The organism is Emticicia aquatica, assembly GCF_923079645.1.
Lineage (GTDB): Bacteria > Bacteroidota > Bacteroidia > Cytophagales > Spirosomataceae > Emticicia > Emticicia aquatica.
In genome coordinates, this window is record NZ_CAKLPY010000001.1 from 461,374 (window position 1) to 519,044 (window position 57,671).

Genomic DNA, 57,671 nt, shown 5'->3' on the forward strand with positions numbered 1-57,671 from the left:
ATTTTGTGATTTTTTTACTCGTAGCGTTGATTAGTTTTGCGGGTTCTTTACAAATAGGAGCAGTAAATTTAGCCGTTGTTCAAACAACACTCAATCGGAATTTATCCGCAGGAATTTTGGTAGCTATTGGTGGTAGTATTCCCGAATTTATTTATTCTTTTTTGGCTTTAAAAGGGCTATTCTTTTTACAAAATAATCAACTAATTATTAATGTACTAAATTGGCTAATTATTCCTGTTTTTTTGTTGATGGGTTTAATGAATTTATTCCAAAATGAAACTAAAATAGTTGATACAAATAAGGCTTCTGTTATTAAAAATATTGACTTTATTAAAGGATTATCCCTTGGAATGCTTAATCCACAATTGTTGCCTTTTTGGTTTTTTATTTTGGTCTATTTAAGTAAATACTTTGTTATCAATAGTTTATCCGAAAAATACGCATTTATTCTAGGTACAGGAATAGGAGCTTTTGCCCTCTTGTTCTTATTTGCTTATTTATCTCATTACTACAACGAACGAATAAAAAAACTTTTGCGATGTTACTCCGTTAACCGTATTATGGGATATTTTTTTATTTCATTGGCAGTTATTCAAGCGATAAAAGTTTTTGTTTAAATTGGTCATTTTACCGACATTTCATTTTTGCTTCAACCATTACTTTTGTGACATAAAACAAATATAATCAATGAAAAAAGTAATGTTATTTTTGATGCTGATAGCTTTTGCTACGCAAGCACAAGATGGGGCAAATACTGCCCTCCGTCAGAAAAATTTTCTATTAGAAAAAGGAATCGCACTAAGTGGTTATGACCCAGTAAGTTATTTTTCTTCGGGGCAGAAAATGGCAAAACCACAGAAGGGGAAAATAGCTTTCAATTATGGTGGTGTGACGTATAAATTTATTTCTGAAGCAAATCTAGAAACTTTCAAAAAAATGCCTGTTAAATATGAACCTGCTTATGGTGGTTGGTGTGCTTATGCAATGGGAGCGAAAGGTGAAAAAGTAGAAGTTGACCCAGAAAACTTCAAAATAGTGAATGGTACTTTGAATTTATTTTATAGAAATTTCTTCTCAAATACTTTGGATGATTGGAACAAAGAAGAAACAAAACTGAAAAAACAAGCAGATATTAACTGGACAAAGTTTTTTAAATAAGCCCCAAAAAATTAATCATTGACCGAATAACTCTTTTCAAAATGAAAAACTTACAATCAATAGCTCGAATCGTGGCAGCATTAATTATGCTACAAACATTATATTTCAAGTTTACAGCCCAACCAGAAAGTGTTTATATTTTTTCAACACTCGGAATTGAACCTTTCGGACGCATTGGTTCGGGTATTGCCGAATTAATCGCATCCATTTTATTGCTGATTCCTTCAACTGCTTGGTTGGGGGCAATAATGGGTTTGGGTGTGATGTCAGGTGCAATTGTATCGCACTTGACAATTTTAGGAATTGAAGTCGAAAATGACGGTGGACAGCTTTTTATTATGGCTTTGATTACGTTCTTTTGCTGCTTAATTGTAGTGATTTTCAACCGAGCAAAAGTGCTAAAAATAGTTTCAGAAATGTTGCCAAAGAAATAAGTTTGTATATTATAATTTTAAAGAAAATCATGCGAATACCTTTGTTTTGGGTAAAAGTTTTCAATTACGAATATTGGCCTTGGTGGTTATTTTATTTACCAATGACTCCTTATTGGCTTTTGCAGGCTGTTCGAGCTAAATCATTGACTTTTTTTACGGCGGTTAATCCAGGAATTGAAGCAGGAGGCTTTTATGGTGAACATAAAACTGAAATTTTGAAAAACATTTCTCCTGATTATTTAGCAAAAACTATTTTTATTCGCTTCGATATACCATTTGATGAAGTATGTAAATTGTTGATTATCAATAATTTGACTTATCCAATAATTGCTAAACCCAATGTTGGTGAAAGAGGAAATGCAGTGGCAAAAATTCATTCTGAAGAAGAATTAAGACAGTACCATTTATTGACTAAAGCTGATTATTTAATTCAAGAATTTGTTACGTATTCGATAGAATTTGGCGTACTTTTTAGTCGTATGCCCAATGAAAAATTAGGAAAAGTGTCATCAATAACACGAAAAGAATTTTTGACTGTTACTGGTGATGGAAAATCGACCATTGAAGAACTTATTTTGCAAAATACTCGTGCTAGATTTCAACTGGAATCTTTGAAACAAAAATTAGGTATTGGCATACAAGAAATTTTAGCAGTTGATGAAAATCGTTTGCTCGAACCAATTGGTAATCATTGTCGAGGAACCAAGTTTGTAAACGCTAATTACTTGCTCAATAGTGAGTTAGATGCAGTTTTTGCAAAAATTTCTGAAAGTTTTGATGGGTTTTTCTACGGTCGTTTTGATTTGAAAGTTTCGAGTATTGAAGATTTGTATTTAGGGAAAAATATTAAAATAATGGAATTGAATGGTGTTAGTTCCGACCCAGGTCATATTTATGACCCCAAATATTATCTTTGGAATGCTTATCGGGATTTGATGTGGCACTGGAAACGGGCTGCAAATATTAGCATTGTCAATCAGAAATCTGGAGTCAATCCATTACCAATAAAAGATATTTTTGCTATTATAAAAGAACATTTTGCGTGAAAAACTTTAAAACTGTGGCATTTTCTTATTAATTGGATGTGCCACAGTTTTGCTAAAATTTATTGATAAATTCTCGCAAAGACATCTTTATTAATTTTACCCAACACTAAATCTGGATGAATAAAATATTTATAAACTTCATCTTCATATTCATCCAAAATTGTTCCGAAAACATCTTTTGTTTTAATCGATTCTCTACCAATTATTTCATTACCAATTACAAGTCTAATTTTCTCCCAATCGTTATTGAAATATTCTTGTAATAACGGAATGATTTTGGAAGAAAACATACTACATAAGCTTATAATTGATTGACAATCAAATAAATATGCATGACCAATACAATGTTCACGGTCAATCAAAAATTCGATTCGTTGGTTAATTTTTGTCAGAAGTTTCTCTAAACTCAGGTCTTCTATATCTTGAAGTAAGTGTAATTGTGGTATCATTTCTTTGAACTCAAATCTTCGCCTCAATGCCAAATCTAACAGTGCAATTGAGCGGTCGGTCGTGTTCATTGTGCCGACGATATGTAAATTAGCAGGTATGCCAAAACATTCTTTTGAGTAGGGGAGTGTGAGCCAAAGCTCATTTTTTGCTCCTAATCTTTTGTTATCTTCAATTAATGTAATGAGTTCACCAAAAACTTTTGAAATATTAGCCCGATTTATTTCGTCGATTACTAATAATTGGCTTCCCGCAGTATTAAAATTTTGTTCTCTATTTTCAACGGTATCTTCCAAACAATCTTCAAATGAATTGTAGCCTGCTTTTTGTAAAGCAGCCAAACAAGATTGATAAAATAAGCCTTTTGCTATTTCATAATTTACTTGACCATTTTTTATTGTCGGACGAATTCCCTCGATAAACTCCTCATAACTATACGATTGATGAAATGTGATAAAATGATAATCGACTAAATGAGAGAGTTTTTGAACCTCAAAAGTTTTTCCCGTTCCAGGCGGTCCAAAGTAGATTAAATTTAAAGGAATATTGAGTTTAGGTTCATAATTCGTTTCTTGTTCAGCAAAATGATTTGATTGATTTTCGAAACTATATTCTTTATTTGGATTAGCAATTTCCCAAAATAATTCATTTCGGAGACCTTCATTTTCTGCGATTTGATACATATAATGATTATGATGCTCTTTTTTCATACTCGAAGCAGCCGTTGCTTTCAGTTCTTCTAGGCAATGCTGCCACGCACTCATTATTTTAGTGTCATCGAGGATACGTTTATATTCAAAAGGGATTTTCACAGAAACAAAATCAGAGCTATCGGCAAGGGTCATTAATTTGATTTCCTTATATTTATTAAATAGTTGTTGGTCTCTTTTTGAAAACATGAGTTCTATCCAAATACCATTTTGGCGGTATAGTTTTAAAGCAGCATAAAAGTTGATATTTGCAGTAATCCCCTTGTCCTTTCTAACCGAGAAAGCAATTCTGGGGTCATCAATGTCAATGTTTGTGACTTCTATGAGTTCTTGTAAAAGTACAAAAAACTTTAAGCAAGCCTCTCTGCTATTAATTTCTTGAAGTTTTTTTATGAGTACTTTTTTTTGCTCAGAAATATTATTCATGTTTTGTCGATACTTTTTAAAATGATATAGATGATAGTTGCTTTTTTATCTAGTTTAATTACAAAAATAGTAGTCGTGCATACTAAAAATCGCCTACTTATAATTGGATTTTTTCAAGAATTTTTGTTTTTTTTAGCTTATAGTTAAAATTACTTAATTATACGCTTCTTGCATGATTAATAATTAGGTATATTGATGTAAATGCAATAGTATATTTGGTGTATAGTATTATATGTAGAACATCCTATAAGTATTGTATTTATTTTATATAAAAAATAACTATATTATGAATATTGCAAAAAAAGGTAATTTTATTTCGTCAATTATAAAAAATGTTATATGTTTAATTCAAGAAAGTACAGAAGTACTGTTTTATTGTTTATGTAAAATAAGTATTTTTGTATCAATTAATTATAATTTAATAACCTAAACTAAAATGTACATGAAGAAGAATCTACTTCTTAGTTTGCTGGGTGTCATCATGTCCTTCGCTATAATGGCTCAAGGCAAGAAGATTACTGGTAAAGTTACGTCATCAGACGATGGCTCAGGATTACCGGGTGTTTCGGTACAAGTAAAAGGTACTTCAAAAGGTTCTCAGACTGATGTAGAGGGTAACTACTCCATTGAAGCACCTGCTGGCAGTACTTTAGTATTCAGTTTTGTAGGTATGAATACCCAAGAGTACAAATTGGGTAGCCAATCGGTTCTTAACGTATCATTAGGAGCAGACACAAAACAACTTTCTGAAGTTGTTGTTACTGCAATTGGTATCCAACGTGAGAAAAAAGCATTAGCTTATGCCGTTTCAAATGTAAACGCTGAATCACTTCAACAACGTTCGGAGCCAGATGCTTTGCGTGCATTGAATGGTAAAGTACCAGGTGTAAACATTATTTCGGGTGGTGGAGCTCCAGGACAAGCAACTCGTATCACAATTCGTGGTGCAAACTCTTTCTCTGGAAATAACCAACCTTTGTTCGTTGTTGATGGTATTCCTTTTGATAACTCAGTGAATGCTACTGATGGTTTCAATACGAATACTGTAACTTCAAACCGTGCTTATGATATTGACCCTAACAACGTAGAGTCAATGACAATTTTGAAAGGTGCTGCTGCTTCTGCTCTTTATGGTTCACGTGCAGCTAACGGTGTGGTTGTTATTACAACTAAAGCTGGTAGTAAAAATGCCAAAAAAGGATTAGAAGTAACTTACAACTCATCTTATTCTACTGAAAAAATCTCAACAATTCCAGATTATCAAGATTCTTATACGCAAGGTTCAAACCAAACGTATAACGGTGGATTTATCGGTAACTGGGGTTCCGCATTCCCTGCGGCAGTTGATAGAATCAACCAAGCTTTAGGGTTTGAACGTTATTCAAAAACTATTGATGGAGCATATCCAGCAGGACAAGTTCCTCATCCATTAGTTGGTGTTGCTTATGGTGCTGCTCGTTATAAAGCTGCGTTCCCTGAATTATTAGATGCCAATGGTAAAGCAATTGGAGTTGAACTTGTACCACACGATATCATTGGTGGATTTTTCCGTCGTGGTAATGTGATTGAAAATAGTTTCAATATTAGTTCTACTGGTAATACAACAACTATCAGTGCAGGTGCTTCACGCATGACAAACCAAGGTATTATTCCTGGTTCAAACTCAGATCGTACTACTTTAAACTTTGGTGGTAATGCTACCTTAGCTAACAAGCTTAACTTGAGCGGTAATGTTAACTATGTAAGTACAAATCAAGCTTCTCCACAATCAGGTGCTGGATATTATGCTGATTACGGTGGTTTGGCTGCTGGTGGTTCAATTTATAGTCGTTTGTTCTATTTACCACGTAACTATGATTTGAATGGGTATCCATTTGAAAACCCTGTTACTGGTGATAACGTTTTCTATCGTGCCTTGGACAATCCACTTTGGACAGCTAAATACAATACTTACACAAGTAAAGTAAACCGTGTATTTGGAAATATGGCGTTGACTTATGACGTAGCTCCTTGGTTAAACTTGACTGCTAAAGGTGGTATTAACACTTATTCAGAAACTCGTAGAGACGTGTTCCGTCCGGGTGGTAACACTGTTCCATTAGGTCAAGTAAAACGTAGAGATATTACAAATACTGAATTAGATTTTACTTTCTTAGCTTCTGCTCAAAAAGATATCACAGAAAAAATAAACATGCGTTTATTGGCTGGTTTCAATGCTAACCAAAGATATAAAAACTTTAGCAGTGTACTTGGGCAAACAGTTATCGACCCTAACTTATTAATTGTTGGCGGTACTAACTCTCAGTTTGCAAGTGAATACCAAAGTAGAAGACGTTTGTATGGTTTCTTTGCTGAATATGGTGCATCGTATAACAATTACGCATTCTTAACTGCTACTATACGTAATGACCACTCTTCAACATTACCTAAAGCAAACAACAGTTATATGTATCCTTCAGTAAGTGGTTCATTTATCTTTACTGAAGCGTTTAAATTACCAACTAATATCTTGAGCTTTGGTAAAATTCGTGCTAACATCGCTAAAGTTGGTAAAGATGCTGACCCATATCAAGTATTTACTTCTTATAACTTTGCTGTTCAGTATTTTAATGCTTCTCCAATCTCAGCAACTGCATTGCCAACAACTTTGAGTAATGCTACATTAAAACCTGAGTTTACAACTGAATATGAATTAGGAACTGAATTACAATTCTTCAAAAACAGAATTGGTGTTGACCTTGCATACTTCAATCGTGTTTCAACTGATTTGATTGTAACTGCACGTATCCCAACATCTTCAGGTTTTGATTATAAAGCAACAAATGCTGGTAAAATTATCAATAAAGGTATTGAGTTAGGTTTGAACTTAGTTCCAATCAAATTGAATAATGGTTTTACTTGGAATTCATTTATTGCTTATACTCGTCTTCGTTCAGAAGTAGTTGATGCTGGTCCAAGTGGTGAGTTATTCTTAGGTGGTACAGGTCTATCATCAACAGGTACAATGCACCGTAATGGTTTTCCTTTCGGTATGATTTATGGTTCTAAAAATGCCCGTGATGACCAAGGAAATATATTGATTAGCCCAACAACTGGCTTACCATTGCAAAGTCCAAATTCAGAAATTTTGGCTAATCCTGCTCCTAAATATACAGTTGGTTGGACAAATACATTTACTTTCAAAGGATTTACACTTTCTGCTTTGATGGACTACCGTGCTGGTGGAAGTATGTTCTCTGCTACTGCAGCTTCATTATTATTGAGAGGTCAATTAAAATTCTCTGAAGATCGTGAAGGTATGCGTGTAATCCCAGGTGTATTGGGTGACCCTCAAACATACAAGCCATTACTTGACGAATCAGGTAAAGAAATCAAAAATACAATTCCAATGACTGCGTTCCAATCTCATTTCTCAAATGGATTTGGTGCTTACGGTGCTGACGAAACAAATATTTATGATATTACTACTATTCGTTTACGTGAAGTTTCATTAGGATACAATGTTCCTAAAGCTTTCTTGAAAAAAACATTACCATTTATTGGTGGTTTAAGAATTTCAGGTTCGGGTAGAAACTTATGGTTTAAATCACCTAATATGTTAACAGGCTTAAACTTTGACCCAGAAGTTTTATCAAACTTTGCTGATTCAAACGTTCAAGGTTTTGACTTAGGTGCAGCACCATCAACTCGTCGTTATGGTATTAACTTATCTGTGTCGTTCTAATTTTTATTAATTTTTAGCAGAAAGATTCCAAATTTACTAAATATTGAATCAAAGGTTGAAAAGTATCTTTATTTAACCTTTACGCTAAGAGATTAGTATCAAACCAAAAATCGTAAATAGAAATGAAATTAAAATATATATCAAAGGTAGTAATTACTACGGGGCTTATCAGCTTGCTAAGTGCTTGTGACCTGACTGAGTTGGAAATTAACAAAGATCCAAATAGCCCGACAGTTGCTTCTGCAAAATTATTATTGCCAACTGCTGAACTTGCCGTAATTAATGCGGTAACAGCGGTTAATGATAATGCAATGGGATTTTCAGGTTTATTAAGTAGTGCTGATAATTTTGATTTGAACAATCAATCTTATAATGGTACTTGGAATGGCTTCTATCGTAACATGAATAACGTTGAAGCAATTATCAATGCAAGTGCAAATAGCCCTAAATACTTAGGGGTTGCTCAAGCATTGAAAGCATTTGCAATGGGTAATTTTGTGGATACATTTGGTGACTGCCCTTACAGCGAAGCTTGGAAAGGAAATGCTGAAACTGCAATAACTACTCCAAAATTTGACAAAGATTCGGATATTTATGAAGCTTTAATTAAGCTTTGTGACGAAGCGGTTGCCAATTTAGCTAAACCATCTGCTGAAGCATTATCTGCTTCTGCTGATTTTATGTATGGTGGAAATTTAACTAAATGGACGAAATTTGCTAAATCTGTAAAGATTCGTTTGTTATTGAATTCTCGTAAAGGTCGTTCAACAGGAAATGCTGATTTAACTGCAGCTATTGCAGCGGGTGGTTATATTACTTCGTCTGCTGATGATTTTACTTATAATTTCAGCACTGCATCTTCTCCTGAAGGTCGTCATCCTTGGTTCCAATCTGCATATTTGGCAGACAACGGATTTTCTTACCCAGCTCATCAATTGATGGAAGAAATGATTTTCAATAAAGACCCACGTTTGGATTTCTATTTCTACCGTCAAACAAGTACTGTGTTAGACCCTAGTAACCCAACAGATAGAGGTACAATCCCTTACGGTGGAACATACTTAGTATTAAAACCAGCGTTCTTGGCTAAATGGGAAGCAACATTTGGTGCTGCTCCATCTGCTGCTGATAAAGCATATATTGCTGGATTCTTTGGACGTGATAGAGGAGATAATACTGGTGTACCTCAAGATGGTGCGTTACGTACAGCTCCTGGTTGTTACCCTGCTGGTGGATTATATGGCGGTAGAAGTGTAGCTGCAAGAGCATTGACTGGTGGTAGAGGTTCTGGAAATGGTATCTGGCCTTTAATTACCAGCAATAATATGAAATATTACCAAATTGAAGCGATATTAGATGCTGGTGCAACAGGTGATGCAAAAGCACTTTTTGAAGCAGCAATAAGAGAACATATCTCACGTGTGAGTGCTTTAGGTTTGAAAGTTGATGCTGCAAATGCAGTTGCTCCTTCTACTGCTGCTATTGATGCGTATGTTGCTGCTCAATTAAGTTTATATGATGCTGCTCCTTCAAATACAGCTAAATTAAATGTAGTATTGAAACAACTTTGGTACTCTTCATGGGGTCAAGGTATGGAAATCTGGAATGCGATGCGTCGTACTGGTTTCCCATCTACAGTTAATAATCCAATCATTAAACCACCAAGACAATATGCTTTGCGTTTACCTTATCCTTCACAAGAGGGTAGCTTGAACCCAAATGCTACTTCAAAATTGACTGAAGTGATTTTTGATAGAGACCCAGTATTCTGGGATAAAGTTAAAACTAAATGGGAATTCTAAAATAATAGAAGTGAGACATAAGATACGAGATGTGAGCAACTGCAAGTATCTCGTACCTCAAAATCCAAAATCTCATTAAAACTTAAAACAGTAACTGAAAATGAAAAAAATATTAAGCTTAACATTAGTTGCTTCTCTATTGCTTGCATTTAGTGCTTGTAGAGATGAATCATTGAACCCCTTACCAACATTTTTACCAGGTGTTCATGCTTTTACTATATTTGATGGTATTGCATTTAACGGAAACTTGCTTGCTAGACCTCAACCATATGAAGTTAACAACGCAAAAAACTTCCCTAAAGCAGCTCAAGGTTCTGCCAAAGTAGATTTTAAAACTCGTTGGGTTTCATTAGATAATAAACTTACAGTTAATAAAATTGAAATTTATGTAAGAATGTTAGAGTCATATAATGACCCTGATGGCAACCCTAAAGTTGCAGATTTAAGTGGCGATGGTAAAGGTAAATTGATTGCTACAATTGGTACTCCCGCGGCTAATCGTCAATGGAATACTTTCAGCATCACACCTCAACAGATTTATAATGCTTACAAATCTGCTACCGTAGCTTACGACAAAGTAAATAAAGTTAGCGTATTCAACAATCCTGGCAGACCACGTCCAGAAGGCGAATGGTTAAGACCAGCAGAAACGGCTTCTTATGGTGCTGTTGCTGCTGATACATTTGTAGTTACTTGGATTCTTTATACTTCTGATGGTCAAGTATTTAATACTTGGAATCCAGATTCAATTTGTGCAGACCCAACTTCTGTTTCTGAAGCAAATTCTAACTGCCAATTATCATTTGTTGTAAAATAATTGAAAGTTGCTTACAAATTGTATATTTTTGAAAGAGCAGATTACAAACGTAATCTGCTCTTTCATTTAATGACTATGAACAAATATAAGTTTATCTCTACATTCGTTCTACTATTCTTTATTCTTGGAAATAGGTATTCGGTTTTTGCTCAAAAAACTACCGAAATTGCATTCCACGAAAATGTTGCTCCCATTATTCATAAAAATTGCACGCCTTGTCATCAACCAAATAAATCTGGGCCATTCAACTTGATAACTTATGAGGATGTTGTCAAAAGAGCTAAATTTATTGGACGCGTAACACAGACCCGTTATATGCCGCCATTTCCAGCCGACCGAAAATTTCAGTCTTATCTCAATGACAGAGGCTTAACTATTGGTGAAATTGCAACAATAAAACTTTGGATTGATGCTGGAATGAAAGAAGGATTTCAGCAGACCAAAAAAATCAATAATGAAGATGTAAATACCGCCACTCAACCAGATTTGATTTTAAAAATGAATAAACCTTATCAGATTTCGGGTAATAATAACGAAGATTTTAGGTTTTTTAGTCTTCCAAGTAATTGGACAAAAGAAGAATATATTGAAGCCATTGGATTTATTCCTGGCAATAAAAAAGTAGTACATCATAGCCGATTAATGGTAGATACAACCAATAAAATTCGCGAAATAGATGGATTATCAGAGACAGACCCTCGTGTATATGATTTTCAGAAAACGGCCTTGAAAGAAGAGTTTTTGTACGGATGGGTGCCAGGAAATGATAAAATTAGTTTTCCGAAAGGTACGGGAGTAAAATTAAATGCCAATTCAGATTTTTTGCTCAATATGCATTATGCACCCTCGCCAGTTGTTGAAACTGACCAATCTGAAATTCTTCTTTTCTTTGCAAAGGAAAAAGTTGACCGTGAAGTGAAAAATATTACGTTGCGTGAAAACGATATTTCAAATAAACCATTTTTAATCAAGGCAGGTGAAAAAGCGACTTTTTTTATCTCAAAAAAAATTGATAAATCTGTATCATTGATTTCTGTTTTGCCCCACATGCACTTGATTGGCAAAACGTTTCGTGCGTTTGTAATTACGCCAGATGGAGAGGTTATAAATTTAGTGAAAATTGATAATTGGGAATTTAATTGGCAAATGACTTATCAATTTAAAAAGCTATTAAAAGTACCAGCGGGTTCGACTTTTATTGTAGAAGCAAGTTATGATAATACGGCTGGAAATCCCGAAAATCCATATTCTCCGCCGAAAGACATTGGTTATGGTTGGGGAACAAAAGATGAAATGTTAAATTTGGTTTTATATTATTTAGATTATAAAATTGGGGACGAAAATATTGAACAGAAACGCTAAAGTTCACATCCTACGGGTTCAACGTATTTTATTTTTACTGCTTCACCTTTTTGAAAAGATGTAATAGCGTCGAGTAAATAAAACGCAGTTGGCGTTGCTCGGTTTCTTCCCAAACCATAAAACCAATTGTCTATTGCTCCATGATAAAGTATTTGTCTTCTGGCGTTCAAGAGAAATACTTCAGGTGAATAATTCCCTTTTAATTTTTTTAACAATTTTCGCTTTGAGTCATAAATAATAGGCAAATCAAATTTGTATTCTTCTCTAAATTCTGCTAATGAGGCTTTTTCAAGTACTTTAAAGGGATAAACTACGTAAACTTTAATGCCTTCGATAGAATATCGCTTATCCAATTCTGTCAAGTTTTTGGTGTATTTTTGACAAATTGGGCATTCTGGGTCAAAGAAAACAACGATTGAAGCTTGGTTGCTTTTTAATTCCTTGAAATTAAATATTTGCTGTGAATCTGTTTGAAGTTTTTGTGCTATTGCTGGGCAAAAGCACAAAATAAAAAATATAATAAAGTAAAAAAACACCTCACCCAAATGGTCAGATGAAATATTTCTCTTTGAAGAAATGGATAAATGGGAGAGGTGTTTTAAAATCATTTCAATTCACTTGCTTTAATTTCTTTTATCCAAAGCTCTTTACCATCTTTGTCTAATATATTTATTTTCAAAACCCTATCATTACGTTTCCCTGAAACCTCCAAAAGACCATAATTATGTTTTGTAACGCTCGTACCTTCTACCACAGGTGAATTTTGCTCTTCTTTCACTGGGGCAGAAGCTCCAGAAGTCAAGGCAGAAACCGTCAAATCGTATAAAGGATAAGTTCCTGCACGTTCAACTTTAGTGAGCGATGTCCAATGGCGGTCGCCACTAATAAAAATTACACCAGGAATTTTTTCCTTCGTAATTAAATCAAAAAGTTGATTACGCTCATCTTCATAATTGGCATAATTTTCAAAAATCTTCGCAGGATTTCCCACTTGCCCGCCCACAACAACAAATTTAAAAGGAGCATTTGAAAACTTCAAGGCATCAACAAACCATTGTAATTGTTTTTGACCAAAATAATCGTGAGTTCCTGTTGTGCGGTCATTTGGTGTTCTCCACCAACGGTCGTCCAATAAGAAAAACTGGCAATCAGCCCATTGAAAAGAGCCTGTAATGCCTTCATTATCAAATGTATAGTTGAGATTTCCCCAAAAAAGTTTAAAAGCATCTAGTGTTTGTTGCTTGCTCACAAAACCTCTATCTGAGTCATTTGGGCCAAAATCATGGTCGTCCCAAATTGCATAATTATGTACGTTTGCGAGTAATGGTTGCATTTCGGGCAGGGAGCGAGTATGCGTATAACGGTGTAAAATGCCTGTTTTTGTGTTCCAATCGGCTTCTCTTAAATACAAATTATCGCCACCCCACACCATAAAATCAGGTTTAGATTGATAAATACTTGTGAAAATTTCATATTCTGAACCATAAGGCTTGCCAGGGCGGTCAAAAGCTTCCTCATTTACATAAGCACAACTTCCAACAGCAAACTTAAACGGTGGCGGGTCTGTCCGAAACTGCCAAAGTGTTTGAGTTTGGAATTCGAGCGGATAATTGAAAGTTACTTTTTTCCTATCAATATAAACTTCGTAAGTATATTTTTTGCCAGGTAAAACTTTGTCGGCAATCAATTTTGCTACAAAAACATCTGGTTTAGTGGTTTTTATTTCATCGGTAGTGAATTTTGTATTTGGGTCTTCTTTGTCCCAATAAACAAATTTAACACTTGCTTCTTTTTGTGTTTGAACCCAAAGTAAAACTTCTTTCATCTCCGAATAACCCAACATTGGGCCTGATTGGATTTGAGCGTAGGTACAAAAATGGACACCACAAAAAGTAATAAATAATAAAAGGCTTTTCTTCATTTGGATTGATGAGGTTTGTTTTCTCAAAATTACATCAATAATTTTAAACCTTAAATTAATAATATGTAAATTATACACTTCATAAACCTTTCTTCATTCCTTTTTCAATTCAAAGATTAGGCTTACTTTTGTAAAAACATTTATAAAAAAATTCACAATGGAAATCAAAGGAAGACTTATTCACATGTTGCCTTTACAAACGGGAGAAGGCAAAAATGGTACTTGGAAAAAACAAGATTTTGTAATAGAAACTGATGGACAATACCCAAAAAAAGTATGTATTTCGGCTTGGGGAGATAAATTTAATGAAAATTACTTTAATATTGGAAATGATTTATTGGTATCATTCGATGCTGAAAGTCGTGAATACAATGGTCGTTGGTTTACTGATTTAAAAGCTTGGAAAATCGAATTGGCGGGCAGCGAATCTGCACCTGCACCAACTGCTTTTAAAGCTTCAGCACCTGCTCAACCTACAAAACTTGCTCCTGAATTTGCCGTATCGGCTGAAGGTGATAAAGATGATTTGCCGTTTTAATTGTAATATTATTTAATGAGCAAATCCTTCTTTTGGAGCGTTTTTTTATTTCTTAAATCACAATGAAGTAAGTGTATTTATACATTTGCTGTTTTCATTGGAAATTTCAAAAGTATGTTTTCAATTCAAAATATCAGTGTAGAGTCTTTAAGTGAACAGTTTGGTACACCACTTTATGTGTATGATGGACATAAAATTGAGGAGCAAATAGCCAAAATGAGAAATGCTTTTGCAGGTACAAACTTGAAAATCAAGTATGCTTGTAAAGCCCTCACAAATGTCAGTATAATGAAGCTGATGCGTAAAAATGGCGTAGATATTGACGTGGTTTCGATGCAAGAAGCACATTTGGCAATTTTGGCTGGTTACCAACCAAATCAGATTCAATATACACCGAGTGGCGTTGCTTTTTCGGAAGTGCAAGAAGCAGTGGAAATGGGTTTACGAATGAATTTAGATTCTTTGCCACTTCTTGAAAAATTTGGACAAACTTACGGAAATCGTTTCCCTATTTGTTTGCGAATCAATCCTCATATTATGGCTGGTGGAACTTTGAAGATTTCGACTGGACATAAAGACTCCAAATTTGGTATTTCGATTGGACAAGCAGAAGAAATAAATGCCATTGTTCAGAAATACGACTTAAATGTAGTTGGTTTACATCAACATACGGGTTCTGATTTTAAGAATGCTCACGTAATTATTGAGGCAGCCGAAAAACTTTTTGATTTAACTTTTAAATATTTTCCAAACATTCAATTTATTGATTTAGGTTCGGGTTTTAAAGTGGCTTATCGTGAAGACGACCATGTAACCGATATGGAAAAATTGGGTAAGGAAGTGGTGAAAGTTTTCAATAATTTTTGTGAAAAATTTGGTCGTGAAGTTGAACTTTGGTTTGAGCCAGGCAAGTTTTTGGTAAGTGAAAGTGGCTATTTATTGGCACGAGCAAATGTTGTAAAATACAGTCCAGAACGCAATTTTATTGGCGTTGATTCTGGGCTCAATCACTTGATTCGCCCGATGATGTATGATGCTTATCATGCAATTATTAATGGTTCAAACCTTGATGGTGAAGAGAAAGAAATGTACGATGTAGTAGGTTATATTTGCGAAACAGATACTTTTGGAAAAGATAGAGAACTTCCAAAAACCAAAGAAGGCGATATTATGGTTATTAAAAATGCAGGAGCGTATGGTTTTTCGATGGCATCAAACTATAATTCTCGTTTTCGTCCTGCTGAAGTATTGATTTATGAAGGTAAAACTCACCTTATTCGTCAGCGAGAGACGATGGAAGATATTATAAAAAACCAAGTTGTGATAGATTTGTAATATTTTTTCGAATATAAATTAAAGCTGAAATTGTGGCGTAAAAATCTAGTTTAATAATCAAAATCATATTTTTGTATATATATTAGGTAGTTATTTGCCACAATTTTATTTTTAACACTTCTTCAAAAATTAAGTTTCAACAAAACTATGATACCTTCTCAACAAACTTTTCAGCGGTCTAATAAAAAAGATGAATTTGAATCTCCAGATTTCTACGGAATTGACGATTTACTAACCGAAGAACAATTAATGATTCGTTCGGCGGTACGTGATTTTGTAAAAAAAGAAATTTCTCCTATCATTGAAGATGCTGCTCAAACTTGTACATTTCCCGAATTTATTGTAAAAAAAATGGGTTATATGGGCGTTTTTGGCCCGACAATTCCGCTCGAATATGGCGGACAAAGCCTTGATTATATTTCGTACGGTTTGATGATGCAAGAGATTGAACGAGGTGATTCGGGGATGCGTTCAACGGCTTCGGTGCAGGGTTCGTTAGTTATGTTTCCGATTTATAAATATGGCAGCGAAGAGCAGAAAATGAAGTTCCTGCCAAAATTAGGAAGTGGAGAATACTTAGGCTGTTTTGGTTTGACAGAACCAGATTTTGGGTCAAATCCAAGTGGGATGACGACCAATTTTAAAGAAGATGGCGACCATGTAATTTTGAATGGCTCAAAAATGTGGATTTCAAATTCACCAAGAGCTGATGTGGCAGTTGTTTGGGCAAAAAATGAGCAAGGACGTATCAAAGGAATCATTGTTGAGCGGGGAATGGAAGGTTTTTCAACGCCCGAAATTCATGGAAAATGGTCGTTGCGAGCAAGTATTACTGGGGAGCTAGTTTTTGATAATGTACGCGTACCGAAATCTAATATTTTACCCGAAGCAGATGGCTTGAAAGCTCCAATGTCTTGCCTCGATAACGCACGTTATGGCATTGCTTGGGGAGCTTTAGGTGCAGCAATGGACTGCTATGAATCGGCCAGAAGATATGCAATGGAACGAATTCAATTCGATAAACCCATTGCTTCTTTTCAGTTGGTACAAAAAAAATTGGCTGAGATGCTCACCGAAATTACTAAAGCTCAATTGGTTTGTTGGCGATTGGGAACACTTAAAAATGAAGGCAAAGCAACAACAGCTCAAATTTCACTAGCAAAAAGAAATAATGTAGCAATGGCACTTGAAATTGCCCGTGAAGCTCGCCAAATTCATGGAGGAATGGGCATTACTGGAGAATATTCAATCATGCGTCATCAAATGAACCTCGAATCAGTGGTAACTTATGAAGGCACGCATGATATTCATCTGCTGATTTTGGGTCACGCTATTACTGGAATTGCAGCTTTTAAATAATTCACCTTTTTTGAATCAGGCTTTAACCTAAATTTTTGGCTAAAGCCTGATTTTGTTTTATAAATTAACCAATATCAGCATTAATTTAGCAAATTCAATTCTGCCAATTTCTCGCATTAATACACTTTCTTTAAGTAAAAATCCTTATTTTTGCAGAAAATTTAATAATACATAAATAATAATGTTAAGAACTCATACGTGTGGAGAGCTAAGAATCTCTGATGTGAATAAAACCGTTACCCTCAGTGGTTGGGTACAAGTTGTACGTGATAAAGGTGGTATTATCTACATTGACCTCCGTGACCGTTATGGCATCACACAATTGATTTTGAATGAAAACATTACTGATACAGCTTCAATCGCCTTGGCTCGTACACTCAGCCGTGAGTTTGTGATTCAGGCCAAAGGTGAAGTAATTGAACGTATCGCTAAAAATGACAAGATAGAAACAGGCGATGTTGAAATAAAAGTGACAGCTCTTGAAGTATTAAATCCTGCGAAATTACCGCCGTTTTTGATTCAAGATGAAACCGATGGCGGCGATGATATTCGTATGAAATATCGTTACCTTGATTTGCGACGTAATATCGTGCGTCAAAATTTACAGTTGCGTCATAAAGTTGCTCAACAAACGCGTATTTTCATGGATTCGCAAGATTTTATCGAGGTAGAAACACCAGTTTTGATAAAATCTACGCCCGAAGGAGCAAGAGATTTTGTCGTGCCAAGTCGTATGAATCCAGGAGAATTTTATGCCTTGCCACAATCGCCACAAACATTTAAGCAATTATTGATGGTTTCGGGTTTTGACCGTTATTATCAAATCGTAAAATGTTTCCGTGATGAAGATTTACGTGCAGACCGTCAGCCCGAATTTACACAAATCGACTGTGAAATGTCGTTTGTAGAGCAAGAAGATATTTTGAATATGTTTGAAAACTTGATTCGTCATTTATTCAAAACAGTTAAAAATATTGATATGCCCGAAGTTCCACGAATGACTTATGCAGATGCAATGCGTTTGTATGGTTCGGATAAACCTGATATTCGTTTCGGAATGGAATTTGTGGAATTGACTGACCTTGCTAAAGGAAAAGATTTTCCAGTTTTTGATGCGGCCGAATTAGTCGTAGCTATCAATGCTAAAGGTTGTGCTGAATATACGCGTAAACAAATTGATGAATTGACAGAATGGATGAAACGTCCACAAATTGGAGCAAAAGGCTTGATTTATGTGCGTTATAATGCCGATGGAACATTGAAGTCGTCAGTTGATAAATTCTATTCGGAAGAAGATTTGAAAGCTTGGGCTGAACGTTGCGGAGCTGAAAAAGGCGATTTGATTTTGGTTCTTTCGGGCGAAGCTAACAAAGCTCGTAAACAAATGAATGAACTTCGTTTAGAAATGGGAACTCGTTTGGGCTTGAGAAAGCCTGACGAATTTAAAGCACTTTGGGTTTTAGATTTCCCATTATTAGAGTACGGCGAAGAAGAAGACCGTTGGTTTGCTATGCACCATCCGTTTACAAGTCCAAAACCAGAAGATATAGCTTTGTTGGAAACTGATTTAGGAGCTGTAAGAGCAAATGCTTACGATATGGTAATCAACGGAACAGAAGTTGGTGGAGGTTCGGTGCGTATTTTCCAAAGACCATTGCAACAAAAAATGTTTGAAGTTTTAGGATTTACGGAAGAAGAAGCCAAAAAACAATTCGGTTTCTTGATGGATGCGTTTGAATTTGGAGCTCCACCGCATGCTGGAATTGCCTTCGGTTTTGACCGTTTATGTTCAATCTTCGGTGGTGCAGATTCTATCCGTGACTTTATCGCTTTCCCGAAAAACAATTCTGGACGTGATATGATGATTGATTCCCCATCAACAATTGATGCCAAACAAATGGATGAATTGAAGATTAAAACAACAGTTTAAAACTGTTTAATAAATAACAAAAAACAGGTCATCTTTACGAGATGGCCTATTTTTTTGTCTGATGTTTAACAGGTGGTTTACTGATGGCTATCATAATAAAATACATGAAAATGGAGGATTTTTGAGGAAACAAAATCACAATATCTATTATGGAGAACCAAAAATATATCACTGACTTACATCAAGAGCATCAAGATTGGGAAAAGAAATTAGCATTCTACGAGGATGAAATAAAGATTATGAAAAACCGCTTGTCGGAAGTAAGTGCTAAAAATACAGATTCAGCTATCAAAATAAAGGTCGAGCAATATCAAAATAGCTTTATTATTCAAAAAAATGAAATTGACCAATTAAAACACGCAATTGGTAAAGAAGAAAGCGAATTGACCGCAAATTTGAAAGAAAATCCTGTGGCATATACTCACCGCAAACTAGATGATAATATTGAACTTCGAGGAAAAATAGAAATTTTCGACCCAATTTTTGAATCGCTTAAAGCGGATTTCAACCAATTTATAGCCGAAAATTTATAAATATAAAACAAATCAACAGCCCTAGTTTATAGGGCTGTTGATTTATATACTAAATAATGATTGCTTTCATTTCGATTTCCTCATTACTCCAAATAGCAGATGGAGAAATAAAATCACCTCGTTCATATTTCAGATAAATTCCTGCCCGTTTGAAAGCTTCATACACGTATTCAGAACATGTGTATTTATTGTCATGAAAAACCTTTGCTTTTCCTGTAATGGTTCGCCAAAGAATACGACTATATTCTTTTCTATCATATTGCTTTGATAAATTATCTAATGCAAATTCCTTAATTATCAGTGCTTTATCTGATGGCAAATTCTGGAATCTTGCCCATGCAACTCTTCCATTATAAGGATGGTTTCGTCCATCATAATCTTTTATTATAAACGACATCGGTATCATTCTGACACCAACTTCTAAGATACTTTCTACCAAAAAAACTCGGTCAATTTCTTCAATTCTGACTACAATTCCAACATGACTCCATGCTCCTTTTGACCGAATACGAATGAGGTTAGAAAGCCAATGATTTCCCGAAAAGAAAATTAAATCTCCTGTTTGAAGCTCATTACGGATTGCTTCGTAATTTCTACGGATTTCTTGGATTCCTTTTTTGGGAAATGTCTCGTCTAATTCTTTTCGGCTAGTTAATCTAAATGCCATGAAACTTTTGAGTATTACTTTTCGTTAAATATTTGTGAACGCCAAATATACTGGTCTAAATTGCCAATTCACTTATTTATAGATTAAAATTATGGTAACTGTAACCGAAATAGCAAAAAATAAAATTATTGAACTTCGTGAAAAAGACGGCTTAGCTGGAAATCACGGCGTAAGAGTAGCAGTAGAAGGCGGTGGCTGCTCAGGTTTGATGTACGACTTAAATTTCGACTCAGAACAACGAGCAACTGACCATGTTTTTGAAGATAAAGGCATTAAAGTTTTTGTCGATAAAAAAAGCCTTTTGTACTTAATCGGTACAGAATTAGATTTTTCAGATGGCTTAAATGGTAAAGGTTTTCAATTTAAAAACCCAAATGCAACCCGTACTTGTGGCTGTGGCGAAAGTTTTTCGGTATAATATTACCGCTTGAAAAGTTTTTAATGGTATTCATACAAAAACCATCTGTTTTTCAACGGATGGTTTTTACTTTTATAAATAAACTCTAAAATTATGGAAAAGAAATTAACTAGAACTATTGGTAGTGAAAAAATGCTTTTTGGTGTTTGCGGTGGAGTAGCAAAATACCTTGGGCTTGATGCTACACTTATCCGAATCTTATGGACTATTTTCACAATTTTAGGAATCGGAACTCCCATTTTGATTTACATTATTATGGTTTTTATCATGCCAAAAGAAGGGATAGCGTAATATTATCCCTTCTTATTTGGAGATTAGATTTCGGCCTTCATGGTTTGGCTTGTAAATGTACTTTCAAAAATTTTATCGGCATTGCCTGTTTCAAATCCATCTCGGCGATGAACTCGCTCAATTTTATCAAGCGATAAACCTGCAAATTGAGGTAATACTTTTCGCTCGGCAAATTCTACATAACTACCCGCAATTGTATGAATTTCACCATCGGCAAATGCCGCATCAATCATTTCGGCCACAGTCGAACTTTGTAATAAGCCCCCGTCAGGACTAATCTTGGTTTTTCCACCAGCGTCATTGAGTTTTACACCAAAATTCTCTACAAAATCATTAAATTCTTGAATGGTATTATAACCATCTTTCAAATTGTGCACACTAATTGTGTAATGATTTAAGTAGTATCTATTATAAATTACCCAAGCTGCATATTCGCTTTCTTTGAGTAATGCTTCATAATTCGCCCAAGTTGGTGTTCTCCAAAGTGGTTTGTGTAAAAACTCGTCAACCGCAAATCCATCATTCAAATCTAAACTATCAACAGGGTCTGTTGTGACTTCGTCAGTATAACTTTTTATGATTTGTTGCGAATTTTCAGATAAATCATTCACTCGAAGTTCACTTACAAATATTCTCGGGAAACGTGGTTCAGGCGGTGAAAACCAATAGGCATTTAATTTTTTTCCTTCAAAATTGAAATAATCACGCTTTTCGTAACCAAAATGTAGAAAAATTTTCTCGAAAGATTGAACGCCTAATTGTGGCACTCCCATTGTACGAAAAGCTATATGGTCATTTTCAATTTCATTTCTGTCCGAAATTATCCCTTCGGCAATCATTGCATCAGCTACTTTATTTACGTCAGGTACTCGCTCACTGTACCTCCGCATCAAGCCATTTAGCACGAATTCTAATGTTTCTATGCGATTATTTTTCATAAATTAATCTTTAAAAAACGAACCATTTGTTGTTTCAAGATAAGAACTAAAGTCAATATCCTCTTGTTTTAAAAAACCTTGTTGAGGTAGTTTTCCATCGGCAACCATTTCTACAACAGCCGCAACTGACGCTGCTGTTGTCCAAGAAATTGCACGCCAATGTTTGCCATCAATTTCGATAGGATGATATGCTCGATAAAATTCTTCACGAGCCAATTCCTGCCCTTTCCAACCTTCAACAACCGCATACACATATACCACGTCTTCTTGAACGGGAGGTTTCGCTACAGTCAAAATTTTCTCAACGAGTTCACGTTTGTCTTTCAAAATTAACTCATATAACAAAAATTTCATCAATTTTGCGTGTCCAGGATAGCGAATTGTTTTATAATTGAGGGTGTCAACTTTTCCTGCGAAAGTTTCACACATAGTACCTAAACCGCCCGATGTACTAAAAGCTTCAAATTCTTGCCCTTCAATTTGAATATGTTCAATTCCGTCGAGAGAAGTAACCATTTTTACTTCACCATTATGAATTACCTCAGCATCGTTGATATATTCGTTTATTACTCCCGCTGGTGACCAAGTAAATGAGTAACCCATCAAACCATTCGGGAAACGAGGTAAAGCCCCAACTCGAAGTTCAATATCACGTAATTTAGTAAACCTTTTTGCCAAATTAGCTCCAACAATTCCGATTAAACCAGGTGCAAGTCCACATTGTGGAGCCATTACTGACGTAGCGGTTTTAGCCATTTCTCGAATAGCAGAAGTTGTTGGAACATCTTCTGTTAAATCGAAATAATGAATACCTAATTGATGAGCAGTTTGGGCAATGGGTAAATTGAGGTTGTAAGGCATGGCTGATACAACCGCATCAAAATTTTTGAGCGTTTTTTCTAAAAAATTAATGTCGTTTACATCGCCGAGTAAGACATCAAAGGGCAGAGTTGTAGAAGGTTGGCGTAGGTCCATACCCGTAACGGCAAAGCGTTTTGCGAGTAATGTACCAACCAACGAACCAACCTTGCCCATACCAATGACAAGTACGTTTTTCATTGTTTGGAAAAGTTAAATTTTTGTATGATGAAGTAAATTGCGACAACAGCTTTTGATAAAAGAACAAAGATTGGAGATTCGAGTTTTTTTGAAAAAACTAAACGAGTATCAAACCAAATATTCCTTTATCAACTTGCATTAAGTTTATTATGAAAATGTGTCTAAAATATTGATAGACAGCGGTTCATAATGAAGTTTTTGCAAATTTTAAAAAACAAATTTGTCTGGGAAAATATGAAAAAAGACAACCTAACAAAAGTCAGGAACAAATGAGCAAGCACTACGAAGATAAGCGAGGCGTGCTAAGAGGTATTTTAGGTCTTTAAACAATGGAAGAAAGTTTTATTTGCAAATGTATAAAAGGAAAACGCATTTGCAATGAAAAAAACAGAAAAAAGTACCCACTTTTATTAGATAAAAGTGGGTAGGTCTTTTTAAATTCTATCTTTATATGTTTCAAAACCAAAACTTTTTAGTAATTGAAACTCGTCATTCTCTTTCCAAATTCCGATAGATGGCAAACCAACACCATTGAAAGTTGTAGTTTTTACCATTGTGTAATGAATCATATCATCAAAAACTACACTGTCGCCAATGCTAAGTGGTTTTTCAAATGAATAATCGCCCATAAAATCGCCAGCCAAACAAGTCATTCCTCCCATGCGATAAGTAGGTTTTTCGTTGCCAACAACGGCATCTGTTGCTCCCCAAATACGTGGTTTGTAAGGCATTTCAAGCGTATCGGGCATGTGAGCGGCAAATGATACATCCAAAATAGCTACATCAATACCTTGTGCATCAATAATATCTAAAACGGTTGAAGTCAAATAGCCCGTTTGCCAGCCAATTGCCGAACCAGGTTCGAGAATAATTTCGATATTGTAAGTTTCACGCAAACGTTTTATCAAAGAAATCAAATGTTCATGGTTATAACCTTCACGGGTCATTAAATGTCCGCCACCAAGATTAAGCCATTTTACTTGATGAAGCAAATCGCCAAACTTTTCTTCAATATGTACCAAAGTACGCTCTAATGTGTAAGAATCGTTTTCGCAAAGTGTATGAGAATGTAAACCTTCAATGCCTTCTGGTAATTTTTCGCCTAATAAATCTCTTGTAATTCCTAATCTCGAACCAACAATACAAGGATTATACATATCGGTTTCAACTTCAGCATATTGAGGATTAATTCTGATTCCACAAGAAATTTTTCGTTCAAAACCTTGTACTTTATCTTTAAATTGATTCCATTGGTTCAACGAATTGAAAGTAATGTGACTGCTATAAGACATCAATTCATCAAATTCTTGAGGTTTATAGGCAGGAGCATACACATGTGCTTTGCATTTCATTTCCTCGAAAATAAGACGAGCTTCATTGAGTGAGCTGGCTGTTGCTCCCGAAAGATATTGTTTGACCATCGGAAAAGTGGCATACATCGAAAAACCTTTCAAGGCTACAATGATTGATGCACCTGATGCTGTTTGAACTCGGTTTAATAATTCAAGATTTCGGCGTAAAAGTCTTTCTTCTAAAACATAACACGGCGAAGGAATTTTAGAAATATCAATTGGCATATTTTGATTTTTATTTTGCGAAGTAATAATTTTTGCAAAATTACTCATTTCGTTGCAATCCATCACAAAAAAATAGTCCGAACAAGATTGTGCGGACTATTGAAACAATAAATTATAACCAACCAATTTAATTTTGTGTGTAAAATTCGGCGGGAGAAAGCATAAGGAAGATAATTTATTAATAAATAATATTTATACAATTATCTAATCATCGAGTTTAAAAAAAACGGGTATTGTATAAAGAACTCTCACGTTTCTGCCATTTTGTCGGCCTGCAATCCATTTTGGCATTAGTTTTACAACTCTTGAAGCTTCTTCATCGCAGCCAAAACCAATTCCTTTCAATGTTTCTACACCAGTGATACTTCCGTCTTTTTCAACAATAAATTTCAAAAAAACTTTTCCTTGAATATTTGCTCGTTGAGCTGCTGACGGATATTTAAGGTTTTTGCCTAAAAACTTATACATTTCATTAACTCCACCCACGAATGAAGGACTTTCTTCGACGCTTGTAAAAGGAAGGTTATTTTCTTCAATTTCAACAGTTTTGGTTATAGCTGGTGGCGTTTCAGCAGGTGGAGTTTCTGCGATATTTTCAGATTCTGTTCCTTCTTGTGTCTTATTACTAATAATCGCTCCTTCAAAATCTTGCTGAACAGGCGGTGGTAATTCATTTTCTGTTTCTTCTACCACTTCAGGGGCTAAAAATGCCACTGTTTTTACTTGTTCAACTTCTTTTGGAGGTTCTGGTTCTTTTGGCTTTTCAATTTCAGGAGTTTTTTCATCAGGAATTTTTTGCAAATCGATTATAACTCCTTTGTTATCAACTACTTTGTCATTTTTACGAGCAAACAAAAAGTTGGTTAAAAGCATAAGAAGAAAGCAACCAACGCCAATCCAAAAAGCACGATTTAGGTTAGCTGAATACGTTGTACGAAGTTGATACGCTCCGTAATCTTTGTTGCGATGTTCGAAAACAATATCATCGAGGGTTGTTTGAGTTGACATAGCATTTGCAGGCAACTCTCTTGTGTGAGGTTTCATATTTGTAAAGTTTAAGTTGAACATTTGGTAGTTTCGCTGAACTACGACACAATGTTAAGTAACAAAAATGAATTGTGCAAGAATTTCGTAATAAATATTTAGATATTTGTCTAAATATTTATTTTTAAATAAAAAATCCCATCAAATTTTGATGGGATTTTTGGAAATATACTAAAGTATTAATATTCGTGCGGTAAAACACCATTAATTTGCTCGTGCCACGGTAATCCTTGTGTATTGAGCAAATCCATAAATGGGTCTGGATTGAGTTCTTCGCAATTCCAAACTCCAGCTTTTTGCCAATCTGAGTTAGTGAGCATAAGCATTGCACCAATCATTGCAGGAACGCCCGTTGTATAAGATACGGCCTGTGCTTTAACTTCTTTGTAACACTCAGCGTGGTCACAATTATTCCAAACGTAATAAGTTTTGTCACTGCCACCTTCGATTCCTTTAATTTGGCAACCGATTGAAGTTTGTCCTGTATAATTTTCGCCCAAAGTATCAGGTGCCGGTAAAACGGCTTTCAAAAACTCTAAAGGAACGATATCCATCCCATTAAATTTTACAGGGTCAATGCGAGTCATACCAACATTTTGAAGTACTTCGAGATGAGTCAAATAGGCTTGCCCGAAAGTCATCCAAAATCTAGCACGTTTGATAGTCGGGAAGTTTTTAACCAAAGATTCTAACTCTTCGTGGTATAAAACGTAAGACTCTTTTGGGCCAATTCCTGGATAATCAATGGCTTTATGAATCGACATTGGTGCAATTTCAATCCATTCGCCATTTTCCCAATAACGACCATTTTGAGTGATTTCTCTAATATTAATTTCAGGATTAAAATTCGTAGCAAAAGCTTTACCATGATTTCCTGCGTTACAGTCAATAATATCGAGGTAGTGCATTTCATCGAAATGATGTTTGTTAGCATACGCACAATAAACTTGTGTTACGCCAGGGTCAAAACCGCAACCCAATAAAGCCATCAAACCAGCTTCTTTGAAACGGTCTTGATAAGCCCATTGCCAGCTATATTCAAATTTGGCAACATCTTTCGGTTCATAATTGGCAGTATCGAGATAATTCACGCCAGTTTCCAAACAAGCATCCATAATGGTAAGGTCTTGGTAAGGAAGGGCTACATTGATAACCATTTTGGGTTGGAAACTTTTGATAAGTTCAACCAATTCGGGTACGTTATCAGCATTAACTTGAGCTGTTTCGATTTTTACGCCGTGCATTTGCTCAATATCAGCCGCAATTTTATCGCACTTTGATTTGGTACGACTTGCCAACATGATTTCAGAAAAAACGTGAGAATTCATCGCACATTTGTGAGCGACAACGCTGCCGACTCCACCGGCACCAATGATAATAACTTTCGACATTCTTGAATATGAGTGAATGAATGATTAAGTGAATGTTTAAACAGTTCACTACTAAAATAATCTACAAAGATACTACTTGAAAAAGGAATGAATGAATAAATTGTTTAGGTTTTTTGAAAATATAATATGCCGTAAAATAAAATTTACTATAATAGGTAATCTTTTTTAGATTATATTCGTTTATAATGAACTGAAGTGAAATGTAGAAATTCCTTTATAAAGTGACTTCTATGAAGAACTTTAGTCCAAATTAACTCCATATAAACTAAATTGTAACGCCATGAACAGAACAGTAAAATCCGAATCTCAAATGAAGTACGCCGAATTACTATTAATAAGCGTATTAGCCATAGCAGTTGCTATTGGTTTATTTTTTACCAACATTAAAATCTGGTAATCTTTACTAATCCCCAAAGAATATTAATCACACAAAAAAATCCCCGTCTTCCAACGGGGATTTTTTTGTAATCTATTATGAAATTTAGGCAAGTGCCGCAACACCTGGCAAGGTTTTTCCTTCCATGTATTCTAACAATGCACCACCACCAGTTGAAACGTAAGAAACACGGTCGCCGTAACCTGCATTATTAACAGCAGATGCCGAATCACCGCCACCAATTAGCGAGAATGCTTCGTTTTCTTCGGTAGCTTTTACAACCGCTTCAGCGATAGCATTTGTGCCAATAGCAAAATTAGGGAATTCAAAAACTCCCATTGGTCCATTCCAAAGAATCGTTTTTGACTTCAATAAAGTTTCAGTGAAAAGTTTAATACTTTCTGGGCCGATATCAAGTCCTTCCCAATTTTCTGGAATTTGACCAGTTGGAACAGTAATTCTGTTGGCATCGTTTGAGAAACCATCTGCACAAACATTATCAAGCGGCATAATTAAATTAACACCTTTTGCTTTTGCTTTTTCAATTAATTCAAGAGCAAGCGATTGTTTATCGGCTTCTAAAAGAGATTTACCAATCGCTCCACCTTGAGCTTTTGTAAAGGTGTAAGTCATTCCTCCACCGATAATTAGATTATCAACAGTATCTAACAAGCGTTCGATTAAAAGGATTTTATCAGAAATTTTTGCACCACCCATAATTGCCGTAAATGGACGTTCGGCATGGTGTAATATTTTTTCAGCATTTACTACTTCAGCTTGCATCACATAACCGCAAACTCTATCTTCAAAAAATTGTCCGATAATTGCCGTAGAAGCATGGGCTCTGTGAGCAGTTCCGAAGGCATCATTTACCCAAACATTGCCTAATTTTGATAGTTTTTCAGCAAATTCAACGTTACCTTTTTCTTCTTCTTTGTAAAAACGAAGGTTTTCAAGTAACAAAACTTCACCTGGTTTTAGGCTAGTGGCTTGCTCAACTGCTGATTCTCCGATGCAATCATCTGCAAATTTTACTTGTAAACCTAAAATCACTGAAAGCGGATTTACTAAGTGTTTAAGAGAATACTTTTCAGTTGGGCCATCTTTCGGGCGACCTAAATGTGACATTAAAATACATGACCCACCATCTTTTAAGATTTTTTTGATGGTTGGAATCGTGGCAGTGATACGAGTATCATCTGTTATTTCGTACTTATCGTTTAGAGGTACGTTAAAATCAACTCGAATGAGGGCTTTTTTGCCCGAAAAATCGTAAGTGTCTAAGGTTTTCATTCAATAATGAATAATTAAGTGAATGGCGTCTGAGCAAATGAGTAAATTTACTCATTTTTTGCGGCTCAAACATTATATGAAGCTTTTTGAAAATCTTTTACAAATATAAATTTTCTTTTCGCTTTCATCACGAAATTCTACTATGATTCTTTCGTTATTTATTGAAAAAACACCAAAAAATCATATTTTTTCTTTGCTAAATAAAATCTCGTTTTTTTTTACTGACAACTTTTCATTGGTGAGTGCCGTCTTTGTTTATAGATTTGACAATATTTTCTAAATGATGAAATCTGTATTTTTACCTTTTATGCTCTTGCTGAGTATTTGTTCCAATTCTTTGGCTCAAGAAATAGAGGAATATTACAAACCTCCGAGCCAACGAGAGGATGTTAAAAATAATGTTTATCCTAACCTCAATCGTAAATCCGTTAGTTTATATGCTGGGCTTGAAGGTGGTTTTAAGCTCAATTATGCGGGCCTGGATGGCTCGCTAGGAAATTTACTTGGTACACAAAACAATAATGAGTTTTTTTGGGGGGTTACGTTGGGATATAATTTAGACAACAAATGGGCAGTAGAAACTGGTTATTTGAAAAATCCAGTGTATTACGTTCAGACAATTGCTTCGGGTAGAGGATTTCCATTTACATTTCGGATCGGAGCTGATTTACAGACAATTCCAGTCAGATTCAAATATAAAGTTTTGTCACTCGATGCAATCACAAAAACGGCTTCTCTCTATATTGGTGGTGGTGTTCTGATAGGAACAAATGCTAATAATAAATCGGTTTTTACTAGAAAATTTGAAGGTTTTACAGGAAATCCGTCAAGACGAGATAGCATCAAACTTACAACTGATTCATTTTTAACCAAAAAAGGACGAGCAGCATTTGAGCTACAAACCGAATTGCAAGGCCGAGTAACCAATGGTTTTTATATAAGTCTTTTTGGCAGGATGAATTTTGCTCCCCAAGGAGTTTTACGTTCTGATTTGACCTATTTCCAAAATTCAACTAAAATTGATGAAGCTTCGCAATATTTAAAGGGAATTAGTTATAATTTTGGCTTATTATTGAGATTTGATCTTGCAAAAGGTTATAAATATAAGAGCGAAGTTGAATGACAGAAAAAGGAGCACAAAATATTGTTACGATTATCAACCGACATTATCCACCAAATCCTGGAATTACTGGAGAATCTGCTTGGGATTTAGCGAAGTATCTCATCGAAAAATATCAGATTGAGGTACACATTGTTCATATCGAACGAAGCGATGATGGAGGTGGGCAGGTTCGTGAGCCAATTGGTACAATTCATTCATTACCAACTATATATGCTGGAAGTAATAAAATTTTAAAACTTTTAGCAGGATTTTTTGACGGCTTTATTTTGATTCGAAAAGCAAAAAAAATCGGTCAAAATGCTCCTATTATTTGCATGACAAGTCCACCACTTCTTCCGTTTTGGGCGTCATTACTTCTCAAAAACACAACTTCGTTCGAACGAAAATGGGCTTTATGGTCAATGGACTTATTTCCTGAAGCCTTTGTCGCAATCGGAATGATTGCTGAAAAAAGTTTCTTTTATCGTTGGTTTCTAAAAAAAACGTACCAGCATTCGCCCCAAAAATTGATTGCACTTGGCAGAAAACAAGCTGAATTTATTGAAGAAAAATACCAAAAAGTCCTAGATAAAACGATTTTGCCTTGTGGAGTAATTTTTCATCAAACATACGAAAGTGAACTGCCCAATTGGCGAAAAAATGATGATAAAATCTATTTTGGTTATTGCGGAAATTTAAATGATGCCCATAATGAAGATTTTCTGATTGAATTTATTAAAGCCTTTAATCCCGAAAAGCATCATTTGATTTTGGCACTTTATGGAAAAAAAGCAGATAAAATCCTTGATTTTGCTGCAAATAAAATAGGAATAACCATTTTATCCAATGTTCCACGCAGTCAACTTAACTTTATTGATGTGCACTTAGTGAGTTTACTTTCTGCATATACACATCTTATGATTCCGTCGAAAGCGGTGAGTGCCGTAGCGGCTGGAGGAGCGATTTTATTTTGTGGAAGTCAAGAAAGTGACAATTGGGATATGCTTCAAGAAGCTGCTTGGTTGATACGAGAAGACGGAAATTTAGAGAATCAAATTGGCAAATACTTCACTAATTTGAGCAAAGACGATTTGGCAGAAAAACGTATTTTATCTCAAAAACTAAATACGAATCTTCAGAAAATGGTGCTTGACGCCTATGAAGAAATTGCGGATTTTATAGTAAAATAATTTATTTTAATTGTTGATAAACCTCCAAATATTGTTTGACAACAGTTGCTTGCGAATAATTATCCAATACGTTTTGCCGTGCATTTTGAGATATTTTTTGATGGTCTGCCTCAAAAAGAACCCATTGTATTCCTTCACTAAAACTTTTTGCTGATTTGTACTTTGCTAAGAAACCGTTTTCTTTATGTCGAATCATTTCTGGTATTCCACCAACTTCAAAACCTACCGCTGGCGTGCCACATGCCATAGCTTCCATGATTGTATTTGGTAGGTTTTCCTGAATAGAAGGAATCACAAATACATCTGCGGCAGAATAAATTGAAACGATTTGCTGAATATCAGAAATACGTCCTAAAGCGTGGGCTTTAAAAGGAAGTTTTTGAATAGTTTCTTCATTACTTTCTCCCAAAATTACTAGTTCAATAGCTTGATTATTAGGTATTTGTGTCTTTAAAATTTCTAAAGATTCTTGAAAATAGCTAAAACCTTTCCAAATGACAGAAACTTTGGCAGCAACAAAAAGTACAAGCTTTTTGTCAATGGGTAAGCCTAATTTTTGCCTTGATACAACTTTATTTTGCGGAGAAAAAAGAGTTGTATCTAATGGATTCGGAATTGATTTTATAGAAAACCCATCAAAAAGACTACTTTTTCTAGCTCTATTGGTTAACCATTGGCTACATCCAATAATAGTTGTTTTATGAATATTTAATTGACCAAAAATTGTGTTTTTTCGTTGCCATACAAGATTGGATAAATCATTTTTTGATGGATTTTTCAAGTATTGTAAACAGTTTCCACAAGCAATTTGGTAGTTTTCGCAATCACCACTATGGTGACAACCGCCCGTAAAAGCCCACATATCATGCAATGTCCAAACGATTGGTTTATTGAGTTTAAAAAGCTTTTCGAGAGAATTTATTGATAGAAAACCAAAATTTATCCAATGTAAATGTATGATGTCTGCTTCTTGAACTAAATGATGTTCGGAAATATCAATACCAGTATTGGCGGGAGAAAATGCAAAGCGAATTTCTTTGTTTTTTTCATAAAACCGAAAGTATAAACGCTCTTTGATAAATCTTAAAAAAGCCCATTTTTTTTGTAACCAACTATAAGCTAAAGGATTGACATTCAGACTGTTGCGTTTTTTTTCTTGTACCAACATTTTTACTTCAATACCGTCAGTTTTTTCTAAAATAGTCAGTAAACGTAAGCAAGCGATGGCCGCTCCACCCATTGAATCGTCGGTATTGATGAGTAAAATTTTCAAGAATTTTCAGATAAATAAGTCAATAATTAATGCGAATTAAGCGATTTTTTATGAGATAAATAGTCATTTTTAGATCACAAATTGTTGAGTTTTAGGATAAATCATTGATAATCAGAGTTTTATTTTATTGGAATGATATATTAAATGGTTATTTCTCAAAACTTTGTAAATTTATGAAGGATTTAACGACAAATTTGAAAGCGATTTAGGATACCTCAAAATATATTTTGAGAAAACTTATGTGATGTTTTTTTCGTTAATTAGCAAAAAACATAATATCCATGAAAAAATTAAATGCTTTAATAGGGCTTTTGAGTTTGGTTACATTTAGCTGTAAAGTTGATTCAGAAACTCCAGTTGGAACAACACCAGCAACACCTGTAGTTGTGCCGATTATTGCCGACGGTTATCAATCAGTTTTAGCATTTCCTAAATTATCTTTTACAAATCCAGTAGATTTTACTTACGCAAATGATGGCTCAAATCGCCTTTTTGTGGTCGAGCAAAATGGCTTTATTCAAACTTTTGAAAACAATTCTTCTACTGAAAAAGTAAGTGTGTTTCTGGATATTCATAATAGGGTTGCTGCTGGTGGCGAAATGGGTTTGCTTGGTTTAGCATTTCACCCCAATTTTAAGAGTAATGGCTATTTTTTTGTCAATTATACTAGAAATTCGCCCCGACGACAAACGGTTATTTCGAGATTTAAAGCTAATGGACTTGTTGCAGACCCAAGTAGTGAAGCTATTTTATTTACATTCGACCAACCTTATACTAATCATAACGGTGGACAATTAGCCTTTGGGCCAGATGATTATTTGTACGTTGCAACAGGCGATGGTGGAAGTGGTGGTGACCCACAAAATAACTCGCAAAATCGAAAAAATCTTTTAGGGAAAATGCTTAGAATTGATGTGAATTCTACTGAAAAAGGCAATTACGGTATTCCGAAAGATAATCCATACGTAGGAAATACTGACGATTTTAGAGAAGAAATTTTTGCTTATGGTTTACGAAATCCGTGGCGTTTTAGCTTTGATTCGGTTACAAAAAATCTTTGGGTAGGAGATGTAGGGCAAAATAAAATTGAGGAAGTTGATATTGTAAAAAAGGGTGGAAACTACGGTTGGAGAATCAAAGAAGCGAATAATTGCTTCGATGCAACAGCAAATTGCTCACAAACAGATTTAATTGCCCCAGTTTGGAGTTATGCACAAGGCAGCGATGGCCGTTCGGTAACTGGTGGAATGGTTTATCGAGGGAAAAAATTGCCAGAATTTATCGGAAAATATATTTGTGGTGATTATGTGAGTGGTAAAATTTGGGCTTTGACTTATGATGGAAAAACAGTTACCAAAAGTGATTTTATTACGAATGTAAGCACCGTTTCTACATTCGGACAAGATGCCAATGGCGAATTGTATATTTGCGATTATTCGGGTGGGAAAATTTATAGTTTGGCTAAAAAATAAAACTTATAATTTGACTCTTTCAAACGAATCAATATAGCTTTTACCACTGGCATTGAATACTCTAACAGATTGATAGTCAGCGTATTTTTTTAAAATTCCGTAGCCATAAAAAACTTTATAAAGCGAAAGGAAAATGGTTTCTAGGTTGGAATGCACTTTGGTATTAACATCTAGTATTTTTTGGTGTTTTACTTGAGCGGTATTGTCGTAAAAGTGAATTTGTTTTATTTCAATATCGTTGTTTTCGCTTACTTTTATTTCTTCATGCCAAGAGTGGTCAGCACCAAAAAGAAAAATTTCATCGTATTGGCGACGAATGGCTAAAAATAAGGTGCAAGCTAAAATATTTTGGCATTGAGTCATACCTAAATTTAGGTTAAACAATTGATGTCTGAACCAAGAAAAACCTTCAATAATTGTATAATTGAAGAACACAATTTTGATAAAATGATTTTCTTTCTTGATTTTCTCTACCAAATATGATTTTTTTGCTCGGTATGGTACATACAAATTCATTTCCCAATTTGTATGTTGAATAAGACAATCAAGTGTTTTTTTTATGTCAAGACGACTGCTATTTTCTGTATCAAATAAAAAAAATGCTGGGTCGAGCATTACGTAGTTTTGAGGTTGAATTTGAACGAATTCTGCGGAAGAAGCAAAGAGGTTAACAGCATAAATATCAGTGGTCTTGATGAACGCTAAATCATTGCTCAAAGTAGCCCGTAAAGAAGGTCCATTTCCTAAGATTGACGCTTTTTTTAACGTTGGTTTAGGAAGTTTTAACGAAAATTTAGATAATAAAATAACCTTCAGAATAGACAAAAAACTACTAAAGAGGCTTTTGAAAAATTGACCAATTTGTAAATATATAGTTAAGATTTGCTGCATAAAGCACTTCATTTTTTCTTGAAAATTCTTAATATCAATAGAGTTATTGCACAAATTTAACTATTTGTTGCCAAGTATTTTTCATCGCACCATTCAATTCAGGAGAAATTTTACTCCAATAAATTACCACTCCGTAAACTAAAGTTAACGTTATTGAGCGATAAGCCATATCAGCAACGGTCATTATTTTATTACCATTTAAAGTTGGTAAACTGCTGATAGTCAATCCAATAGTAATTGACAATATGATTATTTTTACTAAATCGAAGGTGAATGGTTGCATCCCTAATTTCCACCAAACGATTAAATATCTAATCAGATTGTAATAAATGGTGGCAATGGCTAGTGCAAAAGCTGCTCCGTTCATGCCATAGATTGGAATTAAAAAATAGTTGAGTGTAACGGTGATGAAAATTAATCCAACCATGATGTAAGTATCATAGATATAATATTTTGATAGAGTCAAAATTGTGCCGTTTAATCCTGTTGCTAAGTCAAAAAGTTTGCCTAGACATATAATAATTACAACTGTTTTTCCTGCGGAGTATTCGGGCTTTAAAAACAAAAAAAGGTTATCAATATTTAGGTAAATTCCAAGAAAAATCCAGCAACCAACTATGAGAGAAGTTATGCTACTTTTTCGATAAATGGTGCTTATATTATCCAAATCATTGCTTGCGAATGAGTCTGCGATGAGGGGTTGAGCAGCCTTATTGATAGCCAAAAGTGACATTCCCATGACACTCCCAAAAAAAGATGCTGTATTATAAATGCCAGTTTCGGTAAAAGTGGTGATTCCTGCTAACATAATTTTGTCGATATACAAAATAACCATCGAAGAAAAACCTGTCAGAATTGTAAGAAAACTGTAAAATCCAAACTCCTTACTAAAAGTTGGTGTCATTACAGAAAAGTTTGGTTTCAACGAAAATCCCTCTAATCGTGTTGCTTTCCAAAACATCGGAATAACATAAAAAGACACAGCAAAAACCCATAAATACATAAATTGTTGAAAATCAACAATTTGAAAAATGATAAACAAAATGGCAACTAACTGCAATAATCGCTGTAAAAATTGAGCTAAAAATGTCCCTGTGACTGTATCGTAGAGGTTTTTTGCATAATTATCGAGCAGATTGAAAAGTAGCGTTGCAAAAGTAAGTGGTAGCAAAAAATAAAAATTATCAGCAAAAAGCGTTGAATTTTCCTCATTTTTAATGATGGTATCTTTTAACAAAAATAAACCGAGACTCGTAATCAGAAAGCCAATTAAACCAACCGAAAGCCCTAGAAATAGATAGCCATTGTGTCCTTTTTGTGCATTTCTGAAATGAGGAAAAAATCTACTTCCTGCTGCATTGAAACCCAAAGAAGAAAGCTGAACCAAAACGTACATATAAGAAAGCAAAACGGCTAAAAGACCATTTTGAGCGGGTTCGAGAAAATTACCAATCAAAAAAAACTGGGTTACAAAACCAACCAACACGCCTCCGTAAGAGAAGATTGTGCTGAGAAAAGCTTGTTTTTTTATTACGTTCATTTGTTATTAACTTAGAAAAAACGACCTTTTGTAAAGCGGAAAGTTAGAGAACCAAAGATTATTTATATTGTTTTATAAACAAATATGTTCCAATATGACTCATTTGATTCAAATTTTTTCACAAAAGTAAGATTAAGATTGGTGCAATCAATAGGATTAGTTGAGAAGATAAACTGGCCTTTCATAGCCTTTAGTTTTTCGATATTAAAAGATAAATTGCTAAGTGGTTTATTTTTAATGAATTTACTTCTCATAAAATTTAATGGTAAATCAGCCACAAAAGTATAGCATCGAGTTCCCCAACCATCAAAATATTTTCTGTTTGCTTCATTTTTGATTAATTCTCCAGCAATAATTTCACGAAATTGGTGCTTATAACTTAATAAATAATTGTTTTGGAAGGCATCGAGTGTGTAAAACCCATTGTGCTGAGCTACAGCTGGGTGAAAACCTATACAGATAATTCGATAATCTTGTTGAGGTAAAGAGAGTGTTTTTTTGATTTCATCAAATTGTTTTTCTGCGTAAAAAGCTCGGTAGGATGGATGCTTGATTTTTGTTTCAATGCCTGCCATTTGCTTGACATTGACTAGCCATTCTGTGTTGGCGTAAAGCATCAAAATAAATTGCAAAGCGATAATACTGATTTTGAACTGACTATTTTCACGCACTATAATTGCCAACCACCAAAGCCAAATAAAAGGTAATAAGAAGTAGAATCTATCAAATTGAAATGCCTCGGCAAGTTTTGATACAGTTCCTGCCCCGCCTGTAAAAAAACGATAGAAACCGTGAAAAAGGCATATTCCGATGATACTTATAAGGAAAAAAGAGTGAATTTTAAACGATTCTTTTTTCTTTTTCAAGTATGATTTTAATAATGAAACAAAACCGACTAAAAAGATAAATATGGTCAGAAATCCACCAGAATGGTAATACGTTTGAATAAATACACGAAAAGAGGCATTGAGGGCCGCCTTAAAATTCATTGGCATGAGCAAGGCGTAATCATATTCGGTTCGATGTGAGACAAATACTTTAGCAAAAAAAGCATAAATCATTTGAAATTCGGTGAGGACATATCCCAAACCCAAGAACAATAAACCAATTAAGAATTTATAATCGAGCTTTTTGTATTTTATTGTCAAGAATGACCAATAAACAAATAATGCCACCCAAATAAATAGACCTGACCAAATCAAAAATGAATATAGTGGGAATAAAATAATGATAAGCCAATCGAACCATTGCAGACGACGTTCCTTAATATTTAAAAAAGAAAATAATAATAGAGGTTGTCCATGTACTGAGATGCCGTGAACCATGTAAGTTGGCACAAATGCAAAGCAAATGGCAATTGAAATGGTTATAAAAAGTTGTGATTTATCGGTGATAACATATCTTTGTAGGAACAGAAACATTCCTACAAAGCCAAGCAAATGAATAACAATAAAATTTATTAAAAAAGCCGTATATGGCTCAAACCACAAAAAACTCCAAACTTCAAGGTTAATGCCTGACCTCAATGCACAACGAGGCAATCCATTCATTACTTGTGGAATGGTTGCTGATAAATCGAAATTGAGGGCGTTTCCTGAGTTTTTAAGTAATAAAAAATAATGGAAGTCGCTATCTAAATTGTCATGAATGGTAAGATACGCATTTTGATTTAAATATATGTAAGGAAATATATAAACCAGTAACAACACGAATGAGAATGACCAAGTTATTTCGTTTATTCGTTTGTGCATATCTTTAATGACCGTTTAGGTTAGATATTCAAAATCAGTTTTTTGCTAAAATCTATTATTTTGAAATTAAGTCCCAATTTAATGCTGTTCCCGCTTGAATATCTGTTGAAGCTTTTTTACCCAAAATTTCGTCGTAATAGCGTGTATGTAAACCATTTGATGGACGAATTGAGCGTACATTTTTTTCATTAAAAACATCGCCAGCTTTCATGGGTTCAACAACGTATAATGAACGTTTATACTGCAAACTTTTTTGTTCTTTTTCAGAAAGGATATAGTTTACTTTACCCATTGCCAAAAATGCTCTTTCTGACTCAATTACTAAGTTTTTAAGTTCATCAGGCTCTAACGAAAAGGTAGAATCGACACCGCCATCGGCACGACGTAACGTAAAATGTTTTTCCAAAACTCTTGCTCCAAGTGCCACTGCCGCAACAGCTGCTCCGATACCCATTGTATGGTCAGAAAGACCGATTTGACAATCGAATAAGTCTTTCATGTGTGGAATTGTGAGTAAATTAGTGCTTTCAGGTGTGGCTGGGTAGGTACTTGTACATTTCAATAATACCAAGTCTTTACAACCATTTTTACGTAAAACAGCCACCGATTCTTGAATGTCCGCAATACTTGCAACGCCTGTACTCATAATGACGGGTTTGCCAGTTTGGGCAACTTTTTTGAGTAAAATATGGTCAGTATTTTCAAAAGAGGCAATTTTATAGCAAGGTACATCCAGCGATTCCAGAAAATCAACAGCTGTGGTATCGAAAGGACTACTAAAAGCTAGCATTCCGTGAGATTTAGCTCTATCAAAAATAGGTTCATGCCATTCCCAAGGCGTATAGGCCAATTGATAAAGGTTATGGAGGTTTTGATTTTTCCACAGCGAATTTTCATCTTTAATTACAAATTCGTCGGACGTACCATTGAATGTAATAGTATCGGCAGTATACGTTTGTAATTTCAATGCATGGGCTCCAGCCTCAGCGGCTGCATCAACAATGGCAAAAGCACGCTCGAGCGATTGATTATGATTGCCTGACATTTCAGCAATTACAAATGGTTTATGGTCAGGACTTATGAATGTATGTGCTATTTTAAACATTTTTTTGATTATTTATTTCCTCCACATCCGTTAATAAATGCTTCAAAAACACCTCCTTGTTCAACTTTAAATCCAGGTTGCAATAAGATTGATTTTTGAGCATCATATTGAATTTCCGTGTTTGAATTGATTATGTTTGACCCTGTTATTTGATTGGCTTCGTTTCTTAAAGGTGGTAAAGGTGAATTATATGTATCGTTAATAGACAAAGTTTCTGGACATTTTGTTCGACACCCCCTTGTATATCTGATACTTTTCACTTCATCGACAGAAATACTACGATTATAGATTCTGACATCATCAATAATTCCAGTAAAAGGAGATAATCCTCCGTTTCTAACACCAATATAGGCAGAAGGGGTTCCGTATGTCATTGTTGTGCATGATGACGGCGAACTATCAACTAATTTACCATCAACATACAAATTGTATGAAACATTATCCATTGTAACAACAACATGATACCATTGATTCAAATTTAATATTAAACCTCCACTTGCTGAAGATAGTCCATGTGCAAGGCAACCTGCTGGAGCTGCGTAAGTGTGGGCCGTAAAAGCAACATTCCCACTGTTATTGAAAATATATAAAGATTGGTCTCCCACGCCTGCTTGACCAACTGTAAAAATCCATGCTGTTCCGCCGAATGAAGGGAAAGCAGATGCTTTTACCCAAGCAGCATAAGAATAGCTGTTATTTGTAAAAGGATTTGGATTTGAAATTTGTACATTACTTAAAGAAGAACCTCCGAATAAAAAAGCATTGTTTGGATTTCCAAACCTATTAGATGTTTGTGTAAGATTATTGACGATTCCATGATTATTTGAAAATTCATCTTTTGCATCTTCCGAAAAAGCATAACAACTGACCAATCCATTTTCGTTATGAATGATAGCATCGCAATTATCATTAATACTCATAGTATTTAATGCTGTAATCTGTGCGTCACTCATTGCATAATTATAAATTCTAATATCATCAATTTTGCCAATCATTAATTGTTCTGAACCACTTCTTTTGCCAATTAAGGCACTTGAACCATAATCAGGAGAACCATTGCTTGCACTTGTTGAAATTAATACGCCATCGATATACATTTTGGTTGTTGTCGGTGACTTAACTGCAACAATATGTTTCCATTGATTTGCTAAAATAGAGAATCCTTCTGGAGTAACTATCGATGACCCAGTTGAATTAGTATTATAATTGATAAAATTCCATACAATTCTATTATAAAAAGGACTATAAACAAGAACCAATGATTGACCACCAATACTTAGCAATGTGCGGGCTTCTCCATAGGCGGGTAATGTTGTAGGATTTACCCATAAAGAATATGTATATGAATCATTTGTGATGTTCGTTGTTGGAAGTTCAATGTAGTCATTTCCATCAAAATTATAAGCACTCGAAGGTCTATCAAGCCTATCAGTTGTTAAAGTTGCACCATTATTTACACCATTATTTCGGCCTTTTCCATCAATTGCATTGGTTGAAAAAGCATAACAAGAAACCAACCCATTATTCAAATTGATTGTAACATTAATAGTAGCACTACTGCTTGCGATATTCGTTCCGCAAGGATTACTTACTGAAGTTAAAGTGTAAGTGGTTGTAGTTGAAGGACTAACATTTATCACATAAGGATTTGTAGTAATGTTTGTATAATTTGTCCCATTTATGATGCAAGACCAAGGAGCAGTTCCTGTAAATGCTACACTCAGATTAGCATTTTGTCCTTCACTAATTGTCTGATTTCCAGTAATAACAGCGGAAGGCGGTACACAAATAGTGACTGTTGGTGTTCCAGATACAGTTCCGTTTCCACAAACATTACTTACACTTGTGAGCGAATATGTTGTTGTTACACTTGGAGTTACTGCAATTGTAAAAGGAGAAGAAGTGATATTGTTGTAAGTTTGTCCATTCATTACGACTGTCCATGGTGATATACCAGTCAAAGAAACACTCAAATTAGCTGTCTGACCTGCCAAAATGTATTGACTTCCAGAAAGCGTTGCTGTTGAAACGGAGCATACAGAAACTGTGGCACTACTAGTTGTTGTGTTATTGCCGCAACTATTTGAAACAGAGGATAATGTATAAACAGTAGTGCTTGAAGGTGCAACACTTAAAGTGAATGGAGAGAGATTAATATTTGACAAGGTAAAACCATTGACCACAGCAGACCATGGAGGTGACCCTGCAAATGTTAAAGATAAGTTGGCGGTTTGTCCTAAATTAATCATTTGATTTCCACTAATAGTTCCACTGGGGACTTCACTAGGACTACACACCGTAATTGTAGCCGAACCACTTATGCTTCCTGAGCCACACGAATTACTTAAACTAGAAAGTGCGTAAGTTGTCGTAGTTAATGGTGTAACTGGAATGGTAAGAGGAGTTGTGCTGATATCAAAAAAAGTTTGCCCATTCATTACAAAACTCCAAGGTGGAGTTCCTGTCAAATTAAGGGTTAAATTGGCGGTTTGACCAGTTGTAATGATTTGCGAACCACTTAAATTTGCCGTAGGTAAACAAGAAAAAACACCTTCATCTGACTGATTTGTTAGAAAAGCATACTCAAAAACAACTGAGTCAGCAGGGGCAACATTTCCAAAGTTAAAAGTCAATGCCGTAGCAAAATCGCCAAACTCATTACCTGACAAAACCGCTCCATTTGTTCCATTATAATATTGCGAGGGATTCAATGACCAAACAGAGTTAGTAAAACAAACTTTTGAACGTGGGTCGTTTGATACCATGCCAAAATATACTCCGTAATAACTTCCAATTGCCCTAACCAAAGACCGATTATCTGTGGGATATTGCGAAATGATTGTATTGTAAGTCGATGGACCTGCTCCAAGAAGTGATTCTTGGTCTGGGTCAACTGTGCGTGAATAATAGATATTTGCAGTAGATGATGAAATATTTTTTAGCACAATTCTAAAAGTAGCAAATGTATTATCGTCTCCAATAGAAATGGTTTGCTTGATTGAAAACTTACCTGACGTTTCTCCTTGCCAAATTGCTTTTTTTAAAGTTGAGGTTTCTATAGTAGGGAGATTTTCGCCAGGAATACCAATCGTTGCAACATCACCATTATTTTCATAAACAACACCATCGAATTCAACTTTAAACCCTTCAAAAGGAATACCTGGTTGGAAATAATCGCCACTTTGAGGAGGATTCCCATTTGCCCAACCATCTTTAGCATTATCTGAAACCATTCCTAGTAAATAATAACTGCCACCATGAGGATGATAATCAGAAGGCGGATATGTTGTACTAACTAAACAGCCTTTGCCGCTGATTCCTAATTCTAAATATTTTCCTTTAATGAACGAATTACTACCAATATTTACAGAAAATAAATCTGGATTTGGGACATAAGTTTTATCATTTTGAGAAAATACTGCATGATTAATAGATAGTAATATTATAAGAAGTGTAGTGAATTTACTAGAAAATAGTTGCATAATAGTAAAGATGAGTGTAATTAATAAGGCAGTTTGTTAATCTCTATAAATAATTTTTTGCATGAATTCACGTTGTTTCAACCATTCTTCTTTCAAAATTGCTAGTCCAATTGTATCAATCCATTTGCCGTTTTTCTTTACATGTTGTCGATAATAAGCTTCTCTTCTAAATCCAAATTTTTCGTGCATTGAAATGACTTTATCGTTAAAAATCATCACTTCACACCGTAGTTTATTAAGTTTTAGGTCATTAAATACGTATTCAAGTACATTAAATTCGATTTTTGAGCCAATTCCACCACCTCTTGGAACATCAGTGCCAAGATAAAAAGCCCAATAACAGCTACCTAAAACTTTATTTATACCTGTAATTGAAGCTAGTCCAATTTTTTTATTATCATATTCAATGACCCAATATTTGCTTGTTTCGTCGTTTTTAACTTTTTCAAACCAAGCTTCTTGTTGCTCTGTCGAAATTTCATCTTCGGTGTACATATATTGTGCAACTTCAGGAGAATTTCGCCAAGTTCTAACTAATTCAATATCCTCTTTTATGAGTGGAGTTAATACAATATCCATACTTATTTATTTTTTATATTCAGAATTCAGTTTACCATGTAACAATGAATCAACCATTTTATCTTCAATACGGATGTGTTTCCGAAGCCTTCCTTCCAATACGAAGCCACATTTTTCTAATACATCCACGTGGTGTTGTCTAGTATCATAAACTTCGGTATGTAAGCGATTAAGATTTAGGTCTGCAAACGCAATCTCTTGAATCAGATAAAGATATTTCTCAAAGTATAAATCATGCAATTTAGTATCATTTATGAACTTTGTGTTGAGCAAAAAAGAGATTTCTGCTCTTTTATCAAACCAACTAAAATGAACTAAGCCGCCATAACCAATGAACTCTTCTTTTTTAAAATAGCTAAATAAAACTTGTTTGGGTTGATTATTATCGAAATTTGGAACAATCTGACTTTCATAATAGGCTTGCTGCATTTCCTCAGTAATATACCCATTTTGTCGTAAAATTGTCATTTGTTCATTACGCCAAACCCTGATTTTTTGGATTTCATCTCTACTAATCGGCACTAAAGAGAATTCATCCAATTCAAAACGCTGGTTCTTTAAACACTTATACTGATTCATTATTTTGATTTTAGGCTATATTTAAACGCTGCTACTTGCCAATCTTCCTCATTATCAATATCATGAGCATCCATCTCTGAAATGATAATTCCGCCAGTGTTATTAGTCAAAATACTACGATTTTTGAGTAATTTTTCAGTTTTAAAAAAATAAAATTGACCTGCATCATGATACAAAGGCGTAAGGTCTTGCGAGCGGACTTGTGCATTTTCGGCATTTTGCCATCGTAGCTTATCGTTTTCAAAAACTACACTTCTTTGCGGAGGAAATGAAAATTTCTGTACAGGATAAACCGAATCAAAATTTTCATTATTAAGCTTTTGAAAACTTTTTTGTAAAAGCTCAGATGAAACAAATGGAGCGGTTGGATAAATGCAACAAGCAGTTTCAAAAGTGCGGTTGAGATTTTTGTAATTATCTAACACTTCTACCAAAACATCGACAGTAGTGGCGAAATCGTTGGCATTTTCTGAAGAACGTTTAAATGGAACTTTTGCTCCATAAATTTGAGCGATTTTTGCAATTTCTTCATCATCCGTCGAAACCATTACCTCGTCGAATAAGCCACTTTCAATTGCTGCTTCTATTGAGTATGCAATGATTGGTTTTCCAAGAAAATCTTTGATGTTTTTCCTTGGAATTCGCTTACTGCCGCCTCGAGCAGGAATGATAGCTAAATTCATCGCTTTAAAATTTCTCTAATAAGCACATGCAATCGGCATTGCCAGATTCAGCTTGACTGATGTAAGGATAAATTTCTTTTTTTACCAGACGAAGGTTTGAAAATCTGTCTAAAAAAAGTTGAGCATAATCGGCTTTCCAAAGATAATCGCTGTTTCCTCGATAATTGATAGTGGTCGTTTCAGGTGCAAAATACTCCCAACAAGAAATATATCGTTTTGAACAACGCACCATTTCATCCATAATTTTGGGGAGGTTATCGGGTGAAATATGAATCAGAACGCCGTTGGTACACACTAAATCGAAATAATTATCTTTGAAAGGAATATCAAAGCCTGAACCCTGAATAATATTGATGTTTTCGGTAAATTCTTTGGCTTTTTGTGCTGCATAATGCTGCAATTCAATACCATAAATATTTTTAAATCCCGAACGTTGAAAACCTACTAATTGCATTCCTGTATTGCAGCCAACTTCCAAAATTTTTGCTTCTTTATCCAAGTCCGTGTAGAATTTTTCATTCAAGGCGATTTTTGTAATTCCCCAATTTTCAAGGTAAAACTGGTCCCATTCTTCTGGTTTTCTTGAATTTCTATCGGTGTAATCTTTACCAAATTCACCACTCCAAAATTGTTCTTGCTTTGTTTGCATTATTCTATTAAATATCTGTTGGTTAGGTTATTATTTTGTGGCCGAAGCAATTGTTTCGAGTTCAGCTTTTTGTCGTAAATGATGTCGGTAGTGCATTTCTTGGAGAAAAAACCACTCTTGTGCATTGAGCCAGCCCATGGCGGGTTGAAGAGCTTTATAAAGGCCATCATTATTGCTCACGGCATCAATCAAATTTTTTGAGTCGGTCAGAACTTTTGCTAAAAGTAAGCGATATTCTTCTTTGTTTTTTGCAACAAGTTCTGGACCACGAATAGCTTCAGGGATTTTAAGTTTTACGGGAGGAAACCCGCCATACTTGAATTGTTGTTGGCCAAAATGATTTTTATCACCACCTTCTTGCCCTTTGCGTTTTTCTAAACAACGCACACAGTTTGCCAAAAAGAAATAACTTGATGAAGATGCGAGATGCTCGTACATCTGTCCTAATGACCACGTTTCTGCATCTTTTTTGAATAAAAACTGTTCATCAGAATAATTGTCGAGGCTACTAATATACTGATTTACAGTTGTTTCAAGATTTTGGTAAACTTCTATTGGGGTCATCGTTAGGGTGTTTATTTGAAAGCTTTGCCAAATTTTAAACAGTTTAATATTTGGCAAAGCTAAGCATTCTATTTATACATTTTTTCGTAGTATTTCAAATAATCGCCACTTGTTACATTTTGCAGCCATTCTTTATTTGTCAAATACCATTCGACGGTTTGTGTGAGTCCTTCTTCAAATTGAAGCGAAGGTTCCCAACCTAGTTCGTTCATTAATTTTGTGGCATCAATGGCGTAACGTAAATCGTGTCCTGCACGGTCGGTTACATAGGTAATCAACTGCACAGAAGTATCTGCAGGGCGACCTAATTTTTCATCCATAATTTTGCACAAAAGATGTACTAAATCAATGTTTTTCCACTCGTTAAAACCACCAATATTGTAGGTTTCACCGTTTACTCCGTTATGATAAATTACGTCAATTGCACGGGCGTGGTCTTTTACAAAAAGCCAATCACGAACATTTTCTCCTTTACCATAAACAGGCAAAGGGCGGTTGTGCATGATATTATTAATCATCAACGGAATCAGTTTTTCTGGAAAATGATTAGGACCATAGTTATTCGAGCAATTTGAAATAACGACAGGTAATTTATAGGTGTTGTTATAAGCTCTTACAAAATGGTCAGATGATGCTTTTGATGCCGAATATGGCGAACGAGGGTCATAACTGGTTGTTTCTAAGAAAAACTCATCAGGATTGTGCAATTCACCATAAACTTCATCAGTTGAAACATGGTAAAAACGGTGTTCTTCCATGTTATTTTTCCAAGCTGTTTTTGCGGCATTGAGCAAATTAACAGTTCCAATAACATTGGTCATTACAAAAGCCATCGGGTCTGTAATTGACCTATCAACATGAGATTCAGCAGCTAAATGTACTACGCCATCAAAGTTATATTTTTCAAAAAGATTATTAATATAATCGGCATCCGTAATATCACCGTGTTCAAATGTATAATTGGGCAAAGATTCGATATCGCTAAGGTTTTCGAGATTACCAGCGTAAGTAAGTTTGTCAAGGTTAACTATTTGATAATCAGGATATTTGGTTACAAAAAGCCTAACAACATGTGAGCCAATAAAGCCCGCACCACCAGTGATAAGTATGGTTTGATTTGATTTCATTTTATTTTTGTATTATTTGAAATTAGGAAATTGATACGGCTAACGATTCAATTGTTTATTAGAAATTTTTTACCAAATTAGTATTGATAGTATTTTTTTTACTTCCAAATTCATACCAATTTTTTTCAAAACTTCATTTATCCTAATTTTTTATTTTCAGAATTAAGGTGTCTTGTGATATATTAGTATTGATACCATTAACTCACCCATTTTTCTTCATTAATTTTTTCTCCCAACGCCAAGCATCTTTTAAACTGTCGGCTAATGTTTTTTCAACTTTCCAACCCATAATTTTTGATGCTTTTTCTACGTCTCCGTATATTTTTTCTACATCACCTGCACGGCGTGGACCAAGTTCATAATTGAGTTTTAGTTTATTTACTTTCTCAAAGGTCTTGATGATTTCCAAAACTGTATTGCCCGTTCCAGTACCAATATTGAAAACGTCATACGTATTATCTTGTTTACTATCAAGTAGTTGTATAGCCGAAACATGGGCTTTTGCTAAATCGACCACATGGATAAAATCACGAATATTAGTGCCATCAGGTGTGTTATAGTCACTGCCAAAAACCATTAATTTTTGTCTAATTCCAGCAGCAGTTTGGGTAATGAAAGGAACTAAATTTCCAGGAACTCCACTAGGTAATTCGCCAATAAGTGCTGAAGGATGAGCTCCAATTGGATTAAAATATCGCAATGCGATAATTTTCAATGGATTGCCAGCCGTGATTGTGTCACGCAAAATATCTTCACAAATAGTTTTTGTATTTCCGTAAGGTGAAGCTGCTGGTTTACGAGGAGTATCTTCGGTTACTGGAATTTGGTCTGGCTGTCCATAAACTGTACATGACGATGAAAAAACCAAGTTTTTGATTCCTAATTTTATCATCACTTTTAAAACACTTAACGTAGAACCAATATTGTTTTCGTAGTATTTCAAAGGGTTTTCAACCGACTCACCAACAGCCTTGTAGGCTGCAAAATGGATGATGCCCTCAATATTTTCTTTTTGACAGATTTGTTCTAAAATTTTAGTATCATTGCAATCTTTGTCGTAGCATTTGATGGGCTTTTTAATTATTTTTCGTAGTCCTTTCAATACAGATTTCTCCGAATTATTGAAATTATCAATGATAATCGGCTCATGCCCAGCATTTACCAATTCAACTACTGTGTGCGAACCAATAAAGCCAGCTCCACCTGTGACTAAAATTTTCATAAAAAAATGTTTGTTTTTTTTACAAAAGTATGAATTTAGCAGTTGAATTGAAAATAGTAAGAATAAATATGTATTATTGAACTATTTAAAGTTATTAAATGGTCTGCTTATCAGTTGTTTAGGCGAATATAGACCATCAAATAGCGTCAAATTTCTCAAAAGACCCAAAGGTTAGCATGAATGAATCTGAAATAAAAGCATTGGTTACACTTCTTGATGATGAAGATAATGAAGTAGTACAACATGTCGAAAGCCGATTGCGTACACTTGGTGAAGCTGTTATTCCGCTTCTTGAAGACCATTGGCAAGGAAATGGCTTGAATCCCGTTTTGCAAAAAAGGATTGAAGATTTAATCCACAATTTGCAATTTAACTTGGTAATTAGCCGTCTAACTGAATGGAAAAATAAAGGATATGAAGATTTATTGGAAGCTATGTGGATTATTGCAACTTATCAATATCCTGACTTAAATATCGAAAAACTACGTCAATCCATTAATGATATTTATTTTGATGCTTGGTTGGAATTTCGAGAAGATATGCACCCACACGACCAAATTAGGGTGTTGAACCAAGTTTTTTACGATAAACATAAATATTTGCCCAATACAAAAAACTTTCATTCAGTAGCTAACTCAATGTTGAATCAGGTTTTTGACTTAAAAAAAGGAAATCCGATTTCATTGTGTGTTGTTTATTTATTGGTCGCAAAGCGTTTAGGATTACCCATTTATGGCGTAAACTTGCCAAGTTTGTTTGTACTTACTTACAAAACACCACAAATGCAGTTTTATATCAATATTTTTAATCGGGGATTAATTTTTTCAAAAATTGACATCGGAAATTACATCAAACAGATGCACTTACAACCGAAAGATTCGTTTTATCAACCTTGTACCAATTTGGATATTGTGCTAAGAGTTTTGAGAAATTTAGTTGTGTCTTTTGAGAAAATTTCTGACCTCGAAAGAGCTAAAGAAATTGATGCTATTTTGCGAGTAATTTCATAATTGACTTATTTTCCTGCTACGACAAGAATAAAATCGTCGATTTTTTCGATAAAAATAAGGTAGTTTTCGTCGATTTCGTTGATTTTAAGCCTACCGACAATTTCTTTTGCATTTTTTTGAAAGGCATAAATATATAGATTTTTATTAAAAATTACTTTTCGTTTGCCATAAAGTTTGTATAGTGATTCTTTAGCCGACCAATAAATACACAGTTTTTCTAGGTCATCATTGGCTTCTATTATTTCTTTTTCGGATAAAAATTTACGGGAAATTCTACGAATCTTCTCCGAAGGTTTTTCCATATCCATTCCTAGTGGTTCATTTGGGTGCATCACGGCTGCAACGTAATTCGAAGTATGAGTTATCGACATTTGCCAATTACAACCTACAAGATATGGTTTCCCGAATTCGTCTTTTTTTATGCCTAAATATTTTATGTTGAGTGAATTGGCCAAATGTTTTATAACGAGCCTGCTACAAAAAAACTCAATCTGTTTTTGAGGATGATGAATATTGGCTAGTTCTGCATCAGTTAAAATTTCGGAAGGCAACATCGCTTGTAATTCATCGTGCGATTCGGCAATTTTCCAAACAGCTAAGTAACAACCATTTTTGTATTTTTTTTCTAAAATAACAGGCATAAATGCAGTGCGTTTTATTAGGCAAAGATAACTATTCTCATGTGATTTTTGTCATTTCAAGAAAGAAGGAATAAAAGGGTGTTTATCATAATAATATATTTTTTGGTTTTATATTTGGAGAAAAACCAAAACTATGAAAAATTTAAAAGTAATATTCCTTGAAATTGTTTTTACATTGCTGATAATCAGTAATTTATCTGCTCAAAATAATCAAACAAAATTTAAAATTATTGCTTTTTATACTGCCAAAAATGACCAAGCCCATATCAGTTTTGTTCATGAAGCAAACCGTTGGTTTCCAGAAATGGCTTTGAAATACAATTTTTCGTATGATTCAACTAATAATTGGGAAAATCTGAATGCAGAATTTTTAGCAAACTATCAAGTTGTACTTTTTTTAGATACACGCCCCGAAAAAAAATCTCATCGAGAAGCTTTTCAACAATATATGAATAATGGCGGAGCATGGATTGGTTTTCATTTTGCAGGTTTTGCACTCAATAATTCAAAATTTAATCAAGATTGGGATTGGTATCATAATCAATTTTTGGGTTCTGGGCAGTATAAAAGCAATACGTGGCGACCAACTTCGGCAATTTTAAGGGTTGAAGACGGAAAGCATCCAGCCACCAAAAATCTTCCAGAAACTTTTAAATCTTCGCCAAATGAATGGTATAGATGGGAAAATGATTTACGCCAAAATAAATACATAAAAGTACTTCTTTCTATTGACTCAATGAGTTTTCCACTAGGAACGGGTCCAAAAGCCCATGAAATTTGGCACAGCGGCGATTATCCTGTGGTTTGGACAAATAAAAAATACCGAATGCTATACGTCAATATGGGGCATAACGATATTGATTATGAACATAAAACTAATAAGGAATTATCGTTTCAATTTGCCAATGAAACGCAGAATCAATTGATTATCAATAGTTTACTTTGGTTGGGGAAAGGTAAGAAAATGAAAAAAACAAATAGTTTTTGAATTTTATATATTTGTAAAACTAATACTTACTCAAAAACTGATGGAACTCGATAATTTAGTAGAATTCAAATCATCGCATGAAGTAAAACAAAAACTTTCTGCGTATGGCATTGCTAAGAATTTTTCAGAAGGAGACGTTATTTTAAATGAAAATGCTTACATCCGAGCGATTCCGATTGTGACAAAAGGGTGTATCGGCGTGATGCGAACGGACGACGATGGGAGAGAAATATTATTGTATTATATCAATCCTGGCGAGAGTTGCATTATGTCTTTTTTGGGTGGAATTCATAATGATACAAGCAAAATAAAAGCAATTGCAGAAGAAGAAACTGAAATACTTTTTATTCCGATTGATAAAGTAAATCTGCTTATTAAAGAAAATCCAGAATGGCTCGATTATATTTTTCGTCTTTATCACAAGCGTTTTGAAGAATTATTGGAAGTGGTTAACGACGTTGCTTTCAAGAAAATGGATGAAAGATTGCTCAATTTTATCAAAAAAAGATGTGAATTAACCAAAACAAAAACACTCCAAATAACGCACGAACACCTCGCCAACGAACTCGGAACTGCCAGAGTTGTTGTATCACGCCTCCTCAAACAAATGGAAGATAAAGGCCTGCTGAAACTCGGTCGAAATAAAATTTCGCTTGTGTAACATTTGTTGCTGTATAACAAATTTTAATGATTGACATTTGTACCATCAATTTGTTTTTCTCTAAAACTAAACCTCAAAAAAATGAAAGCAAACATGGGAACTGTTGACAAAATCATTAGAATTCTTGTCGCAATCGTAATCACTGGATTATATTTTACCAACCAAATCACAGGTACTGCCGCAATTGTATTGTTAATAATTGCTGGTGCGTTTATCCTAACGAGTTTTATGAGTTTCTGTCCGTTGTATTTGCCCTTTGGTATTTCAACCAGAAAAAAAGAAAAATAAGCAATTATATTTTTTATGGCTTAACCCCAGCGTTTACATGATGGGGAAGTGAACCTTTGACTTGTCTGTAAATGAATATTATCAATAGAAATAAATTAACTATCGTCGGTGTTGTCATTGGAGCAATTGGCGGTTATCTATATTATTATTATGTGGGTTGTGCGAGTGGCACTTGTCCGATTACGTCCAAGCCGTTGAATAGTACTTTGTACGGTGCTGTGATGGGAAGTTTATTTATCAATATTTTTAAAAAAGAATGATGAAAACGGAAGAAATAATCATTGCTAACTTAAAATGCAATGGCTGTGCGAGTACAATTAAAAAAGAACTGATGTTGCTTGAAGGGATTTCAAACGTAGCGGTTGATGTAGAAAAAAATGCAGTAAATGTTACCTATGAAAATATCGACCGATCAAATATTACTCAGAAACTTTATTCGTTGGGTTACCCAGAAGCAACTGAAAAAAATGGTTTGCTTTTACAATTGAAAAGTTACGGAAGCTGTATGATTGGAAAAGTAAATAATTTTTGACTATGTAAGTATTTGATAATCAACTTAACAAATAGAATTTAACATTACTTTAAATAGATTAAAAATGAATATCGAAGAAATAATTCAAGAAAAACAGGGAACAATCGTTGATGTGCGAACACCCGAAGAATTTCGTGGCGGACATGTGGCTGGAGCAATTAATATCCCATTAAATGAGATTCCTCAACGAGTTGAAGAAATGAAGGAACTAAAAACTCCATTGGTGTTATGTTGTGCATCGGGTAATCGAAGTGGACAAGCCTACCGTTATTTATCACAAATGGGTGTCGACTGTCACAATGGCGGTTCGTGGTTAGACGTAAATTATTATCAATCATTAGCAGTATAAATATGTTAGATACAATTAAAAACCTATTCGGATTTGGCCCAAAAGTAGATTACGCCGAATTAGTAAAACAAGGAGCAATCATTTTGGATGTTCGTAGTAAAGGCGAATATGCTGGAGGGCATATCAAAGGTTCTATCAATATTTCGGTTGATACTTTAGCCAATAATTTGAGCAAATTGAAAGATAAAAATCAACCAATCATTACTTGTTGTGCATCAGGTATGCGTAGTGCTTCGGCCAAAAGTATATTAAGCTCAAAAGGCTATACACAAGTTTATAATGGCGGTAGTTGGGGCGGCCTTCAATACAAATTATGATAGCGAAAGAAATATTATTGACAAACTGGCACGTGATGCGTTGGCTAAGATTAGGAATGGGACTTTATGCGACCACCGTTGCATTCCAGATGCACGACCCGCTTTCGGGTATTATTGCGGCCATATTTTTGTTTCAAGCAATAACAAATACAGGTTGTTGCGGAGCAAATGGCTGTGCTGTACCGACTTCAACGAAAAAAAATTTGGACAAAATAGAAGAAGTTGAATTTGAAGAGTTAAAAGCAAAATAAAATGGAACCACATTTTTTTAATGTAAACCTTCATTGGCTTACTGACCGAAAAGGAGAAATTTCATCTCCCGAATTACAAGATAATATTGAAATCGCTACACCACCACCATTTCCGAAAGGGGTGGCAAATATTTGGTCGCCAGAGCATTTATTGACAGCGGCCGTGAATAGCTGCTTTATGACTACTTTTTTGGCAGTTGCCGAAAATTCAAAGCTAGAATTTGTGAGTTTTGATTGCAGTACAAAAGGAAAATTAGAGCAAATCGAAGGAAAATATTTGATGACCGAAGTTCTTCTTGAACCAATTTTAGTGATTGCAAAAGAAGCGGATAAAGACAGAGCGGAGCGGATTCTCCAAAAATCAGAAGTGGCTTGTTTGATTTCAAATTCTATCAAGTCGAAAGTTTCAATGATAACAAATGTTCAATTTTAAAAATGGCAACTTTCTCAGAAATAATCAATAATAATAAACCTACTTTGGTTGATTTTTTTGCCGAATGGTGCGGACCCTGCAAAATGATGAAGCCGATTTTGGAAGATTTGAAATCCAAAATCGGTGACAACGCTACAATACTGAAAATTGATGTTGATAAAAATGAACAAGTGGCCGCTAAGTATCGAATTCAAGGCGTTCCAACACTTATTCTTTTCAAAAATGGAGAAATTATGTGGCGACAATCAGGCGTGGTGAATGTTCAAAACTTAGAACAAATTATTCAAAAACACTTAAACTGAATGAAAAAATATATCGTTATTGGTTTAGCAACTGTTACTTTTTTGCTGAATAGTTGTACAAATGGTCAGTCGCAAAATGGCCAAACAAATTTAGCCGCCAACGAATTTTCGGCGAAAATAAAAGCCAATGCAAACTCCGTGATTGTTGATGTTCGAACACCAGATGAATTTTCTAAAGGTCATCTACAAAACGCCCAAAATATTGATTGGCGTGGCAATGATTTTGATAAACAAATAAATTCTTTGGATAAATCAAAGCCAGTTTTTGTGTATTGTTTAAGTGGAGGAAGAAGTTCATCGGCTGCTAGTTTTATGCGTTCAAATGGTTTCAAAGAAGTATATGAATTGGACGGAGGAATAATGAAATGGCGAGGAGCAAATTTGCCTGAAACAACCGCTACAACAAGCAGAAATTTGGAAATGACCAAACAACAATTTGAAGTATTACTCAATTCTGACAAGTTAGTTTTGATTGATTTCTATGCTGATTGGTGTGCCCCATGTCAGAAAATGAAGCCTTATTTGGATGAAATTACCCAAGAAATGTCCAATAAAGTTACTGTAGTTCGAGTAAACGCTGATGATAATCAGGCGTTGTGTAAGGAGTTAAAAATTGACGCATTGCCAGTTTTACAAATGTATAAAAATAAAACGCTTACTTGGACAAATGTAGGTTACATTGATAAAGTAGGAGTGGTGGCAGCAATCAATCAATAAAATAGTTGATGAATAGGTGAGGAGACAGCGTTTTTATCGTTGTCTCCTCTTTTTTGTTGTTAACCAAGCAATCGTGGAATAATTAATTGAGATTTTATGGTCGTAAAATAAATTTGATTGTTGCAACTTTATTGATTTAGCTAACGTACCTGATTAAAGTCACATCTTATAATTAAATCATAAATATTTGCATTTTATTGAGTTTTTATTGTAAATAATGTTTTTTTTAAATTATTATTTCATAAAATCAAACAATTTGCATGAGTTATTGATTAATTTTAAGGTGAACAAATTAATAATTTTATAACAAACTAAAACTACGAATGAACAAACTTTTACGAGTTTCATTAGCTTGTCTATTCCTCTTTGTTTCTTTTTGGGGAAATGCACAAAACGTTGTTGTAACGGGGAAAGTTACATCGAGCGAAGATGGTAGTCCACTACCTGGAGTATCAATCACGATTAAGGGTACAACAAAAGGAACGAGTACAGACGATAAAGGAATGTACAAGATTTCTACGTCGGCAAATGCTACACTTCTAGTTAGTTTTATCGGTTTTTCTGATGTAGAGCAAACCGTTGGCAATAGAAGTATTATTGATTTTACACTTACTTCAGATATTAAATCGCTTAATGAAGTGGTTGTAACTGGATATGGTTCTCAAATCAAACGTGATTTGACTGGTAATATCGTTAAAATTAAAGCAAGCGATATTCAAGATATGCCTGTAACGACTTTTGAACAAAGCATCCAAGGAAAAGCTGCTGGTGTTCAAATTAACCAAGGTACAGGTAAATTAGCTCAAGGGATTCAGGTTCGTGTACGTGGACAATCATCTGTTTCGGCCTCTAATGAACCATTATATGTATTGGACGGAATTCCGTTGACTCAAGGTAATCTTGGAATCGGTGGTGGAAGTACAAACCCATTAGTTGATATCAATCCACAAGATATTGAATCAATTGAGATTTTGAAAGATGCTTCTGCGGGAGCTATCTATGGAGCGAGAGCTGCCAATGGTGTTGTTTTGATTACTACCAAAAAAGGAAAATCAGGCAAATCTAAAATTACGTTCGGAATGCAGTATGGAAGTAGCAAACCAACCAAAGTTTTGAAATTCCTGAATACTAAACAATACATTGATTTTTATCGTGTTGCGGCTGCAAACTCAGATGCAATCGATGGCTATGATACTAAAGACCCAGATTCATATACATCATACATGGAAAGTTTCTTTGACACGCAAAGTTTAGGGACATTAGGCACTTCAAACCAAGCGGATACTGATTGGGGTAGTTTAGCTTTCCAAAACGCACCTTCAAAACAATATGATTTGAATTTGAGCGGTGGTTCGGATAAAACAACATTTTTTATCTCAGGACAATTGCTTGACCAAACAGGTATTATTTTAGGTAATGGATTCAATCGTTATACTGGACGTATGAATCTAACGCATAAAGTTACCGAACGTTTGAGTGTTGGTATGAATATGAGTGTTGCTCGTTCATTAAATGAGCGTGTATCTGGTGACCGTCAGTTTGACAATCCATTGCAATTAGTGGCTTTACCACCAATGACACCTTCAACTGACCCAACAACTGGCCTTCCAGTAGGTACACCTCCAGGAGATATTTCGATTCCTGTTTATTATAATGGTATGATTAATATCGGTAATGCTTACTATAATACTACGGTTCACCGTAATATCAGTAATGTATTTGCAGAATATACTTTCTTGAAAGGATTACGTTTCCGTACTGAATTTGCTTTAGATTTATTGAATCAACAAGAAGAACAATATTATAACAGCAAAACTCAACGTAACTTCGGTGCTCCACAAGGATATGGCTATAATCGTTTTGTGAGAGTAGAAAACTATAATACAAACAATTATTTTGTTTATGATAATACATTTGGTAAGCATACAATTAATGCTACGGCTGGTTTATCGTACCAAAATTCTCAAACAAAAACGAATGCTGCTGAAGGTAAAGATTTTCCATCGGATGCGTATCGTATGATTGCAAGTGCTGCTCGTAAAACTGATGCAAGCTCGTCACAATCTGACTATCGTTTTGCTTCATATTTCTCACGTGTTAACTATAAATTTAACGATAAATATTTGTTAGGTTTAAGTGCTCGTATTGATGGTTCATCGCGTTTCGGTGCCGATAATCGTTATGGATTTTTTCCAGCGGTTTCGGCCGGTTGGGTGCTTTCTGAAGAAAGTTTCTTGAAAGATGTTAAACTAATTAGCTTCTTGAAAATACGTGGAAGTTGGGGTAAAACAGGAAATGCTGAGATTGGTAACTTCCCGCAATTAGGTTTATTTACTGGAGATGCTGGTTATGGTGCTTTGCCAGGACAACGCCCTACACAGTTAGCTAATCCATCGTTAGGTTGGGAAACTACGCAACAAATTGACCTTGGTTTAGACTTTGGTATTTTGAATAACCGTATCAATGGAGAAATTGATTATTACGAAAAAAATACAACAGGTTTATTGTTAAATGTAAACGTTCCAGGAACTACTGGTTTTGCTACACAAGTTAAAAACGTTGGTGCATTGACTAACAAAGGTTTTGAATTTGTATTAAATACAGAGAACCTAGTAGGAGATTTCAAATGGAAAACAAGTTTGAATGCTTCAACAAACAAAAATAAAATCACTGATTTGCAAGGTCAAGTGATTGAAGGCGGTTTATCTAATATGAGCCGTGCCGTTGAAGGACAACCTCTTGGTACATTCTTTACAGTTGAATACGCTGGTGTTGACCCTGCAAATGGCGATGCTCTTTGGTACAAAAACACCAAAAACAGCGATGGAACAATCGACCACTCTACTACAAATACTTATAGCAAAGCTCAACGTACTGTTATTGGTAGTCCACTTCCAAAATGGGTTGCTGGGGTAACAAATACATTCAGCTATAAAGGAATTGAACTAAGTGTATTCTTTAACGGAGTATTTGGAAATAAACTTAACTTCTACGGTGTAGGTCGTTTCTCTTCTGCAAATGGTCGTTTTGAAGATAACCAAACGGTAAATCAATTAGCAGCTTGGACTCCTCAAAATACTGATACGAAAGTTCCACAAGCTCGTTTGTTCTTCAATAATGGAGCTCAAGCATCAAGCCGTTTCATTGAAGATGGGTCTTATGTTCGTTTACGTAATGTAACACTTGCTTACAATTTGCCAAAATCGCTAGTTAATAAAGTGAAATTAAGCAATGTTAGATTGTTCTTTACTGGACAAAACTTATTGACATTTACGAAGTATTCTGGTTGGGATCCTGAAGTAAATGCAGATGATGTAGTAACTAATATTGCTTTGGGGTATGATTTTTATACCACTCCACAAGCAAAAACATTCATG

The 57,671-nt window shown here is 34.7% G+C and carries 55 protein-coding genes (1 of these 55 running past the window's edge); 31 read left to right on the forward strand and 24 right to left on the reverse strand.

The annotated features are described in order from the left end of the window. The first annotated feature begins 5 nt into the window (after positions 1 to 5). The 4 genes from MJQ71_RS01950 (at position 6) to MJQ71_RS01965 (ending at position 2,638) form a co-directional block, all read left to right on the forward strand. Entirely contained in the window at positions 6 to 617 is a 612-nt protein-coding gene (locus tag MJQ71_RS01950; protein ID WP_238804036.1) for a LysE family translocator, read from the forward strand. 70 nt (positions 618 to 687) lie between these two features. Further along, on the forward strand, positions 688 to 1,158 hold the full coding sequence (locus MJQ71_RS01955; RefSeq protein ID WP_238804037.1) for a YHS domain-containing (seleno)protein: 471 nt from the start codon (positions 688 to 690) through the stop codon (positions 1,156 to 1,158). Between the two features lie 41 nt (positions 1,159 to 1,199). After that, positions 1,200 to 1,592, forward strand: coding sequence for a DoxX family membrane protein (locus MJQ71_RS01960; protein WP_238804038.1), 393 nt, complete (start codon positions 1,200 to 1,202; stop codon positions 1,590 to 1,592). Positions 1,593 to 1,621: 29 nt separating this feature from the next. After that, positions 1,622 to 2,638, forward strand: a complete 1,017-nt coding sequence (locus tag MJQ71_RS01965; RefSeq protein ID WP_238804039.1) for an ATP-grasp domain-containing protein — start codon at positions 1,622 to 1,624, stop codon at positions 2,636 to 2,638. Between the two features lie 59 nt (positions 2,639 to 2,697). Here MJQ71_RS01965 and MJQ71_RS01970 read toward each other — a convergent pair whose 3' ends face one another. Beyond that, a complete protein-coding gene (locus tag MJQ71_RS01970; protein ID WP_238804040.1) occupies positions 2,698 to 4,221 on the reverse strand; it encodes an McrB family protein in 1,524 nt (507 codons plus the stop codon). Between the two features lie 442 nt (positions 4,222 to 4,663). Between MJQ71_RS01970 and MJQ71_RS01975 the strand changes: the two genes are divergently transcribed. The 4 genes from MJQ71_RS01975 to MJQ71_RS01990 all read left to right on the forward strand — a co-directional run bounded on the left by MJQ71_RS01975 (position 4,664) and on the right by MJQ71_RS01990 (position 11,926). Then, the gene (locus MJQ71_RS01975; protein ID WP_238804041.1) at positions 4,664 to 7,945 is read left to right on the forward strand and encodes a SusC/RagA family TonB-linked outer membrane protein; all 3,282 of its coding nucleotides are present in this window, start codon (positions 4,664 to 4,666) and stop codon (positions 7,943 to 7,945) included. Positions 7,946 to 8,067: 122 nt separating this feature from the next. Continuing rightward, a complete protein-coding gene (locus tag MJQ71_RS01980; RefSeq protein WP_238804042.1) occupies positions 8,068 to 9,747 on the forward strand; it encodes a SusD/RagB family nutrient-binding outer membrane lipoprotein in 1,680 nt (559 codons plus the stop codon). 100 nt (positions 9,748 to 9,847) lie between these two features. Continuing rightward, complete coding sequence (locus MJQ71_RS01985) at positions 9,848 to 10,564, forward strand: hypothetical protein (protein ID WP_238804043.1); 717 nt, start codon at positions 9,848 to 9,850, stop codon at positions 10,562 to 10,564. A 75-nt stretch (positions 10,565 to 10,639) separates the two neighbouring features. Then, positions 10,640 to 11,926, forward strand: coding sequence for a monooxygenase (locus MJQ71_RS01990; RefSeq protein WP_238804044.1), 1,287 nt, complete (start codon positions 10,640 to 10,642; stop codon positions 11,924 to 11,926). Here MJQ71_RS01990 and MJQ71_RS01995 read toward each other — a convergent pair. Then, positions 11,923 to 12,534, reverse strand: a complete 612-nt coding sequence (locus tag MJQ71_RS01995) for a redoxin domain-containing protein (RefSeq protein ID WP_238804045.1) — start codon at positions 12,532 to 12,534, stop codon at positions 11,923 to 11,925. The genes MJQ71_RS01990 and MJQ71_RS01995 overlap by 4 nt on opposite strands. Continuing rightward, on the reverse strand, positions 12,531 to 13,847 hold the full coding sequence (locus MJQ71_RS02000) for an alkaline phosphatase D family protein (protein ID WP_238804046.1): 1,317 nt from the start codon (positions 13,845 to 13,847) through the stop codon (positions 12,531 to 12,533). Before MJQ71_RS02000 ends, MJQ71_RS01995 begins: the two co-directional genes overlap by 4 nt. Positions 13,848 to 14,004: 157 nt before the next feature. Here MJQ71_RS02000 and MJQ71_RS02005 point away from each other — a divergent pair, with 157 nt between their 5' ends. From MJQ71_RS02005 to MJQ71_RS02025, 5 genes are all read left to right on the forward strand, one after another. After that, positions 14,005 to 14,385, forward strand: coding sequence for a DUF3127 domain-containing protein (locus tag MJQ71_RS02005; RefSeq protein ID WP_238804047.1), 381 nt, complete (start codon positions 14,005 to 14,007; stop codon positions 14,383 to 14,385). A 114-nt stretch (positions 14,386 to 14,499) separates the two neighbouring features. Next, the gene (gene lysA, locus MJQ71_RS02010; protein WP_238804048.1) at positions 14,500 to 15,720 is read left to right on the forward strand and encodes a diaminopimelate decarboxylase; all 1,221 of its coding nucleotides are present in this window, start codon (positions 14,500 to 14,502) and stop codon (positions 15,718 to 15,720) included. Positions 15,721 to 15,867: 147 nt separating this feature from the next. Continuing rightward, positions 15,868 to 17,079 carry an acyl-CoA dehydrogenase family protein gene (locus MJQ71_RS02015; RefSeq protein ID WP_238804049.1) on the forward strand — a complete coding sequence of 404 codons (1,212 nt, stop codon included), beginning with the start codon at positions 15,868 to 15,870 and terminating at the stop codon, positions 17,077 to 17,079. 181 nt (positions 17,080 to 17,260) lie between these two features. After that, positions 17,261 to 19,009: an aspartate--tRNA ligase gene (aspS, locus tag MJQ71_RS02020; RefSeq protein WP_238804050.1), complete on the forward strand. Its 1,749-nt coding sequence runs from the start codon at positions 17,261 to 17,263 to the stop codon at positions 19,007 to 19,009. A 149-nt stretch (positions 19,010 to 19,158) separates the two neighbouring features. Beyond that, positions 19,159 to 19,542: a hypothetical protein gene (locus tag MJQ71_RS02025; RefSeq protein WP_238804051.1), complete on the forward strand. Its 384-nt coding sequence runs from the start codon at positions 19,159 to 19,161 to the stop codon at positions 19,540 to 19,542. 49 nt (positions 19,543 to 19,591) lie between these two features. Here MJQ71_RS02025 and MJQ71_RS02030 read toward each other — a convergent pair whose 3' ends face one another. Continuing rightward, entirely contained in the window at positions 19,592 to 20,209 is a 618-nt protein-coding gene (locus tag MJQ71_RS02030) for a YiiX/YebB-like N1pC/P60 family cysteine hydrolase (RefSeq protein WP_238804052.1), read from the reverse strand. A gap of 91 nt (positions 20,210 to 20,300) precedes the next feature. On the opposite strand from MJQ71_RS02030, the gene MJQ71_RS02035 reads away from it, so the two are divergent. Then, positions 20,301 to 20,627 carry a HesB/IscA family protein gene (locus MJQ71_RS02035; protein ID WP_238804053.1) on the forward strand — a complete coding sequence of 109 codons (327 nt, stop codon included), beginning with the start codon at positions 20,301 to 20,303 and terminating at the stop codon, positions 20,625 to 20,627. A 93-nt stretch (positions 20,628 to 20,720) separates the two neighbouring features. After that, positions 20,721 to 20,918: a PspC domain-containing protein gene (locus MJQ71_RS02040; RefSeq protein ID WP_238804054.1), complete on the forward strand. Its 198-nt coding sequence runs from the start codon at positions 20,721 to 20,723 to the stop codon at positions 20,916 to 20,918. Positions 20,919 to 20,941: 23 nt separating this feature from the next. Here MJQ71_RS02040 and MJQ71_RS02045 read toward each other — a convergent pair whose 3' ends face one another. The 6 genes from MJQ71_RS02045 to MJQ71_RS02070 form a co-directional block, all read right to left on the reverse strand. After that, a complete protein-coding gene (locus MJQ71_RS02045) occupies positions 20,942 to 21,856 on the reverse strand; it encodes a DUF1338 domain-containing protein (protein ID WP_238804055.1) in 915 nt (304 codons plus the stop codon). 3 nt (positions 21,857 to 21,859) lie between these two features. Beyond that, positions 21,860 to 22,915: a saccharopine dehydrogenase C-terminal domain-containing protein gene (locus MJQ71_RS02050; RefSeq protein ID WP_238804056.1), complete on the reverse strand. Its 1,056-nt coding sequence runs from the start codon at positions 22,913 to 22,915 to the stop codon at positions 21,860 to 21,862. Between the two features lie 434 nt (positions 22,916 to 23,349). Next, a complete protein-coding gene (gene nspC / locus MJQ71_RS02055) occupies positions 23,350 to 24,540 on the reverse strand; it encodes a carboxynorspermidine decarboxylase (protein ID WP_510185980.1) in 1,191 nt (396 codons plus the stop codon). 156 nt (positions 24,541 to 24,696) lie between these two features. Further along, positions 24,697 to 25,536, reverse strand: coding sequence for an energy transducer TonB (locus MJQ71_RS02060; protein ID WP_238804057.1), 840 nt, complete (start codon positions 25,534 to 25,536; stop codon positions 24,697 to 24,699). Between the two features lie 179 nt (positions 25,537 to 25,715). After that, positions 25,716 to 26,927 (reverse strand): saccharopine dehydrogenase family protein, encoded by a 1,212-nt coding sequence (locus MJQ71_RS02065; RefSeq protein ID WP_238804058.1) that lies wholly within the window; start codon positions 26,925 to 26,927, stop codon positions 25,716 to 25,718. Positions 26,928 to 27,408: 481 nt separating this feature from the next. Continuing rightward, positions 27,409 to 28,596, reverse strand: coding sequence for a phosphoglycerate kinase (locus tag MJQ71_RS02070; protein WP_238804059.1), 1,188 nt, complete (start codon positions 28,594 to 28,596; stop codon positions 27,409 to 27,411). 280 nt (positions 28,597 to 28,876) lie between these two features. Here MJQ71_RS02070 and MJQ71_RS02075 point away from each other — a divergent pair, with 280 nt between their 5' ends. Together MJQ71_RS02075 and MJQ71_RS02080 are read left to right on the forward strand one after the other, a co-directional pair. Further along, entirely contained in the window at positions 28,877 to 29,719 is an 843-nt protein-coding gene (locus tag MJQ71_RS02075; protein WP_238804060.1) for a hypothetical protein, read from the forward strand. Then, positions 29,716 to 30,888 (forward strand): glycosyltransferase family protein, encoded by a 1,173-nt coding sequence (locus tag MJQ71_RS02080; protein WP_238804061.1) that lies wholly within the window; start codon positions 29,716 to 29,718, stop codon positions 30,886 to 30,888. Before MJQ71_RS02075 ends, MJQ71_RS02080 begins: the two co-directional genes overlap by 4 nt. A 1-nt stretch (position 30,889) precedes the next feature. Here the strand turns inward: MJQ71_RS02080 and MJQ71_RS02085 are convergent, their stop codons facing one another. After that, complete coding sequence (locus MJQ71_RS02085) at positions 30,890 to 32,161, reverse strand: glycosyltransferase family 4 protein (RefSeq protein WP_238804062.1); 1,272 nt, start codon at positions 32,159 to 32,161, stop codon at positions 30,890 to 30,892. 281 nt (positions 32,162 to 32,442) lie between these two features. Between MJQ71_RS02085 and MJQ71_RS02090 the strand changes: the two genes are divergently transcribed. Next, entirely contained in the window at positions 32,443 to 33,633 is a 1,191-nt protein-coding gene (locus MJQ71_RS02090) for a PQQ-dependent sugar dehydrogenase (RefSeq protein ID WP_238804063.1), read from the forward strand. Positions 33,634 to 33,636: 3 nt separating this feature from the next. Here MJQ71_RS02090 and MJQ71_RS02095 read toward each other — a convergent pair whose 3' ends face one another. The 12 genes from MJQ71_RS02095 to galE form a co-directional block, all read right to left on the reverse strand. After that, positions 33,637 to 34,524, reverse strand: a complete 888-nt coding sequence (locus tag MJQ71_RS02095; protein ID WP_238804064.1) for a hypothetical protein — start codon at positions 34,522 to 34,524, stop codon at positions 33,637 to 33,639. Positions 34,525 to 34,567: 43 nt separating this feature from the next. After that, complete coding sequence (locus MJQ71_RS02100) at positions 34,568 to 36,064, reverse strand: lipopolysaccharide biosynthesis protein (RefSeq protein WP_238804065.1); 1,497 nt, start codon at positions 36,062 to 36,064, stop codon at positions 34,568 to 34,570. A gap of 62 nt (positions 36,065 to 36,126) precedes the next feature. Beyond that, positions 36,127 to 37,815, reverse strand: coding sequence for a DUF6044 family protein (locus tag MJQ71_RS02105; RefSeq protein ID WP_238804066.1), 1,689 nt, complete (start codon positions 37,813 to 37,815; stop codon positions 36,127 to 36,129). 55 nt (positions 37,816 to 37,870) lie between these two features. Then, positions 37,871 to 38,920 carry a pseudaminic acid synthase gene (gene pseI, locus MJQ71_RS02110; protein WP_238804067.1) on the reverse strand — a complete coding sequence of 350 codons (1,050 nt, stop codon included), beginning with the start codon at positions 38,918 to 38,920 and terminating at the stop codon, positions 37,871 to 37,873. 8 nt (positions 38,921 to 38,928) lie between these two features. Beyond that, on the reverse strand, positions 38,929 to 42,402 hold the full coding sequence (locus tag MJQ71_RS02115) for a LamG domain-containing protein (protein ID WP_238804068.1): 3,474 nt from the start codon (positions 42,400 to 42,402) through the stop codon (positions 38,929 to 38,931). 36 nt (positions 42,403 to 42,438) lie between these two features. Beyond that, entirely contained in the window at positions 42,439 to 42,981 is a 543-nt protein-coding gene (gene pseH / locus MJQ71_RS02120; protein ID WP_238804069.1) for a UDP-4-amino-4,6-dideoxy-N-acetyl-beta-L-altrosamine N-acetyltransferase, read from the reverse strand. Positions 42,982 to 42,987: 6 nt separating this feature from the next. Beyond that, positions 42,988 to 43,560 carry a GNAT family N-acetyltransferase gene (locus MJQ71_RS02125; protein ID WP_238804070.1) on the reverse strand — a complete coding sequence of 191 codons (573 nt, stop codon included), beginning with the start codon at positions 43,558 to 43,560 and terminating at the stop codon, positions 42,988 to 42,990. Continuing rightward, on the reverse strand, positions 43,560 to 44,243 hold the full coding sequence (gene pseF / locus MJQ71_RS02130) for a pseudaminic acid cytidylyltransferase (protein WP_238804071.1): 684 nt from the start codon (positions 44,241 to 44,243) through the stop codon (positions 43,560 to 43,562). Before pseF ends, MJQ71_RS02125 begins: the two co-directional genes overlap by 1 nt. A 4-nt stretch (positions 44,244 to 44,247) precedes the next feature. Continuing rightward, on the reverse strand, positions 44,248 to 44,892 hold the full coding sequence (locus tag MJQ71_RS02135; RefSeq protein WP_238804072.1) for a pseudaminic acid biosynthesis-associated methylase: 645 nt from the start codon (positions 44,890 to 44,892) through the stop codon (positions 44,248 to 44,250). A 30-nt stretch (positions 44,893 to 44,922) separates the two neighbouring features. Then, entirely contained in the window at positions 44,923 to 45,456 is a 534-nt protein-coding gene (locus MJQ71_RS02140; RefSeq protein WP_238804073.1) for a DinB family protein, read from the reverse strand. A 68-nt stretch (positions 45,457 to 45,524) separates the two neighbouring features. Further along, positions 45,525 to 46,583 (reverse strand): dTDP-glucose 4,6-dehydratase, encoded by a 1,059-nt coding sequence (rfbB, locus tag MJQ71_RS02145; protein WP_238804074.1) that lies wholly within the window; start codon positions 46,581 to 46,583, stop codon positions 45,525 to 45,527. Positions 46,584 to 46,785: 202 nt separating this feature from the next. Next, positions 46,786 to 47,805: a UDP-glucose 4-epimerase GalE gene (gene galE / locus MJQ71_RS02150; protein WP_238804075.1), complete on the reverse strand. Its 1,020-nt coding sequence runs from the start codon at positions 47,803 to 47,805 to the stop codon at positions 46,786 to 46,788. Positions 47,806 to 47,981: 176 nt separating this feature from the next. Between galE and MJQ71_RS02155 the strand changes: the two genes are divergently transcribed. Beyond that, the gene (locus MJQ71_RS02155; RefSeq protein ID WP_238804076.1) at positions 47,982 to 48,815 is read left to right on the forward strand and encodes a transglutaminase-like domain-containing protein; all 834 of its coding nucleotides are present in this window, start codon (positions 47,982 to 47,984) and stop codon (positions 48,813 to 48,815) included. A 5-nt stretch (positions 48,816 to 48,820) separates the two neighbouring features. Here the strand turns inward: MJQ71_RS02155 and MJQ71_RS02160 are convergent, their stop codons facing one another. Further along, positions 48,821 to 49,456 carry a 4'-phosphopantetheinyl transferase family protein gene (locus MJQ71_RS02160; protein ID WP_238804077.1) on the reverse strand — a complete coding sequence of 212 codons (636 nt, stop codon included), beginning with the start codon at positions 49,454 to 49,456 and terminating at the stop codon, positions 48,821 to 48,823. 133 nt (positions 49,457 to 49,589) lie between these two features. Between MJQ71_RS02160 and MJQ71_RS02165 the strand changes: the two genes are divergently transcribed. The 12 genes from MJQ71_RS02165 to MJQ71_RS02220 form a co-directional block, all read left to right on the forward strand. Beyond that, entirely contained in the window at positions 49,590 to 50,444 is an 855-nt protein-coding gene (locus MJQ71_RS02165) for a ThuA domain-containing protein (RefSeq protein WP_238804078.1), read from the forward strand. A 40-nt stretch (positions 50,445 to 50,484) separates the two neighbouring features. Beyond that, positions 50,485 to 51,105, forward strand: a complete 621-nt coding sequence (locus MJQ71_RS02170; RefSeq protein WP_238804079.1) for a Crp/Fnr family transcriptional regulator — start codon at positions 50,485 to 50,487, stop codon at positions 51,103 to 51,105. An 81-nt stretch (positions 51,106 to 51,186) separates the two neighbouring features. Beyond that, a complete protein-coding gene (locus MJQ71_RS02175; RefSeq protein WP_238804080.1) occupies positions 51,187 to 51,393 on the forward strand; it encodes a YgaP family membrane protein in 207 nt (68 codons plus the stop codon). 71 nt (positions 51,394 to 51,464) lie between these two features. Further along, positions 51,465 to 51,653, forward strand: coding sequence for a DUF6132 family protein (locus MJQ71_RS02180; RefSeq protein WP_238804081.1), 189 nt, complete (start codon positions 51,465 to 51,467; stop codon positions 51,651 to 51,653). Further along, positions 51,650 to 51,925, forward strand: a complete 276-nt coding sequence (locus MJQ71_RS02185) for a heavy-metal-associated domain-containing protein (protein ID WP_238804082.1) — start codon at positions 51,650 to 51,652, stop codon at positions 51,923 to 51,925. The genes MJQ71_RS02180 and MJQ71_RS02185 overlap by 4 nt, the downstream gene beginning before the upstream one ends. A 64-nt stretch (positions 51,926 to 51,989) precedes the next feature. Further along, entirely contained in the window at positions 51,990 to 52,274 is a 285-nt protein-coding gene (locus MJQ71_RS02190; RefSeq protein WP_238804083.1) for a rhodanese-like domain-containing protein, read from the forward strand. Between the two features lie 2 nt (positions 52,275 to 52,276). After that, positions 52,277 to 52,591 (forward strand): rhodanese-like domain-containing protein, encoded by a 315-nt coding sequence (locus MJQ71_RS02195; RefSeq protein WP_238804084.1) that lies wholly within the window; start codon positions 52,277 to 52,279, stop codon positions 52,589 to 52,591. Then, positions 52,588 to 52,842, forward strand: coding sequence for a hypothetical protein (locus MJQ71_RS02200; protein WP_238804085.1), 255 nt, complete (start codon positions 52,588 to 52,590; stop codon positions 52,840 to 52,842). Before MJQ71_RS02195 ends, MJQ71_RS02200 begins: the two co-directional genes overlap by 4 nt. A 1-nt stretch (position 52,843) precedes the next feature. Beyond that, positions 52,844 to 53,275 carry an OsmC family protein gene (locus MJQ71_RS02205; protein WP_238804086.1) on the forward strand — a complete coding sequence of 144 codons (432 nt, stop codon included), beginning with the start codon at positions 52,844 to 52,846 and terminating at the stop codon, positions 53,273 to 53,275. 2 nt (positions 53,276 to 53,277) lie between these two features. Beyond that, positions 53,278 to 53,577, forward strand: a complete 300-nt coding sequence (trxA, locus tag MJQ71_RS02210; protein WP_238804087.1) for a thioredoxin — start codon at positions 53,278 to 53,280, stop codon at positions 53,575 to 53,577. Next, the gene (locus MJQ71_RS02215) at positions 53,578 to 54,294 is read left to right on the forward strand and encodes a thioredoxin domain-containing protein (RefSeq protein ID WP_238804088.1); all 717 of its coding nucleotides are present in this window, start codon (positions 53,578 to 53,580) and stop codon (positions 54,292 to 54,294) included. It abuts the gene before it with no gap. 323 nt (positions 54,295 to 54,617) lie between these two features. Next, positions 54,618 to 57,671, forward strand: the 5' portion of a protein-coding gene (locus MJQ71_RS02220; RefSeq protein ID WP_238804089.1) for a SusC/RagA family TonB-linked outer membrane protein. Its footprint extends 24 nt past the window's final position; 3,054 of the gene's 3,078 nt are visible here — the first part of the coding sequence; it begins with the start codon at positions 54,618 to 54,620; its stop codon lies off the right edge, out of view.

Bases quoted from the DNA above. Each gene is read 5' to 3' on its own strand.
- MJQ71_RS01955 (WP_238804037.1), top strand. From the start codon at position 688: ATGAAAAAAGTAATGTTATTTTTGATGCTGATAGCTTTTGCTACGCAA.
- MJQ71_RS01960 (WP_238804038.1), top strand. From the start codon at position 1,200: ATGAAAAACTTACAATCAATAGCTCGAATCGTGGCAGCATTAATTATG.
- MJQ71_RS01965 (WP_238804039.1), top strand. From the start codon at position 1,622: ATGCGAATACCTTTGTTTTGGGTAAAAGTTTTCAATTACGAATATTGG.
- MJQ71_RS01970 (WP_238804040.1), bottom strand. From the start codon at position 4,221: ATGAATAATATTTCTGAGCAAAAAAAAGTACTCATAAAAAAACTTCAA.
- MJQ71_RS01975 (WP_238804041.1), top strand. From the start codon at position 4,664: ATGAAGAAGAATCTACTTCTTAGTTTGCTGGGTGTCATCATGTCCTTC.
- MJQ71_RS01980 (WP_238804042.1), top strand. From the start codon at position 8,068: ATGAAATTAAAATATATATCAAAGGTAGTAATTACTACGGGGCTTATC.
- MJQ71_RS01985 (WP_238804043.1), top strand. From the start codon at position 9,848: ATGAAAAAAATATTAAGCTTAACATTAGTTGCTTCTCTATTGCTTGCA.
- MJQ71_RS01990 (WP_238804044.1), top strand. From the start codon at position 10,640: ATGAACAAATATAAGTTTATCTCTACATTCGTTCTACTATTCTTTATT.
- MJQ71_RS01995 (WP_238804045.1), bottom strand. From the start codon at position 12,534: ATGATTTTAAAACACCTCTCCCATTTATCCATTTCTTCAAAGAGAAAT.
- MJQ71_RS02000 (WP_238804046.1), bottom strand. From the start codon at position 13,847: ATGAAGAAAAGCCTTTTATTATTTATTACTTTTTGTGGTGTCCATTTT.
- MJQ71_RS02005 (WP_238804047.1), top strand. From the start codon at position 14,005: ATGGAAATCAAAGGAAGACTTATTCACATGTTGCCTTTACAAACGGGA.
- lysA (WP_238804048.1), top strand. From the start codon at position 14,500: ATGTTTTCAATTCAAAATATCAGTGTAGAGTCTTTAAGTGAACAGTTT.
- MJQ71_RS02015 (WP_238804049.1), top strand. From the start codon at position 15,868: ATGATACCTTCTCAACAAACTTTTCAGCGGTCTAATAAAAAAGATGAA.
- aspS (WP_238804050.1), top strand. From the start codon at position 17,261: ATGTTAAGAACTCATACGTGTGGAGAGCTAAGAATCTCTGATGTGAAT.
- MJQ71_RS02025 (WP_238804051.1), top strand. From the start codon at position 19,159: ATGGAGAACCAAAAATATATCACTGACTTACATCAAGAGCATCAAGAT.
- MJQ71_RS02030 (WP_238804052.1), bottom strand. From the start codon at position 20,209: ATGGCATTTAGATTAACTAGCCGAAAAGAATTAGACGAGACATTTCCC.
- MJQ71_RS02035 (WP_238804053.1), top strand. From the start codon at position 20,301: ATGGTAACTGTAACCGAAATAGCAAAAAATAAAATTATTGAACTTCGT.
- MJQ71_RS02040 (WP_238804054.1), top strand. From the start codon at position 20,721: ATGGAAAAGAAATTAACTAGAACTATTGGTAGTGAAAAAATGCTTTTT.
- MJQ71_RS02045 (WP_238804055.1), bottom strand. From the start codon at position 21,856: ATGAAAAATAATCGCATAGAAACATTAGAATTCGTGCTAAATGGCTTG.
- MJQ71_RS02050 (WP_238804056.1), bottom strand. From the start codon at position 22,915: ATGAAAAACGTACTTGTCATTGGTATGGGCAAGGTTGGTTCGTTGGTT.
- nspC (WP_510185980.1), bottom strand. From the start codon at position 24,540: ATGAGTAATTTTGCAAAAATTATTACTTCGCAAAATAAAAATCAAAAT.
- MJQ71_RS02060 (WP_238804057.1), bottom strand. From the start codon at position 25,536: ATGAAACCTCACACAAGAGAGTTGCCTGCAAATGCTATGTCAACTCAA.
- MJQ71_RS02065 (WP_238804058.1), bottom strand. From the start codon at position 26,927: ATGTCGAAAGTTATTATCATTGGTGCCGGTGGAGTCGGCAGCGTTGTC.
- MJQ71_RS02070 (WP_238804059.1), bottom strand. From the start codon at position 28,596: ATGAAAACCTTAGACACTTACGATTTTTCGGGCAAAAAAGCCCTCATT.
- MJQ71_RS02075 (WP_238804060.1), top strand. From the start codon at position 28,877: ATGATGAAATCTGTATTTTTACCTTTTATGCTCTTGCTGAGTATTTGT.
- MJQ71_RS02080 (WP_238804061.1), top strand. From the start codon at position 29,716: ATGACAGAAAAAGGAGCACAAAATATTGTTACGATTATCAACCGACAT.
- MJQ71_RS02090 (WP_238804063.1), top strand. From the start codon at position 32,443: ATGAAAAAATTAAATGCTTTAATAGGGCTTTTGAGTTTGGTTACATTT.
- MJQ71_RS02095 (WP_238804064.1), bottom strand. From the start codon at position 34,524: ATGCAGCAAATCTTAACTATATATTTACAAATTGGTCAATTTTTCAAA.
- MJQ71_RS02100 (WP_238804065.1), bottom strand. From the start codon at position 36,064: ATGAACGTAATAAAAAAACAAGCTTTTCTCAGCACAATCTTCTCTTAC.
- MJQ71_RS02105 (WP_238804066.1), bottom strand. From the start codon at position 37,815: ATGCACAAACGAATAAACGAAATAACTTGGTCATTCTCATTCGTGTTG.
- pseI (WP_238804067.1), bottom strand. From the start codon at position 38,920: ATGTTTAAAATAGCACATACATTCATAAGTCCTGACCATAAACCATTT.
- MJQ71_RS02115 (WP_238804068.1), bottom strand. From the start codon at position 42,402: ATGCAACTATTTTCTAGTAAATTCACTACACTTCTTATAATATTACTA.
- pseH (WP_238804069.1), bottom strand. From the start codon at position 42,981: ATGGATATTGTATTAACTCCACTCATAAAAGAGGATATTGAATTAGTT.
- MJQ71_RS02125 (WP_238804070.1), bottom strand. From the start codon at position 43,560: ATGAATCAGTATAAGTGTTTAAAGAACCAGCGTTTTGAATTGGATGAA.
- pseF (WP_238804071.1), bottom strand. From the start codon at position 44,243: ATGAATTTAGCTATCATTCCTGCTCGAGGCGGCAGTAAGCGAATTCCA.
- MJQ71_RS02135 (WP_238804072.1), bottom strand. From the start codon at position 44,892: ATGCAAACAAAGCAAGAACAATTTTGGAGTGGTGAATTTGGTAAAGAT.
- MJQ71_RS02140 (WP_238804073.1), bottom strand. From the start codon at position 45,456: ATGACCCCAATAGAAGTTTACCAAAATCTTGAAACAACTGTAAATCAG.
- rfbB (WP_238804074.1), bottom strand. From the start codon at position 46,583: ATGAAATCAAATCAAACCATACTTATCACTGGTGGTGCGGGCTTTATT.
- galE (WP_238804075.1), bottom strand. From the start codon at position 47,805: ATGAAAATTTTAGTCACAGGTGGAGCTGGCTTTATTGGTTCGCACACA.
- MJQ71_RS02155 (WP_238804076.1), top strand. From the start codon at position 47,982: ATGAATGAATCTGAAATAAAAGCATTGGTTACACTTCTTGATGATGAA.
- MJQ71_RS02160 (WP_238804077.1), bottom strand. From the start codon at position 49,456: ATGCCTGTTATTTTAGAAAAAAAATACAAAAATGGTTGTTACTTAGCT.
- MJQ71_RS02165 (WP_238804078.1), top strand. From the start codon at position 49,590: ATGAAAAATTTAAAAGTAATATTCCTTGAAATTGTTTTTACATTGCTG.
- MJQ71_RS02170 (WP_238804079.1), top strand. From the start codon at position 50,485: ATGGAACTCGATAATTTAGTAGAATTCAAATCATCGCATGAAGTAAAA.
- MJQ71_RS02175 (WP_238804080.1), top strand. From the start codon at position 51,187: ATGAAAGCAAACATGGGAACTGTTGACAAAATCATTAGAATTCTTGTC.
- MJQ71_RS02180 (WP_238804081.1), top strand. From the start codon at position 51,465: ATGAATATTATCAATAGAAATAAATTAACTATCGTCGGTGTTGTCATT.
- MJQ71_RS02185 (WP_238804082.1), top strand. From the start codon at position 51,650: ATGATGAAAACGGAAGAAATAATCATTGCTAACTTAAAATGCAATGGC.
- MJQ71_RS02190 (WP_238804083.1), top strand. From the start codon at position 51,990: ATGAATATCGAAGAAATAATTCAAGAAAAACAGGGAACAATCGTTGAT.
- MJQ71_RS02195 (WP_238804084.1), top strand. From the start codon at position 52,277: ATGTTAGATACAATTAAAAACCTATTCGGATTTGGCCCAAAAGTAGAT.
- MJQ71_RS02200 (WP_238804085.1), top strand. From the start codon at position 52,588: ATGATAGCGAAAGAAATATTATTGACAAACTGGCACGTGATGCGTTGG.
- MJQ71_RS02205 (WP_238804086.1), top strand. From the start codon at position 52,844: ATGGAACCACATTTTTTTAATGTAAACCTTCATTGGCTTACTGACCGA.
- trxA (WP_238804087.1), top strand. From the start codon at position 53,278: ATGGCAACTTTCTCAGAAATAATCAATAATAATAAACCTACTTTGGTT.
- MJQ71_RS02215 (WP_238804088.1), top strand. From the start codon at position 53,578: ATGAAAAAATATATCGTTATTGGTTTAGCAACTGTTACTTTTTTGCTG.